53 protein-coding genes, 2 pseudogenes and 1 other annotated feature (1 of these 56 cut by a window edge) are annotated in these 57,553 nt (G+C 62.1%); of the genes and pseudogenes, 18 read left to right on the forward strand and 37 right to left on the reverse strand.

Features of this window, described 5'->3' with window-relative positions:
• Window positions 1-576: 576 nt before the first annotated feature.
• Complete coding sequence (locus tag B0I08_RS16650; RefSeq protein ID WP_106214924.1) at window positions 577-873, reverse strand: hypothetical protein; 297 nt, start codon at window positions 871-873, stop codon at window positions 577-579.
• A gap of 242 nt (window positions 874-1,115) precedes the next feature.
• On the opposite strand from B0I08_RS16650, the gene B0I08_RS16655 reads away from it, so the two are divergent.
• Genes B0I08_RS16655 through B0I08_RS16665 form a run of 3 tightly spaced genes read left to right on the forward strand, consistent with a single transcriptional unit; the run spans window position 1,116 to window position 4,439 of the window.
• The gene (locus B0I08_RS16655; RefSeq protein ID WP_106214926.1) at window positions 1,116-2,414 is read left to right on the forward strand and encodes a sensor histidine kinase; all 1,299 of its coding nucleotides are present in this window, start codon (window positions 1,116-1,118) and stop codon (window positions 2,412-2,414) included.
• Window positions 2,348-3,727: a hypothetical protein gene (locus tag B0I08_RS16660; protein WP_146134461.1), complete on the forward strand. Its 1,380-nt coding sequence runs from the start codon at window positions 2,348-2,350 to the stop codon at window positions 3,725-3,727. The genes B0I08_RS16655 and B0I08_RS16660 overlap by 67 nt, the downstream gene beginning before the upstream one ends.
• Window positions 3,714-4,439: a response regulator gene (locus tag B0I08_RS16665; RefSeq protein ID WP_106214930.1), complete on the forward strand. Its 726-nt coding sequence runs from the start codon at window positions 3,714-3,716 to the stop codon at window positions 4,437-4,439. The genes B0I08_RS16660 and B0I08_RS16665 overlap by 14 nt, the downstream gene beginning before the upstream one ends.
• On the opposite strand, the gene B0I08_RS16670 is transcribed toward B0I08_RS16665, so the two are convergent.
• Entirely contained in the window at window positions 4,436-4,723 is a 288-nt protein-coding gene (locus B0I08_RS16670) for a hypothetical protein (protein ID WP_106214932.1), read from the reverse strand. The two genes, B0I08_RS16665 and B0I08_RS16670, sit on opposite strands and share 4 nt — an antisense overlap.
• 445 nt (window positions 4,724-5,168) lie before the next feature.
• Here B0I08_RS16670 and B0I08_RS16675 point away from each other — a divergent pair, with 445 nt between their 5' ends.
• Window positions 5,169-6,845: a sensor histidine kinase gene (locus B0I08_RS16675; RefSeq protein WP_106214934.1), complete on the forward strand. Its 1,677-nt coding sequence runs from the start codon at window positions 5,169-5,171 to the stop codon at window positions 6,843-6,845.
• Between the two features lie 89 nt (window positions 6,846-6,934).
• Entirely contained in the window at window positions 6,935-7,933 is a 999-nt protein-coding gene (locus B0I08_RS16680; protein ID WP_181243463.1) for an extracellular catalytic domain type 1 short-chain-length polyhydroxyalkanoate depolymerase, read from the forward strand.
• Between the two features lie 122 nt (window positions 7,934-8,055).
• Here B0I08_RS16680 and B0I08_RS16685 read toward each other — a convergent pair whose 3' ends face one another.
• Window positions 8,056-8,625 carry an NADPH-dependent FMN reductase gene (locus B0I08_RS16685; RefSeq protein WP_106214937.1) on the reverse strand — a complete coding sequence of 190 codons (570 nt, stop codon included), beginning with the start codon at window positions 8,623-8,625 and terminating at the stop codon, window positions 8,056-8,058.
• A 98-nt stretch (window positions 8,626-8,723) separates the two neighbouring features.
• Between B0I08_RS16685 and B0I08_RS16690 the strand changes: the two genes are divergently transcribed.
• The 5 genes from B0I08_RS16690 (at window position 8,724) to B0I08_RS16710 (ending at window position 12,963) form a co-directional block, all read left to right on the forward strand.
• A complete protein-coding gene (locus B0I08_RS16690; protein WP_106214939.1) occupies window positions 8,724-9,794 on the forward strand; it encodes a maleylacetate reductase in 1,071 nt (356 codons plus the stop codon).
• 59 nt (window positions 9,795-9,853) lie between these two features.
• On the forward strand, window positions 9,854-10,828 hold the full coding sequence (locus B0I08_RS16695) for a ring-cleaving dioxygenase (protein WP_106214941.1): 975 nt from the start codon (window positions 9,854-9,856) through the stop codon (window positions 10,826-10,828).
• Window positions 10,825-11,472: an alpha/beta hydrolase gene (locus B0I08_RS16700; protein ID WP_106214943.1), complete on the forward strand. Its 648-nt coding sequence runs from the start codon at window positions 10,825-10,827 to the stop codon at window positions 11,470-11,472. The genes B0I08_RS16695 and B0I08_RS16700 overlap by 4 nt, the downstream gene beginning before the upstream one ends.
• A gap of 476 nt (window positions 11,473-11,948) precedes the next feature.
• A complete protein-coding gene (locus B0I08_RS16705) occupies window positions 11,949-12,305 on the forward strand; it encodes a hypothetical protein (protein WP_106214945.1) in 357 nt (118 codons plus the stop codon).
• A 151-nt stretch (window positions 12,306-12,456) separates the two neighbouring features.
• On the forward strand, window positions 12,457-12,963 hold the full coding sequence (locus B0I08_RS16710) for a septum formation family protein (RefSeq protein WP_106214947.1): 507 nt from the start codon (window positions 12,457-12,459) through the stop codon (window positions 12,961-12,963).
• Between the two features lie 327 nt (window positions 12,964-13,290).
• Here the strand turns inward: B0I08_RS16710 and B0I08_RS18330 are convergent, their stop codons facing one another.
• The 11 genes and pseudogenes from B0I08_RS18330 to B0I08_RS16755 form a co-directional block, all read right to left on the reverse strand.
• Complete coding sequence (locus tag B0I08_RS18330) at window positions 13,291-13,584, reverse strand: AsnC family protein (protein ID WP_146134469.1); 294 nt, start codon at window positions 13,582-13,584, stop codon at window positions 13,291-13,293.
• Entirely contained in the window at window positions 13,500-13,685 is a 186-nt protein-coding gene (locus tag B0I08_RS18120) for a hypothetical protein (protein ID WP_245884870.1), read from the reverse strand. The genes B0I08_RS18330 and B0I08_RS18120 overlap by 85 nt, the downstream gene beginning before the upstream one ends.
• 78 nt (window positions 13,686-13,763) lie before the next feature.
• A pseudogene (locus tag B0I08_RS18335) lies at window positions 13,764-14,153 on the reverse strand (M23 family metallopeptidase); the annotation flags it as partial.
• A 588-nt stretch (window positions 14,154-14,741) separates the two neighbouring features.
• On the reverse strand, window positions 14,742-15,458 hold the full coding sequence (locus B0I08_RS16725; RefSeq protein WP_106214951.1) for a response regulator: 717 nt from the start codon (window positions 15,456-15,458) through the stop codon (window positions 14,742-14,744).
• Entirely contained in the window at window positions 15,455-16,909 is a 1,455-nt protein-coding gene (locus tag B0I08_RS16730; RefSeq protein WP_181243465.1) for a sensor histidine kinase, read from the reverse strand. Before B0I08_RS16730 ends, B0I08_RS16725 begins: the two co-directional genes overlap by 4 nt.
• A 19-nt stretch (window positions 16,910-16,928) precedes the next feature.
• A complete protein-coding gene (locus tag B0I08_RS17940) occupies window positions 16,929-17,261 on the reverse strand; it encodes a hypothetical protein (protein WP_219905701.1) in 333 nt (110 codons plus the stop codon).
• A 21-nt stretch (window positions 17,262-17,282) separates the two neighbouring features.
• On the reverse strand, window positions 17,283-18,176 hold the full coding sequence (locus tag B0I08_RS16735; RefSeq protein WP_219905702.1) for a serine hydrolase domain-containing protein: 894 nt from the start codon (window positions 18,174-18,176) through the stop codon (window positions 17,283-17,285).
• A gap of 67 nt (window positions 18,177-18,243) precedes the next feature.
• Window positions 18,244-18,810, reverse strand: a complete 567-nt coding sequence (locus B0I08_RS16740) for a hypothetical protein (protein WP_106214955.1) — start codon at window positions 18,808-18,810, stop codon at window positions 18,244-18,246.
• 10 nt (window positions 18,811-18,820) lie between these two features.
• Window positions 18,821-19,555 (reverse strand): ABC transporter ATP-binding protein, encoded by a 735-nt coding sequence (locus B0I08_RS16745; protein WP_106214957.1) that lies wholly within the window; start codon window positions 19,553-19,555, stop codon window positions 18,821-18,823.
• A gap of 302 nt (window positions 19,556-19,857) precedes the next feature.
• Window positions 19,858-20,544 (reverse strand): SGNH/GDSL hydrolase family protein, encoded by a 687-nt coding sequence (locus B0I08_RS16750; RefSeq protein WP_181243466.1) that lies wholly within the window; start codon window positions 20,542-20,544, stop codon window positions 19,858-19,860.
• Window positions 20,545-20,882: 338 nt separating this feature from the next.
• Window positions 20,883-21,461 carry a helix-turn-helix domain-containing protein gene (locus B0I08_RS16755; protein ID WP_106214961.1) on the reverse strand — a complete coding sequence of 193 codons (579 nt, stop codon included), beginning with the start codon at window positions 21,459-21,461 and terminating at the stop codon, window positions 20,883-20,885.
• Between the two features lie 377 nt (window positions 21,462-21,838).
• Between B0I08_RS16755 and B0I08_RS16765 the strand changes: the two are divergent.
• Window positions 21,839-23,049, forward strand: a pseudogene (locus tag B0I08_RS16765) (IS3 family transposase).
• Window positions 22,114-22,226, forward strand: a sequence feature (AL1L pseudoknot). (Overlaps the previous pseudogene by 113 nt.)
• Before the next feature lie 896 nt (window positions 23,050-23,945).
• Here B0I08_RS16765 and B0I08_RS16770 read toward each other — a convergent pair.
• A complete protein-coding gene (locus tag B0I08_RS16770) occupies window positions 23,946-24,488 on the reverse strand; it encodes an SGNH/GDSL hydrolase family protein (RefSeq protein WP_181243467.1) in 543 nt (180 codons plus the stop codon).
• A gap of 424 nt (window positions 24,489-24,912) precedes the next feature.
• Between B0I08_RS16770 and B0I08_RS16775 the strand changes: the two genes are divergently transcribed.
• Window positions 24,913-26,046: an acyltransferase family protein gene (locus tag B0I08_RS16775; RefSeq protein ID WP_181243468.1), complete on the forward strand. Its 1,134-nt coding sequence runs from the start codon at window positions 24,913-24,915 to the stop codon at window positions 26,044-26,046.
• A gap of 114 nt (window positions 26,047-26,160) precedes the next feature.
• On the opposite strand, the gene B0I08_RS16780 is transcribed toward B0I08_RS16775, so the two are convergent.
• The 14 genes from B0I08_RS16780 to B0I08_RS16845 all read right to left on the reverse strand — a co-directional run bounded on the left by B0I08_RS16780 (window position 26,161) and on the right by B0I08_RS16845 (window position 42,350).
• Window positions 26,161-26,808 (reverse strand): thymidine kinase, encoded by a 648-nt coding sequence (locus B0I08_RS16780; RefSeq protein ID WP_106214969.1) that lies wholly within the window; start codon window positions 26,806-26,808, stop codon window positions 26,161-26,163.
• Window positions 26,808-27,500, reverse strand: coding sequence for a response regulator transcription factor (locus B0I08_RS16785; protein ID WP_106215069.1), 693 nt, complete (start codon window positions 27,498-27,500; stop codon window positions 26,808-26,810). The genes B0I08_RS16780 and B0I08_RS16785 overlap by 1 nt, the downstream gene beginning before the upstream one ends.
• A gap of 10 nt (window positions 27,501-27,510) precedes the next feature.
• On the reverse strand, window positions 27,511-28,446 hold the full coding sequence (locus tag B0I08_RS16790; RefSeq protein WP_146134463.1) for a hypothetical protein: 936 nt from the start codon (window positions 28,444-28,446) through the stop codon (window positions 27,511-27,513).
• A 332-nt stretch (window positions 28,447-28,778) separates the two neighbouring features.
• Window positions 28,779-29,738 carry a sensor histidine kinase gene (locus tag B0I08_RS16795; RefSeq protein WP_181243469.1) on the reverse strand — a complete coding sequence of 320 codons (960 nt, stop codon included), beginning with the start codon at window positions 29,736-29,738 and terminating at the stop codon, window positions 28,779-28,781.
• A gap of 293 nt (window positions 29,739-30,031) precedes the next feature.
• On the reverse strand, window positions 30,032-30,643 hold the full coding sequence (locus B0I08_RS16800) for an arsenate reductase/protein-tyrosine-phosphatase family protein (RefSeq protein ID WP_106214975.1): 612 nt from the start codon (window positions 30,641-30,643) through the stop codon (window positions 30,032-30,034).
• A gap of 103 nt (window positions 30,644-30,746) precedes the next feature.
• Window positions 30,747-31,280, reverse strand: a complete 534-nt coding sequence (locus tag B0I08_RS16805) for an LPXTG cell wall anchor domain-containing protein (protein ID WP_106214977.1) — start codon at window positions 31,278-31,280, stop codon at window positions 30,747-30,749.
• A gap of 245 nt (window positions 31,281-31,525) precedes the next feature.
• Window positions 31,526-32,920: a sugar transferase gene (locus B0I08_RS16810; protein WP_245884871.1), complete on the reverse strand. Its 1,395-nt coding sequence runs from the start codon at window positions 32,918-32,920 to the stop codon at window positions 31,526-31,528.
• A 231-nt stretch (window positions 32,921-33,151) separates the two neighbouring features.
• Entirely contained in the window at window positions 33,152-34,948 is a 1,797-nt protein-coding gene (locus B0I08_RS16815; protein WP_181243470.1) for a DUF4012 domain-containing protein, read from the reverse strand.
• Window positions 34,949-35,112: 164 nt separating this feature from the next.
• Entirely contained in the window at window positions 35,113-36,519 is a 1,407-nt protein-coding gene (locus tag B0I08_RS16820; protein ID WP_106214983.1) for a sugar nucleotide-binding protein, read from the reverse strand.
• Between the two features lie 2 nt (window positions 36,520-36,521).
• Entirely contained in the window at window positions 36,522-37,520 is a 999-nt protein-coding gene (rfbB, locus tag B0I08_RS16825; protein ID WP_106214985.1) for a dTDP-glucose 4,6-dehydratase, read from the reverse strand.
• Window positions 37,521-37,590: 70 nt separating this feature from the next.
• On the reverse strand, window positions 37,591-38,901 hold the full coding sequence (locus B0I08_RS16830; RefSeq protein WP_106214987.1) for a UDP-glucose dehydrogenase family protein: 1,311 nt from the start codon (window positions 38,899-38,901) through the stop codon (window positions 37,591-37,593).
• Window positions 38,902-39,013: 112 nt separating this feature from the next.
• Window positions 39,014-39,988: a GDP-L-fucose synthase family protein gene (locus B0I08_RS16835; protein WP_106214989.1), complete on the reverse strand. Its 975-nt coding sequence runs from the start codon at window positions 39,986-39,988 to the stop codon at window positions 39,014-39,016.
• Between the two features lie 34 nt (window positions 39,989-40,022).
• Window positions 40,023-41,078, reverse strand: coding sequence for a GDP-mannose 4,6-dehydratase (gene gmd / locus B0I08_RS16840; protein ID WP_106214991.1), 1,056 nt, complete (start codon window positions 41,076-41,078; stop codon window positions 40,023-40,025).
• 33 nt (window positions 41,079-41,111) lie between these two features.
• The gene (locus B0I08_RS16845; RefSeq protein WP_106214992.1) at window positions 41,112-42,350 is read right to left on the reverse strand and encodes a glycosyltransferase; all 1,239 of its coding nucleotides are present in this window, start codon (window positions 42,348-42,350) and stop codon (window positions 41,112-41,114) included.
• Between the two features lie 62 nt (window positions 42,351-42,412).
• Here B0I08_RS16845 and B0I08_RS16850 point away from each other — a divergent pair, with 62 nt between their 5' ends.
• The 4 genes from B0I08_RS16850 (at window position 42,413) to B0I08_RS18340 (ending at window position 46,015) form a co-directional block, all read left to right on the forward strand.
• Window positions 42,413-43,006 carry an LbetaH domain-containing protein gene (locus tag B0I08_RS16850; protein ID WP_106215071.1) on the forward strand — a complete coding sequence of 198 codons (594 nt, stop codon included), beginning with the start codon at window positions 42,413-42,415 and terminating at the stop codon, window positions 43,004-43,006.
• A gap of 376 nt (window positions 43,007-43,382) precedes the next feature.
• Window positions 43,383-44,504 (forward strand): hypothetical protein, encoded by a 1,122-nt coding sequence (locus B0I08_RS16855; protein WP_106214994.1) that lies wholly within the window; start codon window positions 43,383-43,385, stop codon window positions 44,502-44,504.
• 62 nt (window positions 44,505-44,566) lie between these two features.
• Window positions 44,567-45,457 carry a beta-1,6-N-acetylglucosaminyltransferase gene (locus B0I08_RS16860; protein WP_106214996.1) on the forward strand — a complete coding sequence of 297 codons (891 nt, stop codon included), beginning with the start codon at window positions 44,567-44,569 and terminating at the stop codon, window positions 45,455-45,457.
• A gap of 183 nt (window positions 45,458-45,640) precedes the next feature.
• Entirely contained in the window at window positions 45,641-46,015 is a 375-nt protein-coding gene (locus B0I08_RS18340) for an acyltransferase (protein WP_425433017.1), read from the forward strand.
• Here B0I08_RS18340 and B0I08_RS16870 read toward each other — a convergent pair.
• The 6 genes from B0I08_RS16870 to mqo all read right to left on the reverse strand — a co-directional run bounded on the left by B0I08_RS16870 (window position 45,993) and on the right by mqo (window position 54,277).
• Window positions 45,993-47,165: an O-antigen ligase family protein gene (locus tag B0I08_RS16870; RefSeq protein WP_106214999.1), complete on the reverse strand. Its 1,173-nt coding sequence runs from the start codon at window positions 47,163-47,165 to the stop codon at window positions 45,993-45,995. The genes B0I08_RS18340 and B0I08_RS16870 overlap by 23 nt on opposite strands.
• A gap of 343 nt (window positions 47,166-47,508) precedes the next feature.
• Complete coding sequence (locus tag B0I08_RS18345) at window positions 47,509-48,189, reverse strand: glycosyltransferase (RefSeq protein ID WP_219905704.1); 681 nt, start codon at window positions 48,187-48,189, stop codon at window positions 47,509-47,511.
• Window positions 48,190-48,599: 410 nt separating this feature from the next.
• Window positions 48,600-49,733: a glycosyltransferase gene (locus B0I08_RS16880; protein WP_181243472.1), complete on the reverse strand. Its 1,134-nt coding sequence runs from the start codon at window positions 49,731-49,733 to the stop codon at window positions 48,600-48,602.
• A 49-nt stretch (window positions 49,734-49,782) separates the two neighbouring features.
• A complete protein-coding gene (locus B0I08_RS16885; RefSeq protein WP_106215005.1) occupies window positions 49,783-50,634 on the reverse strand; it encodes a glycosyltransferase family 2 protein in 852 nt (283 codons plus the stop codon).
• A gap of 384 nt (window positions 50,635-51,018) precedes the next feature.
• Window positions 51,019-52,497 (reverse strand): tyrosine-protein kinase domain-containing protein, encoded by a 1,479-nt coding sequence (locus B0I08_RS16890; protein ID WP_106215007.1) that lies wholly within the window; start codon window positions 52,495-52,497, stop codon window positions 51,019-51,021.
• A 313-nt stretch (window positions 52,498-52,810) separates the two neighbouring features.
• Complete coding sequence (gene mqo / locus B0I08_RS16900) at window positions 52,811-54,277, reverse strand: malate dehydrogenase (quinone) (protein ID WP_245884876.1); 1,467 nt, start codon at window positions 54,275-54,277, stop codon at window positions 52,811-52,813.
• Between the two features lie 429 nt (window positions 54,278-54,706).
• Here mqo and B0I08_RS16905 point away from each other — a divergent pair, with 429 nt between their 5' ends.
• Together B0I08_RS16905 and B0I08_RS16910 are read left to right on the forward strand one after the other, a co-directional pair.
• Entirely contained in the window at window positions 54,707-54,901 is a 195-nt protein-coding gene (locus B0I08_RS16905) for a hypothetical protein (RefSeq protein ID WP_146134466.1), read from the forward strand.
• A 111-nt stretch (window positions 54,902-55,012) separates the two neighbouring features.
• A complete protein-coding gene (locus B0I08_RS16910; protein ID WP_181243473.1) occupies window positions 55,013-56,257 on the forward strand; it encodes a hypothetical protein in 1,245 nt (414 codons plus the stop codon).
• On the opposite strand, the gene B0I08_RS16915 is transcribed toward B0I08_RS16910, so the two are convergent.
• Both B0I08_RS16915 and B0I08_RS16920 read right to left on the reverse strand, forming a co-directional pair.
• Window positions 56,258-57,019 (reverse strand): signal peptidase I, encoded by a 762-nt coding sequence (locus tag B0I08_RS16915; protein WP_106215017.1) that lies wholly within the window; start codon window positions 57,017-57,019, stop codon window positions 56,258-56,260.
• A gap of 2 nt (window positions 57,020-57,021) precedes the next feature.
• Window positions 57,022-57,553, reverse strand: partial view of a ricin-type beta-trefoil lectin domain protein gene (locus tag B0I08_RS16920; protein ID WP_106215019.1) — the final stretch only. It continues 737 nt past the right edge of the window; the window shows 532 of its 1,269 coding nt (coding positions 738-1,269); its start codon lies off the right edge, out of view; it ends in the stop codon at window positions 57,022-57,024.

A 57,553-nucleotide genomic window follows, 5' to 3' on the forward strand; every position in this document is an offset into this window, starting at 1 on the left:
GCATCAACGGTCAATGCTGAATCGTGGATCAATTACCCCACTCAAACCGAAACACAAACCGCCGCCTAATCCCTCAAACAGGTTGACATGTTCCGTATCGACGACCGAACGACCAAATCTGGCACTTCGCGCGTCCAAAACGACAAAACGCGACACCTCACCACAACGCACGGCCAGCCAGGCCAGCTCACCAGACAAAACGAGGCACTTCGCCGCAACCCACTGCCACCCGCGCCAGCGCACCCGACAAAACGTGGCACCCCACCGCAAGCCACACCCGCGTACGGAGTAAAAGAAGCCCCGGCCTAGGGGGGCCGGGGCTTCATTCGTTCGTTTCCGAACGTCTAGGGAATCAGCCATGCACTCGTCGCAAGCGAGCGAGCCGAGGGCCGCAAGCTGTATCTCGCAACTCGGGAGCCACGAGCTACGAGCTACGAGCTACGAGCTACGAGCTACGAGCTACGAACTCACAACCCGAACTCTCAACTCACACTCACAACCGCACAACGCCGGCCGACTGTGCCGCGGCGAGCTCAGCACGAGCACTGAGGCAGCCTACGGACGGGGTTCCTGCGCCTAAACCTGGTTCCAGAAGTCCAGGGTGGACAGGTTTATCTGGCGGCGATGACTGCGCCACTTCGCCTCGACCAGCGTGATGCCAGCCGAACGGAGTTCGCTGAGGAGATCGACGGTGAGCGGGGCCTTCTTGCGATCCGTGCTCCAGCCGGTCTTCGGGTCGTAAGCCTGCACCAGGCGAGGTCGCGCACGCGGGCTGCCGAACTTCATGAGGAAGTTCTCGGGCAGGACGGCTGATCTCGTTCGTTCTCGACGCGGGCGCAAAGTTTCCCCAATATCGGTCTTGGTGCTCGTCATGAACCTATATCCGTCATCTCACAGAAGGGCAGCACCCTAGGAGACGCGCACGGAGACACCCCGGCGCCAGCCCCCCATGGCTGTCCGCGATCACTTTCAGTTGACATCAGCGAGGTGCACTCGCGAGCAAGGTACTCGCGAACAAAACGCACGCAACCAAAGCTGAGACGCGTTCACCATACCTCGTCGGGATAGAATCCGTGAGCCCCCATATAGGGGTAGAGGTTGGGAGGCAAGCAGCGATGTCGCCCGAGCTCCCGGCCCACCTCACGCCCCGCGCGGTCAGCCACATTCTCGCGAAAACTCTCCACGCCCCGGCGTTTATTTTGATAGCGGGATGCCTCGTGGCCGCAGTCACCCTGCAGGCAGCCGATCCCGATGCCACACTGTGGCCCGCGTTCGTCGCAGCGACCGCGATGCTCACCACCCTCGCGCTGCTGGACCGGTGGCGCACGCTGCTCCTCACCCTCCTCCACCTGGCGGCAGGCGGCGCCGCGGCGTACGTGTTCATCTACACGCTCGCAGACCAGATCGACGCGACGATCCTGTCGGACGAGTTCGTCGTCGCCCTGCCGACCGCGGCGCTCATCCTGGTGGGCGGGTCCGGCGCTGGAGCAGCTTCCGGGTTCCGCTGGTGCGCGGCGGGATTCGCGGTCGCGCAAAGTGCGGCGTTAGTGGCCCTGGTCGAAGCGCGCGGAGCCACGCGGCTTCCGCTCGCGCCTGTGCTGATATTCCTCGGAGTCACGGTGGTGCTGGCGCTGCACTGGCTCGCCCGCCGCGGGGACTCGCGCGTGCAACCAAGACTTCGCGCGGCCGAGCGGGCGGAGCATCTCGCCGCGATCCGGCGTCGCGCCGAAGTGGAGGCATCGGCGCTGACGCACGACACGATCCTCAACCACCTCGCAGTGATTGCCACCACGCCGACGGGACAGCCGAGCGCGGCTCTGTCCGACCAGCTTGAACGTGACGTCGCTGCGCTCACTGTCCTCGCCGGGGGTGGCACCCGCGACAGTCGCGTCAGCGATGTCGGCCTCGGCGCTGGCAGCCTCGGCGACAGCGGCTTCACCGACAGCGGCCACAGCAGCCTCCGCGACAGTAGCGTCGGCGATGGCGCCCGACCCGCGCCCAGCGAAGCCGGGGCCTGGCAGCGAACGCCGCTGTTCGGCGCGATCCAGGCTGCACGGGCGCAGGGTCTGACCGTGCTGCGCACCGGCGACCCGGGTCCGGTGGCAATGCTCGACCCCGATGCTGCGGCCGCGCTCGGGCTGGCCGTCGCCGAGTGCCTCGCCAACGTGGCGCAGCACTCGGGCGTCGCCGAGGCCGAGGTCGCCATCGATGCGAGTGAGGCCACTCTTGTTGTTCTCGTGATCGACGCCGGCACGGGCTTCGCGCCGGCCGAGGTCCCGAACGACCGCCTGGGAATCAAGAACTCCGTCCGCGCTCGCATCGAGGCCACGCACGGCACTGTAACGGTGTGGTCCAGCCCCGGCGCGGGCACCTCGGTGATCCTGCGGCTCCCGTTCGATGCCGGGACACCGTGAACCCCGCGAACCCCGCCCACACCGTTAACCCCGCGAACTCCGAGCGCGCCGTGAACGCCGTGCACCCCGCGCACACTCCGGAGCGCACGCAGCAACAACTTGACCCCGCAGCATCCGTCGGCGCCCGCATTCCCGCAGTGGTGCTGTGCGTGGTGGCAGTGATCTGGGCGGCGCTGGAGATCGCGCAGGTTCACGCGGAGCGCGATGCACTTGCCCTGCAGCTCCTCACCCTCGGATTGCTGCTCGGCGCCGCCGTGATCATCGTGGTCGCCAGCGCCCCGTCGCTCGCGCCCTTCACCCGGCGCGAGCACGCCACCGTGCACCTGCTCGCGCTTTCCGCGTTTCTCGTCGACCTGATCGCCGCGTGGGGAACGGCGCGCACACCCTGGGACGCCTCGATTGCGGGATGCCTCGGGCTCTTCCTCATCGCCCTCAGCCCCTACCGCCCGGCACGAGAACTCGCGCTGCTGGGCACCGCGTCGGCCGTCGTGATCGCCAGCTTCACCTTCCTCGGCGCCCAGGCCGCGCCGACCGGTAACGGAGGGACCGCGCTCACCCTCCTGCTGGTGCTTTCCGCGGTGCTCCCGGTGCTCGCCTGTGGCTACGGAGCCGCCCGCCACTCCGCCGGCACCGTGCGCGGATTCCTCGCCTGGCGGCAGGAGCGCGACGGCACTATCGCAGCGGAGTCCGAGTTGGCCAGGGCGGGGATCTACCGCGCCGTGCACCTCGAACGAGCCCGTGAACTCGCGCCGGACGTGACACCGCTGCTCAGCGACATCCTGTACCAAGAAAACATCACCGCCGACCATCGGACGCGGGCCCGGGCCATCGCCGCGCGCATCCGCAGCGGCCTGGTCGCCGACGTCGACCGCACCTGGCTGCAGACCGCCCTCGCGCCGCCGGCCACCCTCGCCGGGAGCAGCCCGCGCGTCGACGACCCCGACGGCCTGGCCTCCCGGATGGACCGCGCGCAACGCACTGCCCTGCACGCGCTGATCATGTGCGTGATGGATGATCCGTCCACAGCCGAGCTCTCGATCGCCCTCCGCGGGGACGACGAAGCGAGCTTCGCCACGATCGCGGTCGGGTTCGGGCACACCAGGTCTCGGTGGAGCCCCCGCGGCACTCGCAGTACCCGCAGCGCACGCAGCGGCCGAAGCCCCGGGCGTCCCCGAGGCACCCGCAGCGCCCGTGGGCCCGAGCACGCCCGCTATGACCCGTTCCTCGCCGAGCTGCGCGCCGCCGTCACCGGGCTGACCGCCGAATTTTCTTCGCGCGGCCTGACGGTAAAGTTCAGCTATGCCCACCGATGACGCGCTGACCTTGGTGCGGCTGTCCCTCCTTGACGATCACCGTCTGCTCGTCGACAGCATGAGTAGCTGGATCACGAACCACGCCCTCGGGTTCGAGGTGGTGCTCGCGCAGAGCAGTTGGGCGGAGTTTGTCTGTTCCCCGAGCTTCCCCGGCGACCTGGTGTTTCTCGACTACCAGCTCAAGGAAGGCGTGTCGATCGAGTCGCGGGTGCGAACCTGCCGCGCTGCCGGTGCGAAGGTCATCGTGATCAGCGGTTTGGACACCCGTCAGACGCGCGCACGGTCGCTGGGCGCCGGGGCATCCGCCTTCCTTGCAAAAGACCTGCCGATGCCGGAGATCATCGGAGTCGCCCGGCGGATCATGGGCCTTGCGCCGCTTGAGGTGTTCATCGACGGCGAGACTGCCGCGCGCACCTCCGGCGCCGCGGGCGCGGCGGGCGCGGCGGGCGCGGCGGGCGCCTCGGGCACCTCGAGCACCTCGGTGGCCCTACGCACGCAAGCGCCGAAACTCAGCGTCGGTGAGGGGCAGGCGCTCGCGCTGTATTCGAGCGGCCTGAGCCTCGCCGAAGTGGCCGTCAGGATGGACGTGCAGTACGAAACCGCGAAGACGTACATCCGGCGAGTGCGGGAAAAATACGCGAAGGTCGAACGTCCGGCCGGCACACGGGCCGAGCTGGTGCGTCGGGCCGCCGAGGACGGCATCCTGCGTTAGCTCTCCCCCGGCGCGAGGTTCAGCTGGAGCAGCGCGATGCGGTGCCGATGCGAGCGCCAGCGGGCGTCGACCATGGTCGCGCCGGACGCACGCAGCTCAGAAACGAGCTCCTGCGTCAGCGGCACCCGCTTCTCGAGCGCGCTCCAGCCGATGCGAGGGTTGTAGACCTGCACGACCTTGGGACGCGCCTTCGGGTTTCCGAATCGTTCCGTGATCGCGGGCGGCACCCCACCGGGGCGACCGTGACCGTCTCGCGGGGGAAGCAGTTTGTCGCGCAGAGACATCGTGTTCCAATTCCTGACCTAAACGGGGTACGGCGGGAGGGTACAACGACCGTCCCCGTCGCGTACCCTCACGGCCGCGCATAGCGCTGCCAGTCCCCCGATTGCCGTGGGCGCGGCCCCTCTTTCGCGTCCCGGGGAAACCTTATTGCCTCCGAGTTGCCGGGCAAGTCGAAATTGTTTCACCCACATCACAAATTGATAACGATGAAATCTCGGCATTTGGGAGGCCTAGCGGAGCGTAAGGCGGCGGCACTGAACCACAGGCAAACGGCCGGTCAACGCCGGTTGAATTTCGCAATGGAACTCGCCGAAACCCGCCAGCAGGGCTCCCACAACCGTTCAACCCCGCTCCGCCGCCATTCGACCCGTGCGGCCCGGCCATTCATCCCGTGGTTGAATCTCCTTGTGAGCGCTTAGCTGCGCACTGGGGGAAAGGGACCGCGCTGTGCCCGATCTCGAACGCGAAATCCGCGACTACGTCGACGTGGTCGCCCCGAGACACCGTCTGGCCGCGCTGTTCTTCGCCCAGCTGCCCTTTGCCGGTGCCATGGCCGCGCTCATCTGGATCTTCCGCGCGGATGCATCGCCGATCCTCGCCGACCCCGAGTTTGCGGTTGGACTCGGCATTACGGCCGTCGCGACCGTTGCCGCGGTGGTGGCGCAGTGGCAGCGCATCCCGTCTGGCTGGCTCAGCATCATCCCCCTTCTCGACGTTGTTGCCGTCATCTTTATTCGGGGAGCCGCGGCCGAGCAGCATCCCGACGTGGGTCTGTTTGTTGTGGCTCCGGTGATCTGGCTTGCCCTGCTCACGCCTCTGCCGGTAATGATCGCGGGTTTTGTTGGCCTCGAGATCGCGGTTCTGTATCCGTTGCTCGCCCACACACCGCCGGAGTCGCTGTACGACTGGATCGTCCTCATTCTCAAGCCCGGCCTGTTGATGGCCATCGCGGTCGCGGTGCGCATCAACAACAGTCGCCTGCGCTCTCGCCAGTTGCGCACCGAGGAGCTGGCCTCCGAGCTGCAGAGTGCGCTGGTCGCCTCGGAGCGCCGCGAAACGACCATGCGCACGGTGCTCGATTCGATCACGGCGGCGATCGTGCTCTTCGATGCGCACGGCAAACTTTCGCTCGCGAACGACTTCGCCGGCACGATGAGCGACCTCGCCCGGTTTCCGCTCGATGGCTCGGCCGTCGACCCCGACAAGCTGCTGCTGTACCGCCCCGACCGCACCACGCCCGTGCCGATGCCCGGCGTCACCACGGTTTTCGAGCTCGCGAAGAAACTTTCGACCGACACGGTCTACTGGATCGGCGCTCCGGGCAACCAGCGCGCCGTGGTCACCACTGCCACTCCGCTCGGCGAGGGAAGTGAACTCCACGGCGGCACCGTTGCGGTCGTGTACGACGTCACCAACCTGATCGAGGCCGTGAGGGTGCGGGATGACTTCGTCAGCAGTACCTCGCACGAGCTACGCACCCCGCTCACCTCAATCCTCGGTTACCTCGACTTGATCGACGCGCCGGCGCTGGGCATCGAGATGGAGATCGAAGTCATCGAGCGCAACGCCCGGCGACTGCTCGGCATGATCTCCGACCTGCTCGACGTGAAGGTGCAGAGTGCCGTGCAGCGGCGGGAGGTCAACCTCGCCGTGCTGGTCGGGTCCACCGCGCACAAACGCAGCGCTGAGGCCGCCGCGGCGGGGATCGCCCTCAGCTACACCCCGGCAGACGCCTCGTACGTCACTCCCCCGCTCGCCGTCGTCGACGCCGTGGCCATCGCGCGCGTGGTCGACAACCTCCTCTCAAACGCGATCAAGTTCTCGCGCCGGGGCGACTCCGTCACCGTGACGCTTGAGGTGGATGACTCGGTCGCAGTCATCGCCGTCGTCGACACCGGCGTGGGGATCAGCACAGAGGACCAGGCTCACGTCTTCGAGCAGTTCTTCCGCGCCCCCTCCGCCAAGGTCGGCGCGATCCCCGGCGCTGGACTGGGACTGACCGTGACCCGCTCCATCCTCGAGGCGCACAACGCCACCGTCACCGTAGAGAGCGTCGTCGGGCAGGGCACCACCATGGTCGTCGTCATCCCCCGCTGGCCAAGCCAGTTCGCGGGCGAGCACTGAGTCGCCCATGTCACATTAATGCGAGCTAGGGTCGTCGTACCGATTTCGTCTCAATGAAGAGAAGAGGAACTATGTTCCGCAATGTAGCTATGTCCCGCAATGGAGCCGCCCTTGGCCTTGCCGCACTGCTGGCGGTCGCGTCGCTCGCCGCCGCGGCGCCCGCGAGTGCGACACCGGGAGGTGGGTCCAATCCCCACGGCGGCCGATCCCAGTGTGAGCTCGCTCCCGGGCGCTCAACAATCACGGTGCAATCGGGCGGATTGGATCGCACGGTAGTTGTGCATGTTCCCACAACGGGCAAGCGTTCGGCCGCCTTGCCCCTCGTCCTCGATCTGCACGGCAGCAACAGCACACCCACCGAGCAACTGACACGGTCGCAGCTTGATAAAACAGCGGAGCAGGAGGGGTTCATCGTCGCTGCCCCGCAGGGTGCAATTCCGCTGCCTGCCGGGTTCTCCTGGAACGTTCCCTTCACTGCAACCGATGTCGCTGGCGCACCCGACGACGTGACCTTCCTGGCCGACCTCATCGCGACACTCACGGATGACGGGTGTGTTGACGCAAGCCGGGTGTACGCCGCAGGGTATTCCGGCGGTGGCCGGCTAGTGAGCCAGTTTGCCTGCGAACATCCCGAACTCGTCGCAGCGATCGCACCCGTCGCCGGTCTGCGCGCCGGAGCTGCTCTCACCACGGCCGCCGGGCTGGTGCCCGACCCCGCCACCTGTGCACCGCGTAAAGGGGTGCCGGTGATCACGTTTAACGGAACCGCAGACCCGACCAACCCGTTCGACGGCGGAGGCGCGCCCTACTGGGGCTACGGCGCACTCGCTGCCTCGGAGCGGTGGGCCGAAATTAACGGGTGCAAAACGGCGAAGGAGACGCGAGTCAGTGCGAGCGTCACCGTGGTAACCCACCGCGGTTGCAAGCAGCACGCGGCCGTGTTGCAGTACGTCGTGGCCGGCGGCGGGCACACTTGGCCCGGCGGCAACGCCGCTGCCTTTCCGAACTCTGGAGTGACCACGCAGGAGATCAGCGCCAGCAACCTGATGTGGAATTTCTTCGAGCGCTACAAATCACACCGCCACTGAGAATCGCCCGTCGCCCGTCCCTCGACGGGTGACGGGTGACGGGCGACGGGTGACGGGCGACGCTCGTTGCGTAACGCTCGATCTACGATTGTCTTGTCTCGGTGGAGCGGGCGCTTGAAAGGTTAGGAAACGGGCGCCAGAGACTTCGCAATGTGAGTGTGGAAGGCCTCAAGCCAAGAACCGAGGAACTCCGCGGTACGTTCGCTGGTCACCTCGCCGTCGGGGCTGATCAGGCCGTCGGTCGTCTGGATGTAGGCCTCAGGCTGGGACATCTCTGGCGAGGCGAGGAAGGAGAGGATGCTGCGCAGGTGCTGCTGGGCGACAGCTGTTCCGATGGGTCCGATTGAGGTGCCGATGACGGCGCTGGGTTTGCCGGCGAACGAGTTTTGTCCCCAGGGACGGCTGGCAAAGTCCAGCGCGTTCTTTAGTACGCCGGGAACGGAGCGGTTGTATTCCGGGGTGACAAGGAGCACGGCGTCAACAGACTCGAGCGCGGACTTGAACTCGCGTGCCTCCGTCGGGTAGTCGGCATCGTAGTCAGCACTATAGAAGGGCAGCGGAGCGATCGGAATCTCGACGAGCTCAAGGTTTCGCGCGGGGGCCAGGCGTTCCAGTGCCAATGCAAGGCGACGATTAATCGACACGGAGGACAGGCTGCCAACTAGGTAGCCGACTTTGTAAGTGGTTGTCATCATTACTTCCAAACAGCATGGCATTTCCATGCGTATGCATAGAATACAGCTACCGCTGGACCATGTAGCGTCGCGCCCATACTTGAATCGGGATTCAGATGATTTCTTCCTTCGACCATCGCACCCTCGGCCAGCGGGTGCTGTTCGGTTCCGGGAGTGCGCGGGCAAATATCGCAGACGCGTCAGCCGGAGCGAGCCGCGTCATGGTGGTGTCTTCGGAACGGGATGCGCGGTTGGCTGCCGTACTTACAGCCGATTCGGCTGTCGTCCGGAGGTGGACCGAGGTCGCGCAGCACGTACCGACGGAGCTCGCCGACCGCGCGCGGGACGCGGCGGCCGCCGACGATATCGATCTCATCGTCTCGGTCGGAGGTGGATCAGCGACCGGGCTGGCCAAAGCAATCGCCATGACGACGCGCGTCCCGATTCTCGCGGTGCCGACGACATACGCCGGATCCGAGGCGACGAACGTCTGGGGGCTGACGGCAGATTCGCGCAAGACCACGGGGGTGGACGACGGCGTGCTGCCCTCCACGGTCGTGTACGACGCCGAGCTCTTCCTTCGACTGCCGCGCGCGCTGTCGATTGCCTCCGGCCTCAACGCGGTCGCTCATGGCATTGACGCTTTGTGGGCCCCGGGTGCGGATCCTCTCAACGCGACCCTGGCCTCAGAAGCCATCCGTCTTCTGGCTGCGGGACTGCGCACCATCAGCGCCGATCCAGCGTCCCTGGCCGGTCGGGAACAGACCTTGATGGGGGCCTACCTTGCCGCTGTCTCGTTCACCTCTGCCGGCTCCGGCCTTCACCACAAGATTTGTCATGTGCTCGGTGGCGCGTACGGCCTCGCCCACGCACAAACGCACGCAGTTCTCCTCCCCCACGTGACCGCGTTCAACGCGTCGGCGGCTCCCGGTGCTGGCGCACGAATCGCGGAGGCGCTCGACTCACGGACCGCGGTGAGAGGGCTGGAGGACCTTTACACCGAACTCGACGCACCCCGATCACTGCGCGACATCGGGTTCAATGAGTCGGACATCCCCGAGGCGGCCCGCCTCATCATCCCGACAGTCCCCGCCTCGAATCCGCGCCGTGTCGACACCGCGGCGATAGAGACCATCCTGCGCGCCGCCTGGGCCGGCACACCAATCCGAGAATACGAGCAGGAATAAAACCCGTTTAGATGCGTTTGCATAGATAATCGCAAACACAACGACAAGAAAGAGGCACCATGCCTGCAGAGACCTCGGGGCTTCATCACGTCACCGCCATCGGCGGCGCGCCCCAACGCAACATCGACTTCTACATCACCGGACTCGGCCTCCGCTTGGTCAAAAGGACCGTCAATTTCGACAGCCCGGGCACCTACCACCTGTACTACGGCGACGAAGCCGGTAGCCCAGGATCCCTGATGACCTTCTTCCCTTGGGCTGGCGTGCACCAGGGCCGGATCGGAGCCGGCCAGTCGACCACCACCGCGTTCTCCGTCCCCGCCAACAGTCTTGGCTGGTGGAAGCAGCACTTTGCCGCCATCGGCGTCGACTCCGCCATCACCACGGAATCCTCCGAAGAAGAGCGGCTGAGCCTCCGCGACCCGGACGGCTTGCAGCTCGACCTGGTTGCCTCCAGCGTCACCGACCCGCGAGCCCCGTGGGATTCTGCCTCCGTCCCCGCTGAATACGCAGTCCGCGGCCAACACTCCTCCGTGCTCACGGTCAACGACCCCGCCGGCACAGCCCGGACCCTGACTCAGGACCTCGGCCTTCACCTGATTTCCGAGACGAAGGACCGGCAGCGCTTCGCCGCAGGGCCCGGCGGAGCAGGACACATCGTTGACGTCATCGCCGACCCCTACGCCGACCAGGGCCTGACGGCAGGCGGTACCGTGCACCACATCGCCTTCCGAGTTCCAGACCGCGAAACACAACAGCTCTGGCGCGCGCAGCTCATCGATCAGGGGTATGCGGTCACCGAGATTCTCGACCGCGACTACTTCACATCCATCTACTTCCGTGAGCCCGGCGGAGTCCTGTTCGAAATCGCGACCGACACACCCGGCTTCGACATCGACGAGCCCCTCCTCGAACTCGGCCGCAGCCTGCAGCTTCCCCCGTGGCTCCAGCCGAGCCGCCAGCAGATCGAGGCCTCTCTGCTGCCGATTGCACTCCCGCGGGAGAACAACCCCGACCTCACCCCTTCCCTGTGAACGCGTCTCAGGCGCACGTCGCCCCTAGCGAATGGCCGCACATCTACCGACCGGGCGCCGGTTTCGTCGTCCTTGCTCTTCACGGGACAGGGGGAAATGAGGAAGAGATCACCGCGCTTGCCCAGCGGATAGCACCGGGAGCAGCTGTGCTCGCTCCTCGCGGGAGAGTTTCTGAAAACGGAGCCGGCCGCTGGTTCCGCCGCGCATCCGAGGGGGTCTTCGACGTCGACGACGTGATCTACCGCGCCCACGAGCTCGCCGCTTTCATCGACTGGAGCGTCAATGAATACGGCCTGACCGGAATGCCGATTGTTGCCACGGGTTTCTCGAACGGCGCCAACATGGCACTCGCGCTGGGGATGCTTCATCCAGATCGCATCCCGTCCATCGTCGCGTTCTCCGGTATGTATCCGTTCGGCACGCGAGCCCTGCCCCTCGATCTCCCCTCCTCTCGGATTCTGCTTCTCAACGGCACTGCCGACCCGATGGCACCCACAGCGAGTGTCCAGACGCTCGTCGCGACCGCCACGGCACGCGGCGCCGAGGTCGCCCTGCTGTCACGAGAAGGCGGACACGGTATCGCGCACTCCGACCTCGCAGAAGCCGAAAGGTGGGTCCGGTCACTCACATCAGCCGCCGACTAGAAGACGTAGTGTCCGCACTTGTCATTGCGGACCAGTTCACGGCGGCATGGAACTGAGACAAGAGGCTACTTGGGTGGGGCGGGGGCGAAAACTCTCGCCGCCCGACATCCACGACTCCGCCTCGGGTACCCGTCCCGACGCCCGCGGGCTATCGACCGGCCACTCGCCGACAAAGTGTGTCGTCGACCGGCGACTTGTCGAGAATCCGCCCCGCCGACAGGGCAGTCGTGGGCGGTAAAACCGCGAAAACGCGTCGGGACAGCCCGCTCGGCGCGCGCGAAATCTCAGCACCATCGACAACTGACCGGTCGGCGACCCACGAGCGAACTCCGCCTCCTCTACGACCAACGAACTAGAGGTGAATCATCCTTATGAACGATGTGAACGCGGACGAACACCGCGAGTCTTGAACCCTCAGCACAACTCGCTGTCCCCCACCGCAACTCCTGAACCATCCACATCGAAGAGGACTCGCCATGACCGCCACGCAGCCGCTGATAAAGCACCCGCTCGCGAAGTACCGTGCGGCGGCGGCGCAGTCCCCCGACCTTCCCGAGCTGCGCTGGGCATCCCCCGAGGCGAAGCTCTGGGTCGCCTCGCGCGGCGGCGACTTCGCCGGCTTTGTCGAGTTTCGCGAGGGTCACTACGAGGTCACCGACGGACGTGGCGCCCAGCTCGCATCCTGCGCCACCCTGCGCGACGCGAAAGCCATGATTGCGCGGCCCGAGCAATGGACGCTGCTGGCGCATCCCCTGGCCTACGCCGCGATCGTCACGGGTGGAGTCACGGTGTCCGTCGTCTGCGCAAGCTTCGGCATCGCCTGGATGAGCTGACACCCCTGAGCTGACACCTCCGAGCGGACACTCCTGAGCGGATGCCGCGGGGCGGGGCCACCCGCCGGACTGAGTCACCCTCGGATACACAGAAATGTGGAATGCTGAGAATTAGCCATGACGACCCGCTCGCGACAGAGGAACCGCTGACATGAACACTCCCCGCCTCCACACCCGCCTGATGCTGCTCCCTCTGGCCGCGATAGCGCTCTCGTTCAGCCTGAGCGCCTGTTCGGTGCCGACGCCCATCGAGCGCGACGACACCGGCGAGGTCGCCGAGGCCAATGAGTCGGCGGACGTCTTTGCACTGGCCGTGGGCGACTGCACCAACGACGATGCGGCCGCCGACACCGAGGTGACCACGGTCGCCGTTGTGCCCTGTGCAGACCCGCACGACAACGAGGTCTACCTGACCCAGGATCTCGCGGGCGACGAATACCCCGGCGACGACGAGATCGCGACCCAGGCCGACACCATCTGCTACGACGAATTCCAGGGATTCGTCGGGCTCGACTACGACTCGTCGCGCCTGGACTACTTCCCGTACACCCCGACCCGAGACAGCTGGGAATTGGGCGCCGACCGTGAGGTCGCCTGCCTGGTGTACGACGCGGCCGGCGACCAGCTCACCGGCAGCGTCGCGGGCATCGCCGAGTAAGCGCCCCGCCAGAGTGCTACTGCTCCAGCGGCGCTTGTCGCCTCAGCTGTGCGGGCGGCTCTCAATTTCCGCCCCGCCGTGCGGTCAGCACAATGCTCCGGTCCGCGGCGTCAAAGTGCGACGGGTCGCAGGCATGCGGGACCTGGATGGTGCCGTCGTCACTCGGACCCTCGCTCAACCCGTGCGGGGTGCTCGCTGCGCCAACGTGCGACACCGCGGATCGACTGAAGCTCTTCGATGAGGTGCGGGTACTGGGTCGCGCGTCCGTTGATGACGCTCCGCCATGATGTCGTAGCCCCCGGTCACGAGCGACGGAAAGCGGGTGTTCTAGTCCGTCGCCTTGACGAGGTCAGACGAGATCGGTACCTGTCCGCGCCCGGCAACGGTCGCGATCGAGGCGCCGACCAGGTCAGCGATCGCCAGCCAACTCGCGCGGCCGTCGAGTCGGAGCGCAAGAACAATCCGACGATCGATTCCATCGAACGTATGATCGGCGTCGAACCGCCTCAGCCCTAGATCAAAACGAGCCCGTAAACCTATGCCACGCTCATGATGTAATAACGTATGACGTCGAGTTCGGAGGCGTAAAACCGGGTGCGAGAGGTGGGCGTGCTCGTCAATAGGCGTTCGAGGAGCGTGACGTGGGCCTGAGACTGCAACTGGACTTTGCCCCGTGAGGTCACCAAGAAGATTCCGCCTTCGATTGTGTCTATGAGATACATGTCATCCTCCAAATGTGGTGCGGTTGCAGGCGGATCATTGTTGAGTCTCGCTCTGATGAATGCTTGAGGATCAATTCGTACGCCGCCCACAAAGATGTCCAGGTGTAGGTGCGCTCCGGTAGTCGCACTGCCCGTGTTCCCAATAGCGCCAACGACGGTTCCCTGGGCGGCATTCGCCCCGGCGCTGAGAGGGCTGGGCGCGACCATGTGGCAGTACCTGCTCTCATAGCCGTCGTGCTGCAGCCGAACTGTATTTCCAAGGGCCGAATCAAAGACTCGACCGACGACTGTTCCGGCGGCAACTGCGACAATCGGAACGCCAGTACTGTTCGACCCGTACCCAGAAAAATCTAGACCGTTGTGGATGGGAGAGAGCTCCAACGGGCGAGGCCCGAAGTCTTGGAAAATCGAGAATATGTAAGTTCCATTTGGTCCATTTGGCGGGACGGGCCAGATCACGTTAGTCACTGAGGCAATACGCTCCAAATGAATTGTCGACTGCAATCGCGCCCGCGGCTGCAGGCTGAGCAAAAGCGACGGCCGCAACTCCAAGCGTCACTGCCGACAGAAGCACTCGACGACTCATCTCATGAGCCGGGACTTCGTCAGATCTCTCTCGGCGAGAGTCTGATCCATGATTCTTTTTCACATCTCGACAATGGCAGTTTTCCGACTATTTATCATGTAGGCATTTATGGGGACATAACCCGAAGATGGAGACCTTCCCGGACAAGGGTTGATTGTCACTGATTTTTCGTCGACACGAGCGCCCTAGGGTTACAAAGTCTTTTCTTGAGCGGTTCAAGGTTCACCTTCCAATCTGGAGACCTGAGTGACCACGCTCAGTTGATCGTCGAGCACTAAGCCGAACTCGGCTCGACTGTCACCGTCTCAGCTCAACGGTTCGTCGGAGACCGTCAGCTCAGGAGACAAGTGACTGGGACAGGCCAGGAAGTCGTCGCAGAGTTCAATCTGAAGTCAGCCGATACCGCAACTCGGTGTGGCCGCGCGACTGACTCGCGTGGTCACACGCACGCGCGACCGACGCGCTTCCAGTCACCCAAACGGGTCAATTACCCCAGACCGGATCCCCCACAGCACGGCCTGCAGCCGGTCCCGCGCGTCGATCTTCTGCAACAGCCCGGCCAGGTGGTATTTCACCGTCGTTGGCTCGATAAAGAGCCGCTCCCCGATCTCGACGTTGGACAGGCCCTCGGCGAGCAGCCCGAGCACGTCCAGCTCGCGCGCGGTCAGCGTGTGTGGCGTCGGCTCGCGTGACGTCGACGTGTGCGGCTGCGACGAGCGCGCCGACTTCGCATCGGCGTTGGCATGGGCGCCGTGCTGCGAGACGCGCTGCGAGAACTCGCGCAGCACCCGCAGGGTCAGCTGCTGATCGAGCGTGCCCTCCCCCGCGGCAACCGACCGGATCGCGCCGAGCAAAATCGTCTCCTCCGCCCCCTTCAGCAGAAAACCCGCAGCCCCGGCCTCGAGCGCCGCGAAGATGTCGTCGTCGAGGTCGAACGTCGTCACGATGAGTACCTCGGTGCTTAACGCGGAGTCCGCGACGATCTCCCGGGTAGCGGCTATTCCGTCCATGTTCGGCATGCGGATGTCCATACAGACCACATCCGGACGGAGCGCCCGAGCCATCCGCACCGCCTCAATTCCATCGCTGGCCTCCCCGACGACGATCATGTCGGGTTCAGCTCCGGCGATCACGGCGACCCCGGCGCGCACAATGGCCTGGTCGTCGGCGATGAGCAGTCTGATCATGAGTCGTTCCTATTATTTTCGAGTGGGATGTCGAGGCGATTACGCCACCCGCCGGTGACCAGTGGCCCCGTGGTCAAGTCGGCGCCCACGAGGTCGGCACGTTCCTCCATGCCCGAGATGCCGTAGCCGCGATCACGGTCGGTACGGGGAGTCACGTTCTTCGAGCCCGCGGTCGACCCCGCGGCAGACCCGACAGAACCGGCAGACCCGACAGACCCGGTCGACCCGGCAGCCGCCCCGGCGCCGGAACCGGCATCGTTGTCGCTACCGGCATCGTTCTCGACCGTGACTCTCACGACCTCCGCCAGGTACTCGACCCGCACGCGACACCTAGCGCCGGCCGCGTGCCGTGCCGCGTTCGCGAGCGATTCCTGCACCATGCGGTACCCCGCCGTTTCCGCGAGCGGCCCCAGAACGCGCGGCTCCCCCACGACCGACAGCTCAACACGCTGCCCGCGCCCGCGCGCCTTGTCCACCAGGTCGGCGATCTTGGCAAGTGACGGAATCGTCGCGGGCTGCCCGCTCGCGCCCCTGCCGGTGCCGTAGGTGCCGTCGCGGCGGCCGTCGCGGGTGCCGTCGCGGGTGCCGTCGCGGGTGCCGTCGCGGCTGCCGTCGTCCGGGTCGTCGCTCCGCAGCAGCCCGACGGTACGGCGCAGATCCGCCAGGGTGGTGCGGGCGTCGCGCTGCACGGTTTTCAGCATGTCCCGTGTGCGGTCCGGGTCGGTGTTGATGAGAGCGGATGCCGCCTGCGCCCCCACAATGATGCCCGACAGGTGGTGTGCCGCGATATCGTGCAGCTCCCGCGCCATCGCGGTGCGCACCCCCGCGAGCTCCCGTTCGACGCTGCGCAGGCGCTCGCGTTCGGCCAGCTCCGCGCGATCCCGAAGCGCCTGCAGCAGCCGTTCCCGGGCGAGCACGTACTCGGCGATCCCGGCCGGCACCGCGTACTGAATCAGCGGACGCGCCACGACCACCGCCAGGATCACCAGCGGCGCAAAGGCCGCTTCCACCGCCATCGAAACAGCGCTGACGACGGCGGTAATCACGCCTCCCGCGCCGATCGTCACGTACCGGGCGCGCCCGTCCCCGCGGCGAACGATCGCGTAGCTGGCCACCATCACGGCCAGGGCGCCGGTGCCGAGCTCGCCACCGCTGGTGGCGAGCAACGCGGCATCCAGCAGCACCACCAGGGCGAAGACCGGTGTCGGCGCCCGGTGCCGAAAGACGAGCGCGAGCGCCTGCAGCGCAACGAACCCGGCATGCACGAGCGGTGGCACCACGCCGTGGGTCGGCTCGGCGGCGAAGTCAGTGATGTCGGCGACCGCGACCCCCTCGACCAGGTCCACTCCGATGTACCCGACGGCGAGCGCGAGAACGACGATCGGCGGCACCGCGGCACGAAGCCGTGATGCCGCCGAAGGCGATCCGGAGTCAGCAGTCACAACAGGCATGCTCCGAGTCAACCACGCGTCACTTGTCGCACAACGTCTCGTCGAGCGCGTCCACGACGATCTGGTACTGCTCCAGCAGCTTCTCCTCATCCGTCTGGTCCACGACCGCCCACGGCAGCGCGGTCACGGCGATGGTGACCGCCGTGCCATCCGGACCCACGGCGTTGCGAGTCTGGGTTCCGGGAATATCCCCACCGAGCCCCCACGCCACCCCGCCGCAACTGAGCGGATAGCTCTGCAACCCGAGCCCGTAGGTCGCCTCCGGCCACAGCTCGTCGCCCGCCGGAACGGTGGTCTGCATCTCCGCGAGCTGTTCGTCCTCAAGCAGCGAACCGTCGAGCAGCCCCTGCATAAACCGGTTCAGGTCGCTCGGCTACGCCACGATCGCCCCGGCCGACCACGCAAACGACGGGTCCATCGAGGTGATGTCGCGCAGCTCGCCGGCCTCATCGAGGTGATACCCCCGCGGGTGATCGCCGCGCAGCGCCATCTCCCCGGGTACGGGCAGATACGTGTGGCGGAGCCCCAGTGGCTCGACGATCCGGGCATCCACCTGCTCATATAAAGGACGTTCCGTCACCCGCTCGATCAGCAGCCCCAGCGTGAGGTAGTTCGTATTGCTGTACTCCCACCTCTCCCCGGGCGCGAAGACGGCGGGCTTCTCCAGCGCCACGTCGAGCATGTCGCGCGGCGAGATATACGTCTCCTGCACGCCAAACGCGTCGGCCGCGACCTGGTCAGCGTATTCCGGCAGCCCACTGGTGTGCTGCAGCAGCTGCCGCACCGTGATCACCGTGCCGTCAACGCCATCGCCCGCCACCAGTCCGGGAAGGTACGTGTCGATCGGCTCGTCGAGCGCAACCAGCCCCTCCTCGACGAGCTGCAGCACAATCGTGGCGACGAACATCTTGGTGTTGCTCGCGATGCGCACCTCGCCGTCCGCGGTGGCCTTCGTCCCCTCCTCGATATTGTCCTCGCCGACCGCAACATCGACGTGGTCGCCGCCTGCCTCGGTGACGGATGCCAGCGCCGCCGGGTACCCCGCATCGACCAGGCTCTGCATGCGCTCCTCGAGCGGGGTCGGTGCGGAGCCGAACGCGTCGGTGCGGCTCCAGGCGCCAAACGCCACGGCCCCGACGGTCAGTGCAGCCGCGGTCGAGATGGCGATGATGCTCAGTCTCTTGCGTCCTGGTGATGCGGGCGTGGTGCTTGAAGGCGTGGTGTTTGAAGGTGTGGCGGATGTCTCGTGCGCACGGTCGTGATTCATCTCGAGTCCTTTCGTGGGGCCAGAACGGCCCGGTTGGGTGAGTCCCGGTTGGGTGAGTATTGAGGGCTCACACATCGCGGCGACGCAAAGCCACCCCGGCCGCAGCAAGGTCGACGCCCGTGAGCGCGATGAGCACCCCGCCCGCGAGGGGCAGTGACAGCCCCGACGCGCCCGTCCCAATCACGGACGTGGCCAGCGACAGCGGAAGCAGCTCCGCCCACACCGGCAGCACCCCCGTGACCAGCTGCGCGACCGACGGCTCCACCACGAGCGGGGTGCCGGTGAGCACAAGGGTGGCGAGCAGTGCCGCGAGGCTGACCACGGCGAAGACCACTCCGGTAAGCAGGCCGACGATCCCCATCGCGGCCGCCTTCGCCGTCAGGATCCGTCCGCGCCGAGGCTGGGCGAGCGCGGTGGTGACGATGCCGCCGAAACGGTAGTCGCTGGTTCCCGCGAGCACGCCCAGCAGAACGATCGTTATGACCGCGATCCCGATCGATCCCCCGCCGCTGGCTGTGCCAAGCGGATTGAGCGCGCTAAGTTGGCCGGACGCGGTGCTCAGGTCGAGCGTCGGAAAGTCGTCACCCAACGCGGCCGCGCCGGGCCCGATCTGTCCGGAGGCGAGTGCCGGCATCACAGGATCATCAGCGCACCGCCGATCCGGCGCCGGTGAGCTCGAGGTAGAACCGCTCGAGATCGCCGTCGTTCGCATCCAGGGCATCCGCCAGGGGCAGATCCGCGACGACGCGTCCGGCCTGCATGATGACGATGTCGTCGGCGATCTGGCTGACATCGGACAGCACATGGGACGACAGCAGCACCGCTCCGCCCCCGTCGGCGAAAGCGCGGATCCGCTGGCGCAGCCAGCGCATCCCGGCCGGATCGAGGCCGTTGGCCGGCTCGTCCAGCACCAGGATCCGCGGCGCACCCAACAGCGCCGTCGCAATGGCGATGCGCTGACGCATCCCGAGCGAGTACCCCGAGATCGGGCGGTCCGCGGCAGCGGTCAGATCCACCTCGGCGAGCACTTTGTCGACCCTGCCGGCGCCCACCCGCGCCTGGGCGGCCGCAACGCGCAGGTGCTGCCGTCCGGACCGTCCCGGATGCAGCCCTCCCGCGTCCAACACCGCCCCGACAACACTGAGCGGATCCGTCAGCTCCGCGTACGGGTTCCCGTGGATGAGCGCGGTCCCGCTGTCAGGAGCGACCAGGCCCAACAGCATCCTGATCGTGGTGGTCTTGCCCGCGCCATTTGGCCCAAGCAGTCCGACCACGCGCCCGCTCGACACGGGGAAGCTGACATCCTCGACTGCAGCGCCGCCGGCAAACTGCTTCCGGAGATCCCGCGCCTCAATGGCTGGTGATGTGAAATTCGTCATGTTCCAATCGTGACGAACGCCCCCTCACCGCACCCCCGCCTCGCGGACGGTCATCCCTCGCCAGAGGGCCAGCGTCCGGACGCGACAAAGCGAATGAAACGAGTCAGCGCCAACCACATCCTGGGCTCCCAAGACGGTAGTTCAGTGTGCCTCAGCGATTATCGGGCTCGCTTCCGGTTCCGGCTCTCGACCGCCTTGCATAGCAGGCGGAGGAACAGGTACGCCAACGCGATAGGAGCTGAGGAACGGCGTCCCGCGCTGTCAAGTTCTTGTTTGTAGCCGACGTCGGCTTGCCAGGAGAGCTAGTCCGTTGCTACCGCCGCCTCAACGATCGACACGAGATGGTGCGCGACTTTCTGGTGTCCGACGAGGTTGGGGTGGTATCCGTCAACGAAATCCGTTTCGAGTTCCAGCCACCCCTCGGCATTGCCGTCTACCCACTGGATATCGTTAGACGCGGCCGCCGCGCTAACACCCGATCGCGAGGAACTCAGTTCGGTTTCGTCGGCAGCGGGTGAGTCGATCACGCCCACGGCAATGATCTTTGCATCGGGGAGCGCCGCGCGAATCTGGGCAAATAGCGCGGATGCTGCTTCCTGAATCTGGATCGTGGTGTAGCGGTAGTCGTTGCTGCTACCTTGCACCACCACCACATCGGGTGCGAACGCAATGAGTTCAGCGGCTCGCGCAGAGAAGGGCTTCTCTGCCGTCGTCGTGTTCTCCTGCAGGTAGCCGGTACCGCCGCCGGGGAGGATAAGGTACGACCACCCTAATTCTTTCGCAGCGATACCCGCATAGCTGTTGTCGCGACCGCCGCCTGCCCCCGCTCCGCCGGCCCATGAGTCACCGATGAAACCAATTTTCTGCGGCTGCAGCGTCTCCTCCCCGGTCGGCGAGGCTATGGGAGCGGTGTTCGCCGACTCGACCGCGATCGCTTTAGCGCGCTGGTTGTTGACGTACGCGAGTCCGCCTACGCTGACGAGAGCCAAGACCAGCGCCGAGAATAGCAGGACCCAAGCATTGCGTTGAGGTCGATTGCGACGTCTCTTGCGTGAACCACCGCGTGATCGAGGGCTGGATAAACGGCCGGAGGACATTAATGTTCCTAGACTGCACCCGGGGTCTGGGGATGCGTTTATGAACTTATCTCACCGGCGCGGTTACCCGGTGGCCCCCATTCGGGAAACTCAGTCAAATCCCGCCCAGCGGCGCGATAAAGGTTTGGGGTCCGGGTGCTAGATCGGAGTAGACGACGGCCGGCGGAGCCAACCACGCATGCTTGAAGGACACATGTTAGCGGCGGCGATTTCGAGTAGTCATTGCAACACTACGGTGATTTTGCCGATTGGTTTGCGGCCCCGATGATGAGGTCTCCCTCCCAACGCCCGGGCACGGCACGGCCTTCGATCTCGGGCGGGCGGTCGGCGATCATGATCATGATAATAGGATCAGCAAACCGCGGCCGGCTCGCGTGGCCGGTGTTCTGGGGTTTGCGGCGGTGCTGCCAGTGCGCAATGCCGCCTGAATCTCTTTCTTCAGCCCGCCCCGCGACTGCAGGTAGAGGGCTTCCAATTGTCTCGGGCGACATAGGCATCTTCTGATCGTCCGGATATTCCTCGATCCCAGCGTGACAGATTTGCCCGGGAGACCAGCGGATCTGCACCTTCTCCTGCACGTACTCGCGTAACCGTGAGCCCTCAACGAGTTTGATCTCTTTCGGCCGGGGTCGCCGCTCGGCGGCAGCGCAGTGCGCGGCGTAGGGCTCGTAGGAACCGGTGTCGGCTTGGTTTCGGCGCAGCTCCCGTCTGATCGTTGACGGAGACCGCAACATGGCCTGCGCAATAGACCGGATCGATGATCCGGTGGCGGATAGGTCACGGATCTTCGCCCTGTCGATCAGCGACAAGTACCGAGCTGCCTCTCCACCAGGGGAAGCAGCAGGCGTTGACGGGCTTCGCTGAGTACAGGCACCTCCTTGTTGTTGTCGAGAATGCGCCCGTCCGGGTAGACGCGGCGGTTATCAGCGGGTTAGATACCTTGGCCCCAGTCGATCGCCGTGCGAATATGCAGGCCGGTGAGCTGAGCTTGTTCGATGCGCGGAATACCGGATTCTCGGAGTCGGAATTACTCCACACGTCGGGCCCGGCTGTGTTTCTTGGCATCGATGCCAGCATCGACGAGCCACTTGTAGCAGGTGGCGGGATGAAGGCCCGAAGCGCGAGCGGCGAGGTGTCTCGCCCCGGGTTTAATGGAGGTTCTTGATCCTTTGGAAGGTTAAGAATCATGGCCAACAAGAAATACCCCGACGAACTCAAAGACCGTGCCGTGCGTCTCGTGCTCGCCGCCCGCGACGAGCCCGGCGGACGCCGCGGAGCCTGCGCCCGCGTCGCTCAACAACTCGGTCTGTCACCCGACTCGTTACGTAAATGGGTCGCCCAAGCCGAGATTGACCGTGGTGTGCGTCCCGGCACGACGACCGATGACGCGACCCGCCTGGCAGAGCTCGAGCGCGAGGTGCGGGAGTTGCGTCGCGCGAACGCAATTCTGAAGAGCGCGTCGGCTTTCTTCGCGGCGGAGCTCGCCCCCCCTCGATCAGATAGTCGACTTCATCGACACCAACAAGCACGAATTCGGGGTCGAGCCGATCTGCAGGGAACTGCAGGTCGCCCCGTCGAGCTACTACGCAGCGCGTGACAGGTCGGCGTCGAAACGCGCGATAACGGACGAGGAGACCGTCGTGAAAATCAGAGACGTGCACACGAAAAACTACGGCGTCTACGGGGCAAGGAAGGTTATGCGCAGCTGAAACGTGACGGCCACCCGGTGGCCCGATGCACGGTCGAACGATTGATGCGGCGCGAGGGATTACGGGGAATCAGCCGCGCCAAGGGACCACGCACCACGATCCCGGGCCCCTGAGCAACCGTCCGGAGGACCTCGTCGACCGCCGCTTCACGGCGCCGGCACCGAACTGCTTGTGGGTTGCCGACATCACGTATGTGCGCATGTTCTCGGGCTGGGTCTATGCGGCGTTCGTGCTCGATGTGTTTTCCCGCCGCATCGTCGGGTGGCAGCTCTCAACCTCGCTGCATACCGATCTGGCATTAGACGCATTGGAAATGGGGCTGTGGACCCGCCGCCGCGAGGGCCGCGACGTGTCGCAACTGACCCATCACAGCGACCGCGGAGTGCAGTACCGGGCTGTGCGATACACCGAACTCCTACAGGCCGCCGAGGCTGTCGCCTCGGTCGGGTCCAAGGGCGACAGTTACGACAACGCGATGGCAGAGGCACTGAACTCGCTTTTCAAAGCCGAACTCGTCCGAAACTTCGGACCCTGGAAAGGCATCGATGACCTCGAGATAGCGGACGCCGAATATGTCGACTGGTACAACCACCGGCGCCTGCACGGCGAGATCGGTCACATCCCGCCGGTCGAAGCCGAGAGCAAGTTCTACACCGACCAACCCGTCACTAGAGAACTAGAGCACTAGAACGGGCATAACCGAGCCTCCACAAAACCCGGGGCTTGACAAGGCTCACTTTTCCGAGGCGCTCAAACGCCTCGAGGAACTGGGCCTTCTCGGCCTCCCGGTAAACCCTCCGCGGCGCGGGCGTGATTGGTGTTTCGGGCGTGCTTTCAACAACTTTCAAGGTGAAGAGTGTTGCGACGTTCACTAGAACCCAACCCATGAGTTGGCAGTTTCCGTGGCCACCAGCTGGCAATTCTGCTGGCCGCCTACGGGCAGTTCCAATTGGACATTGACACACGGATTCGCGATTGTCTGCGATAGTTGCGAAACCCCAGGGCGCCAAAACGTATCGCGATAGATCGAACTGCTTCGAACGTGGCACAACGTGACCGGGCTGAAGAAGAATTGGAGCCGTTTCGCGCTGTCGGACTTCGTGCTACTCCGCAATCAGCGCGGGGCCCTGCGTCGACAAGAATCGAACGAGATACTTGGGCTGCAGTGCATAGTGCCCTGCCTGATGCTCTCGATATCAGACTCCCGGACCTCAATGCCCGGTGCGGATGGAGCAGACACACGCTTACGTGCTGATCGCGTCTGGCGGCCTGGACTCGAGGTCTATATGGGCAAAAGGATCACGGCCGAACGATCTCGGGTCCGGTAGGCGAATGTGGTCGCCTAGGACCCGTGAAAGGATGTCTGGCACAAGCACTCGCCAGGCATGCCATCACCGGATTCTATAGAGGACAATATGACCTCGCACGCTGCCGCTCGCGGTCGCAGCCCCATCCGCTGTGCGATGGCGACAGATAGTCGAGAGCGGGGCATACCCGCTTCGTGGCCACACTCTGGGCAGGTACGAGGAACACCGCTGCCGGTGGACTCTTGCTTTGGTGGCGCTGATTGGAGATTCCTGATGGTCACGGGAGTGGGTTCGCTTTCAACCAGTCGGTTGCGGCCTCCGCCATGATCCGGCTTGCCTCCGGACTCGGGTGAATTCCATCGGGAGAGAAGCCAGGCTCGTAGTGCCCGTCGCTGTCAGCGATCTCGGGCCAGTAGTCGATGACAAAAGCAGAGTTAATTGAAGCCCATTCTGTGATTTGCGCGTTCATCGCGATGGTTTCTGCGGGATAGATATCGCTCGGAGGCAGCGTGCCGAACACCGCTCGAATCCCCTCTCCTTCCAATTCAGTACGGATCGCGTCGAGGTTGTTGATGGTCTCGGAATCGGCACCCGTGATGATGTCATTGGCTCCCGCGAGGATGAGCACCTGACGCGGGGACAGCGCAATAGCGTCCGGTACCCGGGCGAGCACCTGCGCGGAAGTGTCCCGACGAATCCCGAGGTTAGCGACGTATGTGATAGGTGAATCGTCTTTGCAGCCAAGGATGTCGAAGTAGGAGTTATTGGCCCCGACGTTGACCAACGCGTTTGTGTTCCCCGCTGTGATCGAATCGCCCATGCCCACAGTCGCGTTCGCATTATCGGAAGTGCCACCCGCGATGAAGCATTCACGGTACTTCGTGACCGCAGCGACAGCCTCGCGTGCCGCGCCGCCCGGGGCGGCTATCGCGACACCAAACAGGACTAGGGCTGCTAGTACGACAGCAAGGGTGATCAACTTACGCCGACTTAGGCGCGCAGTGCTGCGAGTCATCGCGAGGTCCGAACTGCGCCCAGGGTCTAGGGGCACTTACTGAGCATATCTCCGCTAACGTCCTCCTAAAAGGGGACCCTCGGCCCCATTTCGGGGCAGAGGGCGAGCCACTCGATCAGTGATGTGCGCGCGGCCTCCATTCGACAACATCGAAGCAACCTCCGAGATCTGCGGTTCGCGATCGAGGTTCACGCGTGGTCCGTCCGATAGGCTCGCCCCGGGGGTAAACATGGACCGACTAATTTCACTGGACGGGCTGCGTGGGGTCGCATCACTCGTCGTCGTCTTCACCCACATCATGCTCACGTCGGAGCTCTTCGCCGGCGTAGCGCTGCGGGGCGAGTCAGGTCCACCGCCCTACTCGCTGCAATGGATGATTACCTACAGCCCCTTGCACCTCTTCTGGGATGGAACTGCCGCGGTCGCGATTTTCTTCGTGCTCAGCGGGCTAGTGCTCACGCTTCCGGTACTTCGGGCCGGAGTGAGAGGTTTCTCGTGGAGGGTTTACTACCCAAAACGTCTTCTGCGACTTTATCTCCCAGTGTGGGTGGCGGTTTTGTTCGGGACCGTACTGGCGACGGTAGTTCCCCGGGTAGCGGATGGTTCTCTAGGTTCTTGGCTCAGCTCGCGCCCTGATCCGAGCATGGTCGGCATACTAAAAGACTTAGCGCTCATTGGGGGGCCGTCAGATGTCATCAGCCCCCTCTGGACTCTGCAGTGGGAAGTCCTATTCTCGCTCCTCTTGCCCGCCTATATTGCGTTCGTCGTGGTTCTACCAAAGTGGTGGATCGCGAAGTTGCTTGCGGTGATCTGCATTGTCGGGATCGGCGCGGTAACGGGAACGGAATCGGTTGTGTACATGGCCACCTTTGCGATCGGGTGTCTTTTCGCGAAGGCCTTACGTCGGATAGCCGCGTTCGTAGCGGTCCTGCGTACCTGGACCTGGGTGGCGCTCGCCGCAGCTATTGCCACGATGATGTCTCTTAGATGGATCGTTCTCGCCTTTGATGGGTCGGAGTTCCTCCTCTCATTGGCACGGATATTCGTCATTATTGGCGCTGCTGGCGCTGTCCTTCTCGCGGCATTCTGGCCACGAGCGGTGCGACTCCTGCAATCTCCCGTTGTGACCGCACTCGGGCTGATCTCTTTCAGCCTCTACCTTGTACACGAACCGATCGTGCTGGCGATCTGCTATCTGTTTGGATCGCAGTTCTCGTGGTTTGCCGCGCCAGTATCGATCGCCGCCGCGTTTGCGTTCTATAAGCTTGTTGAACGACCGAGCCACCGGCTATCTGTTGCTGTGGGCAAGACGGTGTCCCGCAGAATCACCGTGCGAGGCATAACGGCCGATCGCACCACTTGACCCAATCTTCAAGCGCGCTAATCGTGTCGTCCTTCAAGCGCGCTAATCGTGTCGTTGCGATCTTGTGGCTCCTACCAGGCCATCGCCCCCAAGCACCTGCGCGCGTACCCATATCTACAAGAGTCTTCGCAGCTCCGTGGCGTGAGTCAACGAGGCGCGTCCCAGCACCCCGTTAGATTCCTCGAGGTAGCAGGCGCCGCACAGCGATTCGTAGGTGACGTCTTCACCATCGATGGCGACCTGATCTCCATCAAACACATACGCCTCTCCGACTCGACGGGCATTAAACACGGCCTTCCGTCCACAGCGACAAATCGTCTTCAGTTCCTCAAGCGAATGCGCAACTTCCAGCAGCCGACGCGATCCAGGAAACGCGATCGTCTGGAAATCGGTACGGATGCCATACGCGAGCACCGGCACCCCGTCAAGGATGGCGATGCGCAGAAGATCGTCGATCTGTTCGGAGGAAAGAAACTGCGCTTCGTCGACGAGGAGACAGCTGACGTCTACGCCTGTCGTAGAGAGAACGCGCGCTCGCTCCGAAGCGAAAGAATCCCGCAGGGAGTCTGTCGGAGCGACGGTGAAATCGACGGCTCGGGATACCCCAAGGCGGGAGACGATGAGCGACTCCCCCTTGGTGTCGACTTCGGGCTTTGCGAGGAGCACCTGTTGGTGACGCTCTTCGTAGTTATAAGCCGCTTGCAGCAGCGCCGTGCTCTTGCCGCTGTTCATCGCTCCATAGCGAAAGTAAAGCTTTGACACTATTTGAGGTACCCATCTTCTGCTGCGCGGCGGATCAAGTCCGCCTTCTTACTTGCTGGACGATCTACCTTCGCGTACTTTTCGCGCACGCGCCGCAGGTAGGTCTTCGCCGTCTCGTATTGAACGCCCATTGCGGCGCCGACTTCGACCGTACTCAAACCCGACACGTACAGGCGAAGCGCTTCCACCTCGCCTGCGCTGAGCTTCGGTGCCTGCTGTTTCATTGCCCCGCCTGGAAGCGGACGCCAGTCTTTTTGTAGCCCTGGATCACTGGCAAGCCCCATCACAGCGCGAGCGACAACCATCACCTCACGCATCGAGCGGGTCTTCGACATGAACGCAGCTGCTCCCGCAGCCATCGCTCTATCCTCGGATTCCTGCGAATCTAGGCTGGTTAGTACTATGACCTTCGCTCCGGCAGCACGGCAGGTGCGAACCCGGGCCTCAATCGATACCGGCTCTTTCAGCTGAAAGTCGAGAAAAACGAGGTCGGTTGGAAAGTTTTGGCTATGCACCAGCTGCAGCCAGCTGCTCGCGCTGAGCACGAGGTCAAAGTCGGGGGCGTTGGCGTAAATCCAGCTGCTAAGGCTGTCTAGGAGCACCTCGTGGTCGTCCAGCAGAGCGAGGCGTATTCTTTTGTTCGGTGCCACCTGCGGCGTCGACGTTCCGGACACGGTCGAGCTGGGATGCATCGCGCCGCTGCTAGTGCCCATACGAGAACCTTAGTGTCAGTTTGAGCGCAGAGCCGGACGAGTCCATGATCACGTCCTGCCAGGGAAATGCTCGCTGGGTCACGGTCAGCAGGTGGCCGATCGCTCGCTGCACTGACCACCGAAGCGATGGTCCGAAGGGCCACTGTTTGAGCGAGCTGTTCGCGCGCTCCGGTGTTCCAAATATTGCCTCAATCAGGAGCCGTTTGTGCCCACCTGGCAGCACAGCAACTGCGGCTGAAAACCTACTCGCCAGAAATTCGGGGTGGGTAAATATCGCGCCCAACAGAGCGCGTATGGCGGTGCGCTGCTGGAAGTCCATCGCATCCGACAGCCGCGCGTCGTCTCGCACTGCGCTCTTCCGGATACCCTCGCGCCCAGCCACGAGAAAATTGGCCGCATGCGCCGCGATAACGGCGTCTAGCCAGGTACGGTTCGCCTCAGCGACCATGATCGAGCGCGCTATCGCGGCTACGCTTGCGGCATCGCTGGCGTCGGGCGCCGAGATGGAGTCGCGGTTAAGTATTCGCTCCAGCAGTGGCATCACTTCCCCGTTGAGCAGTCTGACTCGCTGCGGCTTCGCCAACATTGTCGGCGACGCTTCGCCTTCGTCACCCTTCCCGAAGCGAAGCGCAGCAGCGCGCCAGCGAGCCCGCGATTGCGTCGCGGCGTGGGCGTAGGCCGCGCCTGCCAAAGAAAGAGCAACCACGGGAATCGCCGCGACTATAGCGAAAGTGATGGGCGACAGGGGCGTCGCGAAGTACACGCTTTGGTACAACGCCAGACCGGCGACGAATGAGCCGCAGACCGTTCCCGCCAGAACGAGGTAGCGAGTAGGTCTGTATGGTGACATCGCGACCAGAACAACTCCGAGCGCCAGGTGGCCCCAGTCGTCGCGAAGAAACTCGTTGCTCCGCCACTGAGACATCGCCGCCAAGAAGGTGGCAACACAAGCCAACCCCGCGATGAGAAAGTGTTGCCGCCCCGAAATTCCGGGAAGCGAAGTGCGCGATGCAAGTACTAGTAAGACACAAGACGCGGCCAAAATTGTAAGGGCGAGAGCCATCAGCCACAACTCGTCGATGTCGTGCCGTCGTAGCGCGGTCATCACGAGGGCGAGAAACAACGCGAGCGCGGCTGCGCTGATCGTAAGTGGGCGGGAGGCCCGGGTGCCCAGCGGTTCGATCGTTCGCGAGCTGGGTTCGACCGTGGTTTGTCGCTGTCGAACTGACGCCACCAATTGGCGACCACTTGCCGTACTCACGATGCAGGCAATCTGAGCATCACCGATGTGCCGCGGCCCGGAGCCGACCACACGCGTACCGATCCCCCGACATCCTCCACACGCCGGGCCACCGATTGACGCAACCCCAGCCGGTCGGCACTGGGACTCTCGAGCACGAATCCCTTGCCGTCATCAACGACCATGACGGAAACCTCGGTCTCCGATCTCGCCAGAACAACTTCAGCACGTCCGGCGCCGGAGTGTTTCATAACGTTGACGAGACACTGCTGGACCGCAAGAGCCAGCGCGGCCTCGCGCGCGGCGGGTAGGTCGGCAAGCGCCGCCACGTCTCCAGTGACGTCAATTTGCAAGCCAAACTCACGGGCCGATGAAACGGTTGCCCAGAATCCGTTCGAGTCCTGACCGTCCTCTGCACTTCCTCCATAAACTGCGTCGCCGTCGAAGAGCCATCTCCCACCTCGCAGTAAATCCAGATCACGCTGCAGCTGCACGCGTAAATCCGGCGCTAGCCTTCCCGGAACCGCCACCGCAACGGCGGACAAACCGCTCAACACTGTGTCATGCAGTAGCGCCGAAGCACGCATCTCTGCTCGCGCATCTTCCTGTGCCGCGCGCTCTTCACGAGCTGATCCATAAACCCGTTCCCGGGCGCGAATGTGCCGCCTACCCGCTGCCGCCGACACGACCCGCAGAACGAGTACAGAGGCCAGCGCACCTATGGCGGTCAAATCTAGCTGGAGAGCTCCGCCAGAGAGCAGAGTCGCGCCGCCGACGCTCACCTCCGCCACGAGAAACCCTACGACTGACCAAAGCAAGGATGGCGCAAGGCTCCGGGACGGACCGCTGAGCATGATGAGTGCTATCTTCACCAGCATCATCGGGTAGGCGCTGGATGTGTCGGAGTTTGGAATTTGGGAATTCACGACGGCAGCGACAACAAACAGGCAGTCTCCTCCGAGCACGAGAAAGACCATAGAGTTAGTGGTCGTGCGCGACCGATCCACTCGGACGAGGAGCACTCCGAGGACGATTATCGCGACCAATGCCGGCCACAGCTCGCTCCGCGGGAGCGTAACCTGCAGGGTCTCCAGGAGGAGGAACGCTCCTACAACGCATGTCAGCCCGACCGTGTGGGTTGCCTTGGCAAGCGACCGATTTGTAGCGCCCGTGACCGCGGGTGTTGGGGACGCGAAGCGCATTGTGCCCCTCCCCCGTTCGCCCAGCTTGAGTCGAGTTTATGTCACGGGAAAAGGCGCAAATGTCCGCGTTAGCGTCGGTACTTGAGGATCTCTACAGCAAACGCGATTCTGTCCACTGCGTCACTAATCTGAGCACCAGAAAGATCGTATATTTCTTGCGGCCGGCGGTACGGGTCAATGACGTCGTCGTCGTCCGGCGTAGGCGGCGCCTCGGCGTAACCGCGCTGTGCAGCCAGAATCGGGACGGCTGACCGCAATGTATCCGCCAGCGAAACCCCCGGCCCCTGAGTCAGCGGTCTCGCCTCGGCATCACCTTGGTAACTCTCCATGAGCCGCGCAAACTCGCGCAGCGTGAATGTATAACGGCTGGCCCGAGGGAGGGTACGCACGATCTCGCTGCGATGTTCACGCGTCAACGCGATCACGACGTCGGCAGCTTCGACAAATGCCCGCGAGAGCTGCTTTCCCGAGTGTTCTTGCGGGTCCCCCCCGAGCCGGCGAGAAATATCGGCAGCCTGCTCTGGCATCGGCGCCCCGACGAGCGCTCCAGTTCCCGCACTTGCGAACGCCACCGATTCTGAACCGTAGCGCGCTCGGAATACCTGCTCCGCGATAGCCGAGCGGCAAATATTCCCTGTACATACGAAGAGCACGCGGAACTGTTCTGAAGACAACGACATTAGCCCCGGGCCTTTCCCATACAAGGTCTATCGAATCACAACAACATTAAAAAGGAGAGGGCCGCCTCTCGGCGACCCTCTCCGTTGAAACTGAACTAGGCTACTACGCGGTCTTGCTGCTACGACGAACGAACGCGAGAACCGACACGAGGCCAGCTCCGAGGATCAGGAGTCCGCCACCGAACCATACGTAAGGCGTCGCGTCGACGCCGGTGCTGGGCAGCGCGCCCGAAGCGTTGGCGGCAGTGTCAACAGGTACCCCAGCGAGAACAAACGTCTGCACGTCGTAGAACTCTCCAACGATCACTTCGAGCGTGTAGACGCTGCCGACGGGCGCGCTTGTCGGAAGTTTGATAGAGAAGTCCAGGTCGCCGGCAGCGTCAGTCGTCACAGAAGTAACGAGCGTGGACGCGGGCGTGATGACGGCTTCCTCGAGTGCAAGCTCGCCGGTGAGCGACGCAGTCCCGGTGGTGAACGGGTCCTCGTCGGTATCGTCAGCCGAGTAAGTGATGGTTCCGCCGGGCGCAACGGTGTTGCTCGTTACTTCGCCTGTGTAGTCCGCAGCGAAAGCTGAGGTCTGTGCGCCGAGCACGAGTGCTCCAGCAACGATGGCAGTTGCAATAAGTCGTGTCTTCACGTGATCCCCCTAGAAATCAAAAAAGGGGATTATCAGCGCGCAAATCATCGATGATATCCCCTGCTATTACGTCCACTATAGGGCAAAGGTCGCAGATACCTAGGAAAAGTTACGTTACGGGTAAGTTAACTCTCCCCCGCAAGGGGGGGTGCCGACCGCGATAAACAGCTCCCCACCGGGCCAGAACTCGAAGACCTGGAGGCGGATTGTATCCGCCGCACTGTGACAAAAAACTCGCGCCGAGACTAGTACGCGCCATCGCGCGCCACCACTGCCCGAGCTGTGCGCCACAAAATTAGCAAATCGCCGGTGATCGACCAGTTCTCAACGTAGTAGAGGTCGAGCCGGACAGTGTCCTCCCAGGACAGGTTCGAGCGCCCGCTAACCTGCCAGAGGCCGGTGATCCCCGGCTTGACCAAGAACCGTCGGTGAACGTGGTGTTCGTATACAGCGACCTCGCGGTCAAGCGGCGGGCGCGGGCCGACTAACGACATGCTGCCTGAAAGAACGTTGAAAAGCTGGGGTAGTTCATCGAGGCTGAAGCGGCGTAAAAAGCCACCAATCGGCGTCACCCGCGGGTCGTTCTTCATCTTGAACATGACGGTGTTGCCCTCGGCCCGATCGACTTCACCCAGCTCCGCGAGTCGTGCTTCAGCGTCAACGACCATCGATCGAAACTTCAGCATCTGGAAGTGCTCTCCGTTAAGACCCACGCGGTCCTGCTTGAAGATCACTCCACCTGGCGTCGATAGACGAACTCCTAAGGCTGCCGCTATCAGTACAGGTGAAAGTACCGCAATGAGAATGCTGGAAGAGACAATGTCAAACGCTCGTTTTGAGAACCGCTTCAGCCCCTCGTAGCGCGGCGTTTCGACGTGAATGAGGGGAAGGCCGGCGACCGGCCGCATGTGGATTCGGGGCCCGCCCACATCCGTGAGGCTGGGCGCAAGCACCAGGTGCTGGCGACCCGGTTCCAACGACCAACTTAGCTGGCGAATACGTTCCGGCGGCAGTTCGTCACTGCTTGTCACAACGACTGTGTCTGCACCCGACGCCTCCATCGCTGACTGAAGCTGGTCGAGGTTGCCTGATACCGGGATGCGGCCGTAAAGATACTCGCCGATCGCGTCGCCCGGAACGCAGGCGCCAACTACGAGATAGCCAGCCTCGGGCAGCCTAAGGAGCTCCCGTGCGATTGCAGTGACGCTCACGCGCGAACCAACGAGAAGCACACGGGAGCTGTACAACCCTCGGGCGCGCTGGGCTGAAAGCCACTGCCTCCACATCCATCGGCTGGCGAGCAGTGCCAAGGAACCGATCGGGAGCGCCATAACGATATATCCGCGCGCGAGATCGAGCTGGAACAGAAAGGCGATGATGGCGACGATGCCGAAAAGTCGAACTGTCGCGTCCACGAGTCTTTTGTATTCGTTGGTCCCGGTGCCGATCACGCGAGAGTCGCGGGTTCCGAACATCGCCAGTATCGCAGACCAGCTAATAATCAGCACGACCGAGATCAGAGTGTAGTTAAGGCCGAAACCACCGGTGTACTGGCCAACATTCAGTTCCGAGCTCAACGTTCCGAACCATGCAATTTGAGTTCCGATCACAGCCCAAACGATGACCACAAAGTCGGTCACCGTAAGCCTACGCGCGAACAACCGCGCCCAATCCGGATTTGAACTAGTCTCGCCGCTCACACGATAACCAGCAGCTTTTGAATCCCCTACCGCAGTCATTTAATCCCCCCAAAGGAACCTTATCGGAGGTCATCGTGAACATGCTCGTAGTCGAGATGGAAGCTACGCCCCGTGCGGCCACGCCGTCCGAGGGTCCGCTCAATATAGGCCCTCGTCAGACGCCGGTGGAAGTCAGGCTCCGGACTCGTTCTCATCTTCGATTGGCGCTGGGGCGACGCTATCGCAATCTAGATAGTTGTCGAGCGATGATTCAACGGGACCCGTCATCGGGGTGTGCTGGAGCGCGACAGCCTCCGCGGCTCCCGCCGGGCCAACGAACTTCATCGAAACGACCGATGCCTCGCCCGGCGACAGCTCAACAGTGATGCCTGCCACGGAATGAGCGTCATGTTCCGCTGCGACGAATGCATGTTCTTCGCCATCGACAGTGACGCTGAACGGCGTCGAGTTCTCTGGGGCATATACAAATACGTTGGTTCTGATATTGCCGGGTTCCACCCCAAACGCGCCATCGCCCGTCACATATGGAGGCAGGCTAGTAGCAGCGTCCAGGGGCGAAGAGGACGAAAGCCGGACCTTCACCTCGAAGTTCGGTCGCTCGTCGTTCCGGCATACTCCGGAGGCGATTGCAACAGCTCCCGTGAGGTAATAATCCATCTTTGCCCCGGTTGCGTCATTAAAGTACACGCCAAATCCGGTTGAGGCTTCTGTGCTGACAGGCACCGCCCCGGCCACGGACGTGCCCAGCAGCTGCGCTTGCTCGTTGTCATCCGCACTCCAAACGTGTATGCGGTTCTCATCGGCGCCTCTTGCGAGCGATTCGACGAGGGTTCGCGCATCAGCACCCCCCCGTGTGAAGGACTCAAAAATGTTCCCGGTCGCTTCAGCAAAAAACGCGTCCTGTTGCGATGGACCCTCAAAGAGAGAATATGCCTCACTCAAAAACACGTCAGCCGCATTCTCCGAGGTGAGAGTGATCCCCGAACCAGCGTCTATGTCACCCGTTGCCGCGAGGAGATACCCGAGAGCGACTGGGTCGACCGAAATTACCCCGTCGACGCTTTGGCCGGTTTTCTCTAGCCAAATAGCCTGAGCCAGCTCCCCGCTCCGAGCAAAGTCCGGAGTGTAATTGACGTCGTGCATATAAGTCGCCAGCCCGTCGCCGTACAGCGTTTCTTCGGCGACCGATAGATCCAACACGGGCTCAGCTAGCTCTCCGAGCGCTGACGCGGACGACAGCGTTCCGAGCTGCAGCGCCCCCTGGTCGGCCTCGATAACCGCGATCGCCCCCGGAAGACCGCCGGTCGCACGCAGTTCAGCGTTGTTCAGCGAAAGCAGGAGGTAGCTCCTTGGACCCTCGCTACCGAGCATCGACGGAAGCAGCGACGCCGCGGTGTCAACCCCGTCGATAACTCCCTTCGCCTTAGATACCAAGTCAACGATCTGGTCAACCGCGCTACCTATCTGCGGGATCGTATTTTCCGTCTTTATGAGCGCAGCTGATTCGTCGGCCGCATCCAGGGCCACCCTAGCTTCTCCGAGCATCGGCTGAGCAGCTGAAAAAGCCTCTAGTTCGAGCCGCCCGTTTACCGGCTGCAGGGTCTTCAAATCGAACGTCCCCGCGAGCTCGGACAACGGCGGCAATGCACCGTCCGCCAGATCAGAAACCAAAGAAGCTGCCTGTCGAAAAGCGACTAGATTTTCTCCAATAAACGGCGTGAATTCGGCCGCACGCCAGATCGGATCGGATGTGAGCGCCTTCGCGTTTGACGCGCGCGACTGCAGCTCGTCCAGATCCGCTGTGATGTCCGCGCCATCCGACAACACTTGTGAACCAACTCTGCTGGCAATGGGGACAGCGCCCAGTAGCTCATCTCGCGCCATGATCGCCCGGGCCAGTACCCAGACGAAAGAGAACACCAAGATAACGGCGAGAGTGGCTATGATCCACCGCATGGAAATCCGCATTGTGCTCGTCTTTTGCTGATGCCTCGAGCCCATTGGATCCATCCCCACTACCGTTTTTGACCTGAGATTAACTTACTGCCCCAACCAGCCGGTCACGGATCGGTCGCTATCCTAAGCAGAACGGTCGACCCGCGCCGGTGGCACCCTAAGCGGAAAACCCCTGACTAGGGAGTCGAACTCCTCAAATAATTTCGCAACGCCTCGCGAGCCTCTCGTGGTCTGAACCCAACCACCTCTAGCTTTGTCAGATTCAAGACACTGTGCGTCGGTCGGGGCGCAGCACTTCGCTCCGAGAAGTACTCAGTCGTCGACACTCCAGCCACCTGCGACGGATCCTTACCAACGAGCTCAAAGATCTGCTGCGCGATTTCTGCCCAGCTATGGGAAGGCCCATCATTCGAGAGATTGTAGACGCCTGATTCGGGGCGTGCAGCAAGCAGGTGAACGATTCCAGCCGCAATGTCGTCGGCAAAAGAAAGGCGACCGTACTGGTCGTTCACGACCGTTGGGCTGACATCGCGCGCAGCAAGCGAAGCCATCGTGCGAACAAAGTTGTTGCCGTCACCGATGACCCAACTAGTTCGGACAATGTAGTGGTCAGGCACTGTAGACACGATCGCGTCCGCCGCCGCCTTGCTCTGCCCATACACACCCAAAGGCGATAGCTGTTCTTCTTCTGTGTGCACTTCCGTCGTGCCATCGAACACATAGTCGGACGAGATGTGCACGAGCGTCATTCGATTGGCGGTGGCGACGCGGGCAAGTAGCGCCGTCGCCGTGACGTTGATTTCCCAACATGCTCGGCGACCGTCGGGAGTTTCCGCGACATCCACTGCGGTATACGCGGCGGCGTTGATGATTGTGTCGTACGAGCCCCAGTCAAAGGTCTCGTATGCAGCCGCGTCAGTTATGTCGAACTCGCTGCGGTCGACCGCGCGTGCGTTTGGCAAGATCGAGACCAGCGCGCGACCGACTTGGCCGTTAGCGCCGAGGATGAGCGTCTTCTTGGCCGGCATGGGCGTTACGTCAGCGAGACGGGGGTGAGCACGGTCCTTGTCCGAGAGAGCGGCATCTACCAGAGATATTGGCCACGCGATTGCGGCGGTCTCGTCGGCCAGGTTGAGGAAGGTGTATCGGGTCTGCGCATCGGCGCTCCAGTGGTCATTGACCAGATAGCTGTACGCCGTGTCAGGTTCGAGAGTCTGGAAAGAGTTACCGACTCCGCGAGGAACGAATATAGCCTTCGATGCGTCCAATTCGGCCGTGAATACAGCGCCAAACGACGGCCCTTCGCGCAGGTCGACCCACGCGCCGAAGATCTTGCCGGTCGCTACCGAGACATACTTGTCCCAAGGTTCGGCGTGAATTCCGCGAGTAGTTCCGACCTCTGTGTTGAACGAGATGTTGTTCTGCACCGGCCCGAAGTCGGGCAACCCAAGCGCGAGCATTTTCTCCCGCTGCCAGTTCTCCTTGAACCACCCGCGGTTGTCACCGTGAACGGGCAGTTCGATGACGAGCAGCCCGGGGATGGGCGTCGAAGTCGCTTCGAGTGTCTTGCCGACCTGCACCATGGTTACTGTCCCTGCGTCGCGTAACGGGCTTCGGTGGCGGCTTTCTGCGGGCCCCACCACGATTCATTGTCGCGGTACCACTCGATGGTCGCCGACAAGCCGCCTTCGAAGTCGGAGAACTGGGGCATCCAGCCCAGTTCCGTTCTGAGTTTGGTCGAGTCGATCGCGTAGCGCATGTCGTGTCCGGGACGATCTACGACGTGGTCGTAGGCGTCAGTCGGCTGACCGAGCTGGGCAAGGATCATTTCAACGACGTCTTTGTTGTTCTTTTCACCATCGGCTCCGATCAAGTACGTCTCCCCTATGGCTCCCTTGTCGAGGATCGCCAGGACGGCGGACGAGTGATCGTTCGCGTGGATCCAGTCGCGAACGTTCTCGCCTGAGCCGTAGAGCTTCGGTCGCACGCCGGTCAGCACGTTGGTGATCTGGCGCGGGATGAACTTTTCGACGTGCTGGTAGGGGCCGTAGTTGTTGGAGCAGTTGCTGATCGTCGCCTTCACACCAAACGAGCGCACCCAAGCCCGGACGAGGAGGTCAGAGCCCGCCTTTGTGGACGAGTACGGGCTGGAGGGGTTGTACGGGGTTTCCTCGGTGAACCGCTGAGGATCGTCCAGCTCGAGATCCCCGTAGACCTCGTCCGTCGAGATGTGGTGGAACCGAGTGTCGTGACGCCGAGCAGCTTCGAGGAGTGTGTACGTGCCGATGATGTTGGTCTCGAGGAACGGACGCGGGTCATGTAGCGAGTTGTCGTTGTGTGACTCAGCTGCGTAGTGGACCACCTGGTCGTGCGACGCAAACAGCGAGTCGACAAGCGCGGCATCCCGTATATCGCCCTCAACAAGGTTCAATCGATCCTCGGAAAGTCCCTCTAGTGAGGCCTTGTTACCCGCATAGGTCAGGCTGTCGAGCACAGTCACGTTGTGCTCGGTGTTCTCCAGAACGTAGTGAACGAAGTTTGACCCTATGAAGCCGGCACCGCCAGTGACCAAGATGGAACTCATGACGCCAATTTCTCCGCTCGGTAGGTAACAACAACTACCTACCGTAGCGGAGTTGATTTTGAATGCCGTCTTACGGGCGGCCCATCCCCTGATATGTCCAACCAGCGGCGCGCCACGCTACGGGGTCGAGACAGTTGCGACCGTCGATGATGACGCTGCCGGAAGTCGCTGCCAGAACCTCGGCCGGATCCAAAGCACGGAACTCTTTCCATTCGGTGACAACCACCACGACATCAGCCTCGGTCAGGGCTTCATTCACGTCTTCGGTGAACGTCAGCTGCGGATGCAGGCGGCGCGAATTCGCGATGGCTTCTGGGTCCGTTGCGATGACGTTCGCGCCGAGGCCGTGGAGCCGAACCGCGACATCCAGCGCCGGCGAGTCACGCACGTCATCCGACATCGGTTTGAAAGCTAGCCCGAGTACGGCCACCTTCTTCAGGAACACGTTGCCGCCGAGCGCGTCGACCACCATCTGCACCAGACGATCGCGCTGGCGGAGATTGATGGCGTCGACCTCCTTCAAAAAAGTAACGGAATCCCCGCGGCCGAGCTCTTCTGCTCGGGCGGAGAAGGCCCGTATGTCCTTCGGGAGGCAACCCCCACCGAAGCCGACTCCGGCGTTCAGAAAGCGACGGCCGATGCGAGCGTCGAAGCCGATCGCGTCAGCGAGCTGGGTGACGTCTGCTCCCGAGGCGTCGGCGATTTCAGCCATGGCGTTGATGAAGGAGATCTTCGTAGCAAGGAAGGCGTTGGCCGAGACTTTGACGAGCTCCGCGGTCGCGTAATCGGTGACCACGAGCGGGGTGTCTCGGGCGATCGCTGCAGCATAAACCGCGTTCAGCGTCTCTTTTGCGCGAACACCAGCATCGCCGCCGGGTACGCCGTAGACCAATCGGTCGGGCTCAATCGTGTCCTTGACCGCGAATCCTTCGCGGAGAAACTCAGGATTCCACGCAAGCGTCGCTCCCGATTGTGCCTCTACCCTTGCGGCTAACCGCTCTGCGGTTCCCACCGGAACCGTTGACTTACCAACTACGAGATCGCCGTCTGAGAGATGCGGGATGAGCGCGTCGATAGCTGCGTCCACGTACGTCAAGTCTGCGGCGTATTCCCCCTTGCGTTGCGGAGTACCGACGCCGATGAAGTGAACCGACGCACCGCTGGCGTCCGCGATGTCAGTCGAGAAGCGAAGACGCCCGCTCGCAATCGCCTTCGTAAGGATCTCCGGAAGGCCGGGTTCGAAGAAGGGAGCCTTGCCCTCGCTCAGCAAGGCAATTTTCGCGGGGTCGACATCGATGCCGACCACCTCATGGCCGAGCTCCACCATGCTCGCCGCGTGGACTGCGCCCAAGTAGCCGCAACCGATAACTGAAAGCTTCAATTGATAATCCCCTTGTTTTCAAAATCACGACTCGCACACAGCTCGACTTCGGCGCGCGAAGCTACGGAACCGGTACATGACCCCGGCGCACGTCCAGTGCGCCGCGAGTCATCTACTCACGAAGCGTGTCAACGTGAGCGCGATACCAATCGACTGTAGAGGTGATGCCATCCTTCAGGTCGATCTGAGACGTCCACCCAGCATCGGCAAGTTTGCTCACATCGAGGAGCTTCTGCGGGGTTCCGTCGGGCTTAGTCGTATCCCATAAGGTCTCGCCGGTGTACCCAACGACGTCAGCGACCGTCTCTGCGATCTCCTTGATCGTTACGTCACTGCCCGTACCAACGTTGACCTGAGCGGCGCCATCATAGTTCTCCATGAGGTGGAGCGACGCGGCCGCCATGTCGTCTACGTGCAGAAACTCACGTCGCGGCGAACCGGTGCCCCAGTTCGTGACCGAATCCGCTCCGCTGATTTTGGCTTCCTCGTAGCGACGGATGATTGCCGGCAGCACGTGGGAGCCTTTGGGAGAGAAGTTGTCGCCGGGGCCATAGAGGTTTGTCGGCATGGCCGAGATCCAGGGCAGCCCGTACTGACGGCGCACGGACTGAATGTGCAGAATCCCCGCGATCTTTGCGATCGCGTAGGCGTCATTCGTTGACTCGAGGTGACCTGTGAGTAGGTATTCCTCTTTGATCGGTTGCGGGGCTAGCGCCGGATAGATACACGACGAACCGAGGAACAGCACCCGCTCTACCCCCGCCTCGAGTGCAGCATCCAAAACGTTCACCTGCATCTGCAGGTTGTCGGTCAGGAAGTCGACAGGATACGTATTGTTTGCGAGGATTCCACCGACCTTCGCAGCCGCGAGCACGAGGTACTTCGGCTTATGCCCGGTGACGTAGTCGAAGACGGCCGGACGGTCCTTGAGGTCGACCTCCGAATGTGTAGCACCAATGAGGTTGGTAAAACCCTCGGATTCCAGCTTGCGCCAGATCGCGGACCCAACTAGTCCCCGATGTCCCGCGACGTAGAATGTCGCATCGCGGTCGAGTGGTCCTGGAGTGAAGCTTGTCTGATCGGTCACGATGTCGATCTATTCCTCTGCGATGGACGACGGGCTAGGAGAGGGATCCTGCGAGTGACGAGTCGGACGTCCAGCTCGCCAGATTCACTTTGTCGATCCACGGTGTTCCTGAGTTCGCAAGCGCCTCGATGTCGGCGTCCACCATAATTCGCGCAAGTTCCGCGGTGTCGACGACCGGAACCCATCCCAGCTTGTCCGCTGCTTTCGACGCGTCGCCAACCAACGCGTCAACCTCCGTCGGACGAAGGTAGCGCTCGTCGAATTTAACGTGCTTCTCCCAGTCGAGGCCGGCGCGATCGAAAGAAACCTGCACGAAGTCGCGCACGGTGAAATTGCCGCCAGTTGCCAGGACGAAGTCGTCGGGCTCGTCGACCTGCAACATGCGCCACATTCCCTCGACATACTCGGCTGCGTATCCCCAGTCGCGAATCGAGTCGAGGTTGCCGAGGTAGACGTGGTCCTGCTGCCCGGCCTTGATAGCTGCGACGGCGCGAGTGATTTTGCGGGTGACAAAGGTCTCACCGCGACGAGGCGACTCGTGGTTGAACAAGATGCCGTTGACCGCGAACATGTCGTATGCCTCGCGATAATTCTTGGTCACCCAGTAGCTGTAGACCTTGGCCGCGCCGTACGGAGAACGCGGGTAGAAAGGCGTGTCCTCGTTCTGCGGAGGCGGCGTGGCGCCGAACATCTCCGATGACGATGCCTGGTAAAAGCGCGTGTTGATGCCCGACATCCGAACCGCCTCAAGCATCCGCATGGTACCTACACCAGTGGTGTCTCCGGTGTGCTCGGGCTCATCAAACGACACCCTGACGTGCGACTGCGCTCCAAGGTTGTAGACCTCGTCGGGATTGATCTCGCTTAGGAGGCTCACAAGACGAGCGCCGTCGCTGAGGTCGCCATAGTGCAGGAACATCTTCGCGTCAGGATCGTGGGCATCGACGTACAGGTGATCGATGCGGGCAGTGTTGAAAGTCGAGGCTCGACGGATGAGGCCGTGGACCTCGTAGCCCTTACCGAGCAGCAGCTCCGCGAGGTAGGAGCCATCCTGGCCAGTGATTCCAGTTATAAAAGCGCGCTTTGTCATATATTCCCCCGAATAGACGGACGGGGCGCAGGCCTAGAGGCCGCGCTTCCCTGCCAGGCTGTTAATGATCTCAGCATAGTGAGAAACCGCGGCGTCCGAGGACAGTACTTGTCGTTGGAACCGTGCACCGTTGGCACCGAACGTGTCGGCCGACCCTGCATCTCGCCCCAAACTCAGCGACGCGTCAAGGAGCGCCTGCGGGTCGCCGGCGTTGACTCGGACCCCTGCTTCAGCTCGCTCTATTTCTTCCGCCGTGATCGACCCGGCATCCGTCGCCACGATTACGGGACGAGACGCCGCGAAATATGACGTCAGTTTGCTGGGCACAGCCATCTCCGTAACTCCAGGCTTCTCGTTCACGAGCAAGATGTCCGCCGCGGCCATAGCTCCCTGAAAATCCTCATCCCCTAGTGAGTCCATGAACTCTAGCCGCACGACCCCCTGGGCATGGCGCATCAGCGCTTCACGTCGATTGCCATTACCCAAGAGGACGAATTTCACCGCCGATTCCGAGTTGTCCGCGAGCCTCGCTGCCTCGACGACGTTCTCAAGAGCTTGTTTCGCTCCCATATTTCCTGCATGGAGTACAACGATCTCGTCACCCCACTTGAACTTTTTGCGATAGGCGGCGCGATCGATCACGAATGGCTTCAGATGAGTCCAATTCCGCACGACCTCAACCCGGTCCTCTTGGACATCAAGCTTTGAAACCATGTATCGCTTGAACCTGTCATGGATAGCCACAACTGCGTCTGCGCCTCGAAGCACCCTGGATTCAATGCCCGTCATGACCCGCGCGCCTGCGCCACCCAGCGCGCCCGTTTCTGTAACTCCGAGGCTGTAGAGATCCTGAACCCACACGATCACAGCAGGCCTCCGTCGGGACAGACGTGCTTTAAAGAGCGCGAAGGCGACAGCAAATAATGCTGGGCTTACGAGGATCACCACGTCCGGCATCCCCCACGCGGCGAACATCGATCGAATCCCGAACCAGACCTCGAGAGCCATCCGCCGGACACCGGATGGATTTGGCGGCATGTACGGTCGCAACCGCGTGAGATCGACTCCCTCGACGGTTTCGCGGATCGTGCGCCCCTCGTAGCCTTCGGAGATCTTCCACGCCGGGTAATGCGGAAACGCCGTGACTGCCTTCACAGACCATCCACGCGCGGCCAACCCAACAGCGAGTCCTGCAGTATAGGGCGCGATACCCGTCGGTTCTGGTGCGTAATTCAGCCCAACGATAGTTACGCGTGGATCGGTTTGTGCCATTTTTTGTTACCCCCGTCTGCGACAATAGCGTTTGTTGCTATTCGATGCATTCGGGGGAATTCATGGCACAGGACAACCAGTTCAATTTTGTTAGGGACGCCCGGATTCCGATCATCAATCTCCAGGATGCGCCCGGCGAGCATCAGGCGTGGGATCGCCCGAAGCGAGCGATCTATCTGTGGGCAATCTTTGAGCTGCTCTTCATCCACAACCCTTGGCAGATCAGCTCATCACTCCGCGTTCGCATTCTCCGGTTGTTCGGCGCGGAGATCGGTGAGGGAGTTATCTTCCGCCCTCGCACGCGGGTCAAGTTCCCTTGGAAGCTACACATCGGCGATCGCAGTTGGATTGGCGAGGGGGTCTGGTTTCACAACCAAGATCACGTTTTCATCGGAAATGACGTCGTAATATCGCAAGAGACCTTCCTAACGACCGGAAGCCATGCTCACCGACGCGACATGGCTCTCGTGACCCGGCCAATCCACATTTCTCCTGGCGTTTGGATAACGGCGCGGTGCATAGTGCTGGGCGGCGCGTCGATTGGCCAGTCCGCACTCGTCATGCCAATGTCCGTGGTGAAAGGAGACGTTGACGCGAACACAGTAGTTGCGGGCGAGGACGCTCACTTTGTCGCGACGCGTTTTGACCTTTCTTGAATATGTCTTCCGCCGAAGTTGATTTGACTCGAGGCGCTCCGTTGAGAGATTTCGATACTCATGAGCTGGCTCCGGCGACAATTGCGAAGCGCGATCGCCAACCGTACCTATACTCAACGGATAACAGCAGGTGCATTATGGGGGCGACAGCATCGACAGTTCCAGGAGTCATGGCTACAACGCTTCTCAGGACGAGTGGACTAGTTAATCGGATGCTTGCCTACACATATTGGTCACTTGACCGTGATCGCATGAACCCATCGGGCAGTCGTAAATGAAGCGTGTGTCTCGGAAACTTCTGAAATTCGCTAGATCAGCAGCGGGCTCTCCTCTAACGCTGTCTCAGGCGTTCACGTCAGCAGCCGGGGCGCTGAGTATGATTATCGCCGCCGCGAGTATGCAAAGTTCGGGACTCACTCTGTTCGCGTTGCTCACCTTGGTAGCGGGCGTTGCACTCGGGCTAAACCGAGCGGCACTTCTTCAACCAGCGTTGCTTTACCAGCGACGGGAATCGTTGGCACTCGTCCCATTTCGCTACGCGATGGTGAGCACAATGCTTGGAGTTGCGCTCATCGGAGCGTCGTCGATTCCACTTGGAGTGCATAACGCGTCTGAGATTGGTCTGCTTGCAATCAGTTCAGGCTTCCCACTCCTTGCCGACTGGGCGCGATTCCGACGTATTGCGGCCGACCAGAGGTGGCGAGTCGCGTTCGCAGACGCCATACGGCTTGCACTGGTCGTTGCGGCCATCCCGTTCTGGTCGTTGACGCAGGACGCCATCGCCTTTCAGGTCTATTTGTCATCTTCATCGGCGGTGTCGCTTATCTGCCTCCTCTGGGGATTCGCCCCAATCAGGCTCTGGACGCCGTACAAGTCGTACGCCAAGGCCGCCCGTCTACAAGTTGTGGATTTCCTTGTCGGGCAGGTCAACTCGACTCTCCCGCTCTTCGTACTAGGCGCACTGGGCCCGTCGACGCTGATAGCCGGCGTCCGACTTGCGCAGACCCTATTTGGCCCTCTGAACCTCGTCGCGTCTGCGAGCGTAATGCATCTGTTAGCTGACGGAGCAACTCGCGATAGCCATTCGACGGACACCGCATTGATCAAAGCTGGACGGCGCTTGAGCGCGAGCCTGGGGGCAACATCTGCTGCCTATCTCTTATGCGCTGCAGTGATTGCCTCACTCCCGTTCGCGGAGTTCTCCGCGGTCAGTGCAGACACGTTCACGTTGGCCATATTTCTTGTTGGCTCTGTCGCACTCGTTTCAGGATGGTCAGGCATCCATTCGATAATCCTGAGGCTGCTCAATGAGCAAGTTGTTGCGACGCTGGGAAGAGTAGTTTTGGTCGTCGGATCGCTAACCGGATTCTCGATCGGGTTTGTGTTCGGCGGGGTGGACGCGAGTATCGTCTCTGGTTTCCTCACGTCGGTCGTGCTCTACCCGATCGTGTTCATTGTTCCCGCCGAAATTATATATAGAAAGCGGCTGAAGCTTTAGTCGAGTCCCGTACACGAGCCCACCGCGAACACAATCCTCAGGACCCAAACAGAGAGACCGCAGTGATCGCCTTCTTGATACTCGCCCATACAGATCCTGTGCACCTGCGCCGGTTGGTTCATGCGCTGCAACCCCACGACGTTTTCGTACACGTGGATGCCAAGACGAATATGGATTCGTCCTGGGACGGAATCGATGCGACGTTTGTGGAAAACCGTGTTCCGGTCTACTGGGCCGGCTTTTCCATGGTCGAAGCGACCAAGCTCCTTCTTCGTGCGAGTCTTGACAAGGGCATCGAATACGAACGGCTGGTTCTCATCTCGGGATCCTGTTACCCGATAAAACCCATGGCCGAGCTCAGCGCGCTCTTTGCTCAGGACCCGGAGCTTAACTACATCCGCTACGTCTCGATGGAGAACGCGGGCCATCTCCCCACCCTGATCGACCGGAGGTACTTCCGTGACGGGATCCTGCCTGCGAATTTGACAGCACGATATGAACCGCTTCGACGTCTCGAACGATTTACGCGAAAGGTGATCGAGACTGCTGCGCGACCACTGCGACATCCACGCCTTCGCCACTTCACGCCTTTCCACGGGAGTGCCTACTGGGCCATTACCCGCGAATGTGCCAGCTGGGTGATGGATGTAGTTGATTCGCCCTTTGGCAAGGAACTCGATGGTTATTACCGTCGAGTCTTCGCTAGTGATGAGCAATACTTTCATTCGATTGTAGGAAACTCGCCGTTCGCTAGCAACGCGACAGGCATCATGCCTTATGAAGGCAGAGGAACCTACAGAGCGGCCAACTTGCACCTAATTGATCCCACGCTCGCGAAATGGTTTGAGATATCCGACCTCGAGCGGATATCAGAGTCGAAAAAGTACTTCGTTCGCAAAGTTCGGACTGGAGACTCGACAACTCTGCTCGACACCATTGACGAATCGTTCTGAGATCGTAGCGTCGCGCATTCTTCGTCCTGAACTAACGTCTTTCCGAGAGCAGGCATCAACTTGAAACGAAAATTCGCCAGAGATATCATCATCGCTGTCGCTGCAGCGAGACTCACTCCTCACCGTTACCGAGCTGCGCTGCTCAGACGGGCCGGTGCAACAATCGGGCCCCGCGCCCTCTTCATGGAGGGCGTTTCGATCTCTCGCGACGGCGCAATAAGGATCGGTGAGAACGTCTTTGTGAACAGCTTCTGCTACTTCGACGCTGCGGAATCGATTTCAGTGGGCGACGGCACCCGTATTGGCGACCATGTGCGGCTGGTCACGTCTACGCACTCTCTCGGAGGACCGGACCAACGCGCCGGGGCGGGTATTTCCTCGCCCATCAGTATCGGTCGAGGAGTCTGGTTGGGAAGCAGCGTCGTAGTCTTGCCAGGCGTCACGATCGGCGACGGTTGTGTCATTGCGGCAGGGGCAGTTGTAACCAGGTCAACGGCCCAGAACGGTCTTTACGCAGGAGTTCCAGCCAAGCGGATCAAGGACTTGCCCGGCGGCTGACGTCCGCCTCCGAGAACCCTCTGTCAGCCAAGAGGGAAGCCGCGATGAGAATCGGCCAAAATATAAAGCGCTCGCTCACTCCGTTGTTCAAGAAACCGAACACGAGAACGCTCAGCGCCGAGAGCAAGAAGAGACTCCGTGCCGGCCCCCGCTCGCCGCTTGCAATGGTCTTGGCTACCCTCGCGATGAAAACGTAATAAGCGAGGATAAGTGCGATGCCACCCGAAGAAGCTAAAACCAACGGCACCGCGACGCCGGCGCCGCCCCCGAACCCGCTGCCAACGAGGGGGTTCGCGGCGAACGAGCGAAACGCCTCATTAGCGAATTCGGTGCGACCCGCGTTACTCTGTGCGGTTCCCGCGTCGCCACTTAGACGAGTAGTAGAAAGGAAGGGCGCTACGAAAAGAATATACGCGGGTATCGACAGTAATCCCACGGGCGCCAACGCCCATCGCGACCGAGTGGAATTGATGAGGATGAGCCCAGTAGCGATCAAAGCGCAATAGCCGACAACCAAACCCGCCCGCGAATCCGCTAAGTACAGGGATACTGCGCAAACGACGACCACGCCCAGCCACAGAAGTGCGCCCAACTTAGTGTGTGACCGACTCACGAGATACCCGAGGACGGGAATGGCCAGAGTCAATGAAAAAGCCAGGGAGTTTGGATGAAAAGCGAGACCTGTCGCTCGCTCGCCCGTAGAGCGCGAGATCACAACGGAAAAATCTGTGAGGCCAACTAGGTCAGTAATCGCGGCCAGACCCGCGAGCGCGACCCCAAATGCCCAAAACCGGAGCACACGCACGGTTTGATTGGCGCCAAACGTATCCCCTTCGCTGGACACGAGGGTGGCGACAACCGTCATGGATAAGAATAGTCGAAGCACGAATGTCAGGCCGTCCGCCGCCCCGTCGCTACCTAGAAAGATCGTACCCACGCCGAGTACCACTAGCGCGATTAGCGGCGGCGCAAAATACCAGAGAGGTATTCGCAGGCGGCGAAATCCAAGCCCGGACTGAACCAGAAATACCAAAAGAGCCAGCGCTAGAAGCACGTCGCTTAATCCCACCTCGGCGTAGCGAACGCCGGTCCAGGAGGACGTAAGGGCCGCGGCTAACACAAAACTTGAGCCGAGGTTGCGCGTCGACATCGCTCCCGCATTTCGTCGGCCATACGACGACCGGGCGCTCTCCTGGACGGCAATATTGTGCCTCGGAAGCGCACGATCGTCGCGCGTGTTGCCGAAAGGAGTCCGATTATCCACGACAGGTCCTCAGGAGGCGAGAGGCCGACCAACGATTGTTGGAACGGTTTAGCGGTCCAAGATGCCAAATTGTTCTCCGTCTCGGCGAACTTTTCGAAGCACCGAGCTTCCGAACACACAAGATTCCAGTACGAGCGATCTTTTCTGTGCCAGATCTCACATGCAGTTTTCCGGCCATAGAGGCACGCTCGACCTCCGCACGTAAACCGGACATTCCACTTGTTCGCAACTATCCACGCTCCGTCAATGCGGACCGAACTACACCCGAAAAGGCTTTCGCGACTGAGGTCACAGTTGGCACATCTTGACGCAATTTCCGATCCTCGGGCGACGGGAGGGCTGCCATCAACGCAATCGATCTAGCTGCGAACTCCCGACTATTTTCGGGGAGGAAAGCGACTTCATCATCGGTGAGGAGCTCGATTTCCGGCGCATGAAACGGGAAGGGCGTTGTGTGAACCGGCAAACCCATCGCGACGGCGTCCACGGCCGCCAGGCCGACTCGCCCCGGCATCCACATGACGTCGGCAATTGAGCCGAGTTGACCCAGCCCCTCACCGCGCGCTTCCAAGATACGATCGATCGGCACTCCCTGTGCGATCGCTTCGTCCACGTCGGCGGACAGAATGCCCTTGCCGACTACAATGAGCTTGAAGTTCGGGCTAATTCGTGCCGCTTCCCGCGCAGCCTCGATCAAGAAATGAATCTTTTTGCTCGGGTCCAGTCCGCCGACATAGAGTGCTCGCGGCTCGTCGCTCGGACTCCTGTGGGGTCGCTGATCGCGGACCGCGGCGAGGAAGCCAGTGCGGATCGGTTCAGTATCCGTGCTGTTGCCGATCGCTGTAACCTTTGCGCCGTCAAATCGTCCCTTGTCGATTAGGTATCTCCTTCCACCCTCCGTGTACGTCATCAAATGAGTAGCGCGTCGGGCTAGGGCCCACTCAAGGCGATCGCCCAGTCCACTTGCGGGATCGACGTAGGCCTTCCCATGCCCCCACAAAACAAGCGGAGTCGATCGAAAAGACGACTGCCAGGCGAACTGATTGATCGCTTGTAGTTCGGAAACAATAACATCGGGTCGCGGAAGTCCGTGCGGCATTCGTCGCCAATCGATGTTCCTACCGAGGACCCTGTATATGGATGAGGAGTACCGCACGCTCCAACTAGCATCAGCCTCATCTGCCCGAAGCGCCTGCGCACCACTGGCGGAACCAACCGCCACTGTCATCGTCACGTCCTCTAGCGCAAGTTCGGCTCGTATAGCTTCGAAAAGCGGTATTCGATAGGCCGGCAGGTAGGGTTGCGTGATCAAGAGATGAGTCATCTTGGAGTTCCCCCTTGACGTTTTGGCCATGAATCGGCCAGAACCGATTGGTACAGCGAGACGGCATCTGTGCTCGCTTCGTCCCACGTAAATCGTCTACGAGCAAGGCTCTGACCCGCTTGAGAAATCTTGTTCCGGTAGTGATCGTCGTCAAGCAAACGCGCGACCTTCCGCGCAATGTCATCGGGGTCGAGGTCGATGATCACCGCGCCTCCCGCGCGCTCTGCCTCATGGGCAATCCCAACATGCTTGCTGCACGCGACTGCGCATCCAACTGCAAGGGCTTCAGCCACGGCCATCCCAAAGCTCTCGTCTTCGCTCGCCAGAACAAAGACGGAGGCGCGACTCAACAGCGATGCCCTCGCCGCACTATCGACTTGTCCGAGGAAACGCACACGATGACCAACACCGAGCTCAACAGCGAGTGCTTGAGGGTCGTATTGGAGGCGGGTGTCCACCGGCCCTGCGATAACTAACTCGGCATGCTCAGGCATGGCCGCGTGACTCATCGCTCGAATCAGTAGATCTACCCTCTTCTTCTCAGTCACGCGACCTAGAAAAAGAACCATCGATTGATCTCGATCTGCCGCTTCCAGCGACAATAAGTTGGGTGCCACGCCAAGCGTCATCCGAGTCGAGACCACACCAGGAAGGAAGCTACGGCCGTCACTCTCTTCCCGATCGCTGCTATAGACGACCGCAGCGAGACGCTTGAGCCCGAATCTATCGATCGTGCGCGTGTAGATTCTCTTTTTCCAGCCGCGCTGGCCGAGGTGATACCGGTCAAGCGCGCCGTGCGGCTCTAGCACGTACGGCACGCGCATGATGCGGCACAGGAGCATTGTGACCGTGGTGGGGAAGGTGTGGATGCTGTGAATGTGGACGATGTCAGCGTGGGAAATCATCTCACGAAGCGGAATTACCATGCCCGCGGAGAACGTCCAAGAAGGCAGAATCCGAGAACTGAACACACGAACATCCGACAACGACGCGAAGTCTTCATCAGACTCAAGCGCGCCCTTGTCGGTAGTCGCGACCTGCCACGACACATCTCGTTTCGACAGCGCGGGCAGCAGCCCACGCAATACTTCCGATGGACCACCCTCACGACGCGCAAAAGATGGCGACACGTGGAGGACCCTCATCGACTTGCCCCGGCGATCAGTCGCGGACCGGAGTTCACTGGCTTCCACCGTCACTTTGGCTGGTGGCTTCGCGAACCTTTAGCTCAATCTGCCAATAATAGAAGGCCAGCGCGAGGGCGTAGTCGAGTCCGGCACGACCATCGCGGAATCCGGCTCGGAGGATGAATGCGTACGCAAAGAATACGAGCGGTTTGAATGGCACCGAATCGAATAGCCTCCCCTGCCGCGACCGCCGAACAGCTACATCCGCGCGGACGCTTGCATGTGTTCGCAAGTACGCCTCCCAGTCGGAGTATCCATTGTGGCGGGTAAACCACGTCCGAACGGGATCCTTGTCGTCGTGGCGAATCGCGCCTTTCAGCCTCCGCGTCTCACCCGTCACAACCGGTTGGTAGTGCCCCTCGAGCTCGCCCATGCCGGGAGCCGCAAGATCATTCATGGTGGGGAAGGCAGCTCTGCGCTTATTCAGCAAAGCGCGCTTTACAACCCGGTGCCCGTATTTGAGGTCCCGTCCTGCGAACACATAGTCCAACGGAATGTCGTAACCATCGACGACGCCAGATTCCATTTCATGGACCGCGCTCCGAAGCTCTGAGATGAGTTCAGGAGTGGGGCTCTCATCAGCGTCCATGAACAGGACCCAATCGTGCTCCGTAGCAAGGTTTTCCAATTGCCACTGTTTCTTCTTCGGATAGGCGCCGTTCCAGGTAAATAGGAAGACTTTTGCGCCGTGCTCGACCGCGATTTCCCTGGTTCGGTCCGTGCTGTTCGAGTCGACGACAATGACTTCGTCAAAGTCTGTGAGCTGCGAAAGGCAGGCTCCAATTCCGACTTCTTCATTTTTTGTCTGAACGAGCACGGTAATTTGTAGCTTTTCTTTAACCATCGGTCAGAGCCCTTTCGACGAGAACGGAGTACACGTATGTGGGAGGGAGAAAGAGTGGTTCTGAAGAAAGAAGGCACTGCTGACGAGCAGGTCAGACCTGAACACAACTAAGTGGCGATTCCGCTTGCCGTTGGTCAACGAGGCAACCGCCCGCGCTCTCTGCGATTCCGGCACCGGGCGACGTTGAGCCAATAACCGCCAGCCCCATCGGCGAGCCTTCACTTTGGCCAACGTGACCGATGCGTCTAGCACAGCAGAAATAGGAACATTTACGCTGCGACCTCCACTGACTCCAGCCAATCGATCCACGCTTCCCCTAACATCGCGGCGATCTGTCGAGCCCAACCCCTTTGGGAACGACATACCCGATCTTGCTTTTGAACGTCAAACAGGCTTTACGTCAGCTCCCGGCATCTCAGCGTTTCCCCACTCAGGCGAAAGCCGTTTTCGCGGCTGCTCCGGCCCATCAGGGACCACTGTCGAGCTTTCCGGCGTCTGGGACGAGTAGCCGTAGCCGTAGCCGTAGCCACCGTAACCATAGGCATCAGGACCTTTCGTGGGCATCATCGTCATAATGACGCCCGCGACGCTTGCCCCGACGTTCTCGAGCGCAGCTATTGCACCCGCGAATTCACCCTTATGGGTACGCCCCGCAGCCACGACTACAAGCGCGCCGCTTGTGAGCTTGCTCACCAGCGCGGCGTCCGTCACCGGAAGCAAGGGTGGAAGGTCAATGATCACGACATCGAATTCAGACTCGAGCGTCCTAATGATTGAAGACATGGCTTTCGAACCGAGTAGTTCGCTTGGGTTTGGCGGTATCGCGCCGGCCGGAAGCACGACGAGATTCCCTCTGCCCCACGCCTGTAGCGCGTCCGCTAGCTCCACACGCGAGATCAACACGTCCGTCAGGCCTACCGCTCCCTCTAGTCCCATGTAAGACGCGATTTTTGGTCGCCGGAGATCCCCGTCAATTAGAACAACTTGTGCCCCGGAATCAGCCAATGCAATTGCCAGGTTTGCGGCGGTCGTCGTCTTTCCTTCGCTAGGTATAGACGATGTGATCACAAAGCTGCGCGCGCCCGACTCAACGTCGAGGAATTGAAGGTTCGTTCGGAGAGTTCGGAAGGCCTCGGCCCTCACACTATGTGGATCCTCCTGCACAATGAGTGGCTTTTGCACCGCGCGCGGGTCAAATCCGATACCCCCCACGATCGGAGCAGACGTGATTGCAGCTACATCGCGCTCGCCCCGGATGCGCGTATCGAGTACCTCGCGGAGAATCGCGAACGTCAACCCGAGGGCAAGCCCGACAAGCATGCCGAGAATCAAGTTCAGCCTGGTGTCGGGGGAGATCGGTGCCGTCGGCTCTGAAGCATCTCGCAGCACGCTCACCGAGACCTGAGAGGTGGGATTGGCGCCGGAAGACTCAGTAATCTCTCCTACAACCTGCCTGAAACTCGCGGTTACCGCGTTAGCTATCTGAGCGGCTTCGCCGGGTGAGTCACGCGTCACAGTAATGCGAATATTGACAGTCTCAAGAGGAGCCGACGCGATCACGTCCGCGGCAAGTGCATCGGCTGATTCACTGAGGTTTAATGTTTTGATGGCTGCGTCGAGGACTCGTGGAGTGCTGACTACTTCTGCGAAAGATGCAACCTGGCTTTGCACAAACGAACTACCTTGTGCCAAGTCGCCGATCGAACCACTCGATTGAACCTGCACGTAGACGAGCGTGTTCGCTTCATATCGCGGAGTCGAGACGAGCGTCGCCGCAGCGGCCACTGCCACCCCGAGCAGCACAGCAGCGACGATTGCCAACCAACGCTTACGCAAGATACGGACATAGTCGCGTAGCTCCACAGGTCACCCCTTTATGTTGAAACAGTGGCACGAGGCGAAGACGATCAATCTCGCGAGACTGCTGGCCCCCACCACTGTCTGGCAATCCCTTGCCGAGACCACGGTAGCAGGCCACGAGCGTGCATTGATGCTGCCTCCCCGGGAGCGACGAGAAGGATTGAATCTGATCCTCGATTTCGACGCGAACAGCCTTACCTTACTGATGCCTTGACCGCACGAAGCTGAGGCGCGCGAATCGCAGGATCTAATACGGCTCCTTGTAGCCGGAGCGATTCGGACGAGGCCCGGCTCGCAGCGAGGGGGAATCATCTACTCAAGCATCATCAGCCGGTGTATTTGTTGTCGAGTCCGCCGCTCCGAGTCCGAGGGTGCTTGCTGTGCGAGCTACCACGCCTTCCACATGCCCAGCCGGCGAACTGAGCTGGTCTCCAACCAAGGGAAACATCCTCGCAATTTGCGGCGTCCATTCCTCATACCGGTCCGCGAAGCACGCTTTCGTGAGCCCGAGCATGATTGGCACTGCGGTCGACGCCCCGGGCGATGCGCCGAGGAGTCCAGCGATGCTGCCGTCGGCCGCCGCAACGACTTCGGTACCGAATTGCAGCACTCCGCCCTTCTCCGCGTCCTTCTTGATTACCTGGACGCGCTGGCCTGCAGTTATTTGGTACCAGTCCGCAGGGTCGGCTCCCGGGTAGAACTCCTCAAGTGCTTCAAACTTGGTCTTCTTGCTCGCTGCGAGCTGCCCGACTAAGTACGACACGAGGCTGAGGTTACGGCCGCCGGCCTGGATCATCGGGATCAGGTTGTGCGGGCGAACTGACTTGATCAGGTCGAGCCAGGATCCCTGCTTCAGGAACTTGGGGCTGAACCCCGCGTAGGGTCCGAACATCAGGCTGGCCGTTCCGTCGACGACGCGGGTGTCGAGATGGGGCACCGACATGGGCGGAGAGCCGACTGAGGCCTTGCCGTATACCTTGGCGTTGTGACGTGCCACGATCTCGGGGTTGTCGGTGCGGAGGAACTCGCCACTGATGGGGAAGCCACCGAAACCGCGGATCTCAGGGATGCCCGCCTTCTGCAGCAGGTTGAGCGCGTTGCCGCCAGCGCCGACGAACACGAAGTTGGCGTTGACCGTGTGCGGCGTCACTCCAACTTCGTCGCGGAACTTGATCCGCCAGGAGCCGTCTTTCTGCTTGTCCAGCCCGGTGACCCGCTTCTCAAGGTTGAGGGTGGCACCGTTCTCAGTGAGGTACTTCATCATCATGCGCGTGAGGGCGCCGAAGTCGACGTCGGTGCCCGACTTGATGTGCGTCGCGGCAATCGGCTCGCTCTTCTTGCGCCCGGGAATGAGCAAGGGCGCCCACCCCCGGATGACAGAAGCGTCCTCGCTGTACTCCATACCGGCGAACAACGGATGATCCTTGAGTGCGTCGAATCGTGCGCGGAGGTACTTCACGTTGTCGGCGCCCCACACGAAGCTCATGTGCGGTGTCGAGCTGATGAACGCCTTCGGATCGGGCAGCGCTCCGGTCTCGACGAGGTGCGCCCAGAACTGGCGGGAAACCTGGAACTGCTCGTTCACCTTGACTGCACTCGTGATGTCGATGGAGCCGTCTGCGCGCTGCGGCGTGTAGTTGAGCTCGCAGAGAGCGGCGTGGCCGGTGCCGGCGTTGTTCCACGGGTTCGAGCTTTCGAGCGCGACCGCACCGAGCTTCTCGTAGATCTGGATGTCCCAGTCGGGCTCCAGCTGCTTGAGCAGGGTGCCGAGGGTTGCGCTCATGATTCCGCCGCCGATGAGGGCAACGTCGATGTTTTTGCTCACCCGGCGAGTTTACGCGGCCCGCACGAATGGTCACTGAGTGGAGCGAAACTCGACTCAGAGAAAGTCTTCATCTTCCGGAAATTTATGAGTCATACGACACCTGTAGTCTGCCGCCATGTCGTCACGGAAACGGTCCCGCTCGAGGCCCCCTCGCAAGCCCAACCTCACTCCTTGGTGGGCCGTGGCGGGGTTGCTCGTGCTCGCCGGCGTAACCCTTTTGCTCGTCGGACTTGCGATGGCCGGCTAACGCCAACCGCGCAGACCAACTCCGAACCAGCAGCGCCTGAAACAGACCGTGCTGGCTCAAGCGGTGCATAAACCTCCCGTGCTGGCACCAGCTGTGGATAACTTCAGCGCGGGATGGTGGGTGTGCGGGATGCTTGCGCGATGACATCCCGCAACGAATTTAACGCTCTTGACGCTCTTGACGCCAGCACCACAGTGATCAAGCCCGAGATTCAACTCGACTGTGAGTGCGGCGCCATGCTGGTGCCCGCTCCGTTCGTGGAGAACAACGCGATGCGCATCGCCTACAACTGCCCGAAACATGGGTTGATTCACGTGGTGAATCCGTTCGACTGAGTCCGCTCTGACTGGCTCCTGAGCCAGTTCCGGGAACACCCTGTTCCCTATACCCTACTGTGGACTTAACCAAACAGTCCCGGAGGCGCCCAAGTGGTTCGTATGAGCGCGGTGGCACTTCAGCCAGTCATGGCTCTGTGGCGCAAAAGAGCGCAAACTCGGCGGAACGAACTGCCCCGTCCGACGGACGGCACACACGTCGAGGCGCATGGTGAGAACTCCGACTGGATCCTTATCGTCGGCCATGGCCTCGCCCGCGGGTGGGGAGTGCGTTCGCACACGCTGGGCCTTCCCGGTCAGGTGGCCCGCGAATTGACGACGCTCACCGGGCGCGGCAGCGACATTGATGTGACCGTCGCCGACGACCATGCCGCCATCGCCCGCGTTGTCGCGAGCTCCGCGCAAGCGCGGTACCACGCGATCGTGGTGGTCAGCGGTGCAACCGACGCGGTGCACCTGCGCTCCCCCGCTTCGTGGCGCAGCTCAATGGCTGAGCTCGTGGACTCGGTTGCGGCGCAGGCGGTGGAGGGGGCGAGCGTGGTGATCACCGGCATCCCGCACCTTCGTTCTGTCGACCTTTTCGATTCCGCGATCCTGTGGGTGGCAGCCGAGCACGCGGCCAAGCTCAACGCCATTACCCGCGAACTGTGCGAGAACCGGCTTGGCGTCAGCTATGTCGAGCTGCCGTCCACGCTGCCTGCCTCGCAGCGGGACGAGCTGCGCGCGGCCGAAAACTACCGGATCTTCGGAGCCGCGATCGCGGCGAGCCTGCTGCCGCATCTTCGGCCCGCGGGATCCACCGAACCCGCGGAGGTAGCACTCCGGCGCGTTGATGGAGTTCCGCGCGGGCGCGCGGAAGCTGCGCGCCAGTCGGCCGTGGACTCCCTGCCTCCCCTCGAGGGAGCTGCGGCCACGGAGGTGCAGCGTTTGGTGGCCGCGGCGAAGGCTGTCTACAAGACGAGCTTTGCCGCGTTCACCCTGGTCGACGCCGACCTGCTGCACCACAAGGTCGGGTCGGGGATCAAACCGTCGTCGGTGCCACGGAGCGACTCGATCTGCACGATCGCGATGCACAACAGCGAGACGACGATCGTTGCGGATGTCATGCGGGATGCTCGCTTCCGGCATCTTCGCGGAGTGCGGTTTTACGCGGGGCATCCCATTGTGTCGGCCACGGGGCATCCCGTCGGCATGCTCTGCGTGGTCGACACGGAGCCGCGCGACGCCGCCTCCTTCGACACGACGATGCTGCGGGAGCTCGCGGCTGCTCTGCAGAAGCGGCTGTGGCTGGCGGCAGCGGACGGCCAGCCGAACAGCCAGCCGAACAACCAGTTAGACGGCTCGGCGAAGAAGTAGTTAGGCGGGCTCGCTGGCCACGGCGGAATCGGGTGCTCCGGAGCTGTCGCGAGCACCGGGGGTATCGCGAGCGCCGGGGGCATCGCTGATTACGGCGGCCAGGCTCGCGTCCGCCCGCCTCGTATTGGCGCGGCGCTTCTTGCTCGCAGCGACGAGACCGATCGTGATGGAGACCGCCGCGTAGAGCAGCATTGCGCCCGCCACGACGGGGATAATCACGGCCCGGTACGGCCCGTTGATGATCGTGCTCGCGTAGCCGACCACCGGAATCGAGTACCAGAGCCGTCCCTGGATCTGCTCGGCGATGACCGGCGGGTCCTCGGCATCGTTGTTATCGCCCTTGAAAGTAAAGGTGCGTTCGCCAGTGGTGGATGATGCGACCGCCGTCACCCGGTGCGTCACCACCGCTGGCTGGCCAGACTCAATCTGGTAGGTGACGACGTCACCGATCTGGATCGTGTTGGTATCGACCGGTTCGACGATAAGAAGGGTTCCCGGAGGCAGGCCCGGCTCCATCGAGCTGGTGAGCACGGTCAGCGGGGTCGCGCCGGTCACCTTCGGGATGATGACGGCAACGATCATGAGCGCGAGCACGATTCCGAAGAGTCCCATGCTGAGGCCGGTGCGGATCAGCTGCCAGACGGTTTTCTTGGCGGGCGGCTTGGGCTGCTTTCTAGCCGGTGCTCCGGCCGGCGCTTTCGCGAACGCTTTTGCTGGCTTGGCGGCGCGCTCCTTCGCGTGACTTCCCCCGTGCCTGCCCATGGCTATCGCGCCGGGGTGAGGGTGAAGACCTGCGAGGGCACGCTCGGGCTGGCACACGCCCCCGAGTAGAGGCGTCCGTTTTGTTCGGCGACGCCGGTGAGGCAGGTTCCGGTGCTGACGTTCACAAACTGGAACTGGGTGCCGCTCGTGCCGACGGGTCGCGCGGTCCACTTGCTGGTGGCCGCGTTGTCCCACGTCACGACCTGCGCGTACCCGCCGCCGTTCTGCGGGAGCGCCCAGCTGGTTCCCATGGCGTGCGCCGGGTAGACCCGGTAGCTTCCGTCGCCCAGCTGCTGGAAGTTCCAGGCCTGGTTGGCGGAGAAGTTGCAGTCGAAGAAGTGAATCGGGGTGCCGCTGGCGGTGCTGGCGTTCAAGACGTCGACGCACTTCGACTGCACGCTCGCCGATTTCACCGACAGCCAGATCGTCGAATCGATGTTGAGTGTGCGCACCGAGGCTGCGGAGGACCAGGAGGTGTTGCCCGCGGCATCCACCGCTCGAATCGTGTACGAGTACGGCGTGTTGCGGGTGAGC

The organism is Glaciihabitans tibetensis (genome assembly GCF_003003265.1).
Lineage (GTDB): Bacteria > Actinomycetota > Actinomycetes > Actinomycetales > Microbacteriaceae > Glaciihabitans > Glaciihabitans tibetensis.

What these genes read in the sequence shown, in the direction of transcription:
- B0I08_RS16915 (WP_106215017.1), bottom strand. Translation starts at nt 57,019, where the DNA reads ATGGGCAGGCACGGGGGAAGTCACGCGAAGGAGCGCGCCGCCAAGCCA.
- B0I08_RS16655 (WP_106214926.1), top strand. Translation starts at nt 1,116, where the DNA reads ATGTCGCCCGAGCTCCCGGCCCACCTCACGCCCCGCGCGGTCAGCCAC.
- B0I08_RS16685 (WP_106214937.1), bottom strand. Translation starts at nt 8,625, where the DNA reads ATGACAACCACTTACAAAGTCGGCTACCTAGTTGGCAGCCTGTCCTCC.
- B0I08_RS18340 (WP_425433017.1), top strand. Translation starts at nt 45,641, where the DNA reads ATGGAGGGCGTTTCGATCTCTCGCGACGGCGCAATAAGGATCGGTGAG.
- B0I08_RS16850 (WP_106215071.1), top strand. Translation starts at nt 42,413, where the DNA reads ATGGCACAGGACAACCAGTTCAATTTTGTTAGGGACGCCCGGATTCCG.
- B0I08_RS16820 (WP_106214983.1), bottom strand. Translation starts at nt 36,519, where the DNA reads ATGGTGCAGGTCGGCAAGACACTCGAAGCGACTTCGACGCCCATCCCC.
- B0I08_RS16735 (WP_219905702.1), bottom strand. Translation starts at nt 18,176, where the DNA reads ATGAATCACGACCGTGCGCACGAGACATCCGCCACACCTTCAAACACC.
- B0I08_RS16800 (WP_106214975.1), bottom strand. Translation starts at nt 30,643, where the DNA reads ATGTCGTTGTCTTCAGAACAGTTCCGCGTGCTCTTCGTATGTACAGGG.
- B0I08_RS16855 (WP_106214994.1), top strand. Translation starts at nt 43,383, where the DNA reads ATGATTATCGCCGCCGCGAGTATGCAAAGTTCGGGACTCACTCTGTTC.
- B0I08_RS16725 (WP_106214951.1), bottom strand. Translation starts at nt 15,458, where the DNA reads ATGATCAGACTGCTCATCGCCGACGACCAGGCCATTGTGCGCGCCGGG.
- B0I08_RS16885 (WP_106215005.1), bottom strand. Translation starts at nt 50,634, where the DNA reads ATGGTTAAAGAAAAGCTACAAATTACCGTGCTCGTTCAGACAAAAAAT.
- B0I08_RS16690 (WP_106214939.1), top strand. Translation starts at nt 8,724, where the DNA reads ATGATTTCTTCCTTCGACCATCGCACCCTCGGCCAGCGGGTGCTGTTC.
- B0I08_RS16785 (WP_106215069.1), bottom strand. Translation starts at nt 27,500, where the DNA reads ATGCATCCCAGCTCGACCGTGTCCGGAACGTCGACGCCGCAGGTGGCA.
- gmd (WP_106214991.1), bottom strand. Translation starts at nt 41,078, where the DNA reads ATGACAAAGCGCGCTTTTATAACTGGAATCACTGGCCAGGATGGCTCC.
- B0I08_RS16680 (WP_181243463.1), top strand. Translation starts at nt 6,935, where the DNA reads ATGTCCCGCAATGGAGCCGCCCTTGGCCTTGCCGCACTGCTGGCGGTC.
- B0I08_RS16770 (WP_181243467.1), bottom strand. Translation starts at nt 24,488, where the DNA reads ATGGGCGATTCGATCACAGCGGGGAACACAAACGCGTTGGTCAACGTC.
- B0I08_RS16845 (WP_106214992.1), bottom strand. Translation starts at nt 42,350, where the DNA reads ATGGCACAAACCGATCCACGCGTAACTATCGTTGGGCTGAATTACGCA.
- B0I08_RS16730 (WP_181243465.1), bottom strand. Translation starts at nt 16,909, where the DNA reads ATGCCTGTTGTGACTGCTGACTCCGGATCGCCTTCGGCGGCATCACGG.
- B0I08_RS18120 (WP_245884870.1), bottom strand. Translation starts at nt 13,685, where the DNA reads ATGTATCTCATAGACACAATCGAAGGCGGAATCTTCTTGGTGACCTCA.
- rfbB (WP_106214985.1), bottom strand. Translation starts at nt 37,520, where the DNA reads ATGAGTTCCATCTTGGTCACTGGCGGTGCCGGCTTCATAGGGTCAAAC.
- B0I08_RS16740 (WP_106214955.1), bottom strand. Translation starts at nt 18,810, where the DNA reads ATGCCGGCACTCGCCTCCGGACAGATCGGGCCCGGCGCGGCCGCGTTG.
- B0I08_RS17940 (WP_219905701.1), bottom strand. Translation starts at nt 17,261, where the DNA reads ATGCAGGGGCTGCTCGACGGTTCGCTGCTTGAGGACGAACAGCTCGCG.
- B0I08_RS16795 (WP_181243469.1), bottom strand. Translation starts at nt 29,738, where the DNA reads ATGGTCTTTCTCGTGCTCGGAGGAGACTGCCTGTTTGTTGTCGCTGCC.
- B0I08_RS16815 (WP_181243470.1), bottom strand. Translation starts at nt 34,948, where the DNA reads ATGCGGATTTCCATGCGGTGGATCATAGCCACTCTCGCCGTTATCTTG.
- B0I08_RS18345 (WP_219905704.1), bottom strand. Translation starts at nt 48,189, where the DNA reads ATGACGTACACGGAGGGTGGAAGGAGATACCTAATCGACAAGGGACGA.
- B0I08_RS16710 (WP_106214947.1), top strand. Translation starts at nt 12,457, where the DNA reads ATGAACACTCCCCGCCTCCACACCCGCCTGATGCTGCTCCCTCTGGCC.
- B0I08_RS16705 (WP_106214945.1), top strand. Translation starts at nt 11,949, where the DNA reads ATGACCGCCACGCAGCCGCTGATAAAGCACCCGCTCGCGAAGTACCGT.
- B0I08_RS16670 (WP_106214932.1), bottom strand. Translation starts at nt 4,723, where the DNA reads ATGTCTCTGCGCGACAAACTGCTTCCCCCGCGAGACGGTCACGGTCGC.
- B0I08_RS16790 (WP_146134463.1), bottom strand. Translation starts at nt 28,446, where the DNA reads ATGTCTCAGTGGCGGAGCAACGAGTTTCTTCGCGACGACTGGGGCCAC.
- B0I08_RS16775 (WP_181243468.1), top strand. Translation starts at nt 24,913, where the DNA reads ATGGACCGACTAATTTCACTGGACGGGCTGCGTGGGGTCGCATCACTC.
- B0I08_RS16665 (WP_106214930.1), top strand. Translation starts at nt 3,714, where the DNA reads ATGCCCACCGATGACGCGCTGACCTTGGTGCGGCTGTCCCTCCTTGAC.
- B0I08_RS16695 (WP_106214941.1), top strand. Translation starts at nt 9,854, where the DNA reads ATGCCTGCAGAGACCTCGGGGCTTCATCACGTCACCGCCATCGGCGGC.
- B0I08_RS16870 (WP_106214999.1), bottom strand. Translation starts at nt 47,165, where the DNA reads ATGTCGACGCGCAACCTCGGCTCAAGTTTTGTGTTAGCCGCGGCCCTT.
- mqo (WP_245884876.1), bottom strand. Translation starts at nt 54,277, where the DNA reads ATGAGCGCAACCCTCGGCACCCTGCTCAAGCAGCTGGAGCCCGACTGG.
- B0I08_RS16745 (WP_106214957.1), bottom strand. Translation starts at nt 19,555, where the DNA reads ATGACGAATTTCACATCACCAGCCATTGAGGCGCGGGATCTCCGGAAG.
- B0I08_RS16650 (WP_106214924.1), bottom strand. Translation starts at nt 873, where the DNA reads ATGACGAGCACCAAGACCGATATTGGGGAAACTTTGCGCCCGCGTCGA.
- B0I08_RS16905 (WP_146134466.1), top strand. Translation starts at nt 54,707, where the DNA reads ATGACATCCCGCAACGAATTTAACGCTCTTGACGCTCTTGACGCCAGC.